This window comes from Streptomyces sp. NPDC033136 (assembly GCF_055578235.1).
In genome coordinates this window covers 1-54,630 of the sequence record NZ_JBVIPD010000036.1, presented here as the reverse complement: position 1 = coordinate 54,630, position 54,630 = coordinate 1, and the positions used below count along the sequence as shown (strand labels likewise).

Below are 54,630 nucleotides of genomic sequence, written 5' to 3'. Positions count from 1 at the left end.
CGAGTACGGACTTGGACGTGCCACTTGCTTCTTCCCTCGATTCATTACAGGACAACCCTATTGGGTCCCTGTCCGGGATCTTCGGGGCCCCTCATACCCATGCTTCGGGGCTTGCTCACGATCGACCCGGCCGGCGGACGGGTGACCTACAACGTGGACTACCACGCCCTCGCTCACGCCAGCAGGTTCGTCAAGCCCGGAGCACGCCGGATCTACTCGAACACCTTCGGTGAAGGGAGCATAGAGAACGTCGCGTTCCAGAACCCGGACGGATCGAAGGTCCTGATCGCCCACAACTCGGGCAGCGCCGCGAAGACCTTCAGCGTCGCGGACGGGACACACTCGTTCGACTACACCCTGAACGCCGGCGACGCCGTCACGTTCACGTACTCCGGGCCTACGCAGAGCGGTAGTACCCTCGCAGCGGCCAAGTTCTCGGACCCGACACACGACTTCACGTTCACGTCGGCATCCGGCCCGGTCACCGTCACGTACGATCCGGCACTGCTGCCCTACCAGAACTCCATCCGTACCGGAAACAAGCTGGTCACGTACTCCCTGCCGATCGGAGCTTCCGTCCAGACGACCGGAAGGGCGCTGAGCCGTAGCAAGTGGACCGCCACGGCTTCCGCGCAGCCGGATTGGGGTGTGGCCGCGAATGCGATCGACGGCGACATCAACACCAGGTGGAGTCTCGGGCACGGGCCGACGAGCGGCGACTGGTTCCAGATCGACCTGGGGAGCCCCACGAGCTTCAACAAAATCGTCCTCGACACCGGCGTGAACAATTCGTTCGACTACGTCACCAGGTACCAGATATACGTTTCGAACGACGGAGTCGATTGGGGCAGCGCGATTGCGAGCGGCAGCGGGGGAATCGGCAAGATAGCCGTCACGTTGCCGACCCGAACGGCACAGTACATTCGCATCGTCAGTATCGCGGCATCAGGTTTCTGGTGGGCCATCGGCGACATCGAGGTGTACGGGTCTGCGCGTGGAACCGGCTCGATCACAGCTCCTACAGCAGTATCGAACGGCCTCCAGCTGAAGACCTGGACCAGCAAGGAAGGGTCGCAGGTAACCGTAGTATTCAACGGGACCACCGACAGCAAGAGTTTCAAGATATCCACCGACGGCTCGTACGCCTATACGCTGCCAAGCGGCACCTCGGCGATGTTCACCACCAAGAAGCTGTCAAACTTCCCATCGCCGACCTTCAGCGAATTGAAGCCGGAACGAGGAATGCCGCGCTCCAAGTTCACGATTCGCGGTTCTGGTTTCGGCGATGCACAGGGGCTGGGCACGGTGTATTTCGGATCGAGCTATGCAGAAATAGACACCTGGTCGGACACGAGCATCAGCGCCTACGTTCCGAAGGGGCTTCCAGCGGGGAAGGTCACGGTTTCCGTGAAGGGGGCCAGCGGAGCAGACGCAGGTGGATCATCGTTCGACGCCATAGATCTTGGTCCTGCGCTGCCGCGGACAGGCTGGACCGCAAAGGCTTCGGACGCCAGCCAGTGGGATGCGCCCGGAAACATGCTCGATGGCAATTCCGACACCCGGTACAGCTCCGGAACAGGGCAGTACGACGGCCTCTGGATCCAAGTGGACATGGGGCAGATACAGACCTTCGACAAGATCGTGCTGGATGTCGGCGGCAGTGTCAGCGACTATGCGCGAAGCGCAGACGTATACGTATCCACGGATGGAGCCGACTGGACCAAGGTCACGTCCGTAGCGGACGGCCAACGAGTCCACCTGATCTCCTTCCCGACGCAGACAGCTCGCTACATCAAGGTCGTCAATACCGGCAACGTTGCCCGTAGCTGGTGGTCAGTCGCAGAATTCAACGTCTACAACTGACCTCGGGGCTTTCATGTAGGGCGGCCGCGTTGGCCTTGCCCCCGGCGTAGAGGAAGTGCCTCTTGTCGGCGGGAACAGGGAGTGCTGATGTCCTTGTGCCCGTGGACGAGGCACTTTCCGGGTGCCCGTGGCGACTTCAGGCCCGCAGCGCACCGAGTACGGGCATCGGCGACGCGATCGACGTCCGCGTGCCAGACCTCAACGGGCCCACTACGGGTTCGCCGGACCCACCGCGGCCGTGGTCGACGAACCCCATCATCGGGTGGTGCCCAAAGGTTCTCTTCCAGGTCGCGGTGGCATCCTGTTTTCGGAGTGCGCCAGGACGAGGACGCCATCCAGGCCCACGATCATCTGCCCGCGCGCATCTGGCGCCGCTTCACCGGACAACCGCCAGGTAAGGCCCGTCCTACTCAGGCTGAGCAGACCGCGGTAACCAGCTCACCTCGGGGATCCGCCCCCGCTCGCTCCGGACGCCCAGCTCGCACATCATGGCCCTCGCAACGTCTCCGGGCGCCGTAAAAACGTGTCTCCCATCGAGCAGGACGGTGGATCCGCAGGCGACAGAAACCGTGCAGCCAAGCGATCTGCCCGCGAATCCGCGACGGCGAAGTCCATTACGGCGGCACTTGCGTACCGGACCGTGATCAAGGCGATGCGCGCGTTGGCGTTTTATAGCGCACGCAAGCCGGACTTGCCCCTCCGATGCGTTGGCTCGGCGAAGCAGCAGCGGCCCCGGCTGAGGCCGGCCGTGGCGACTCCGCCCCTCCGTTGCCCTCACCCTGACGTCTCATCAGAACAAGCGTCAAATGAGCGTCAGCCCGTGAAGAGAGACTTCCTGGCCTCGCCACCCCCCTGCTGCGCCACCTCACCTTCCGTCTCATGAAGCGGCAGGTCAGTAACCATCTGAGGGCGGAAACAGAAGTCCCGCGCCCTCCACCTCTTGGCTTCCGGAAAACAGGTCGAGCAACACCGTCCACACCTGAGAAACCCAAGAAAACCGCAGGTCAAAGCCTCTTTGCAGCCGGTTCCAAAATCGCCACGCACTCCACGTGCGACGTCATCGGAAACAGATCGAACGCCCGCAGCGTCCGCACCCGGTACCCCCCGTCCCGGAAGTACCCCAAGTCCCGTGCCAACGCCGCCGGATCGCACGCCACATAAGCGATCCTCCGCGCCCCCAGCGAAGCCAGATGCTCCACCGTCTTCCGCCCGGCCCCCGCCCGCGGCGGGTCCAGGACGATCAGGTCGACCTCCGTGATCCCCGTCCGCGGCAACACGCTCTCGACCTTGCCCTGCTCGATACGCACGCGGTCGAAGTCCGCGAGGTTGTGCCGCGCGTCCTCCACCGCCCGCTTGCCGGACTCGATGCCGAGGACCGCGCCCTGCTCGCCGACCCGGTCGGCGAGGGCACCGGCGAAGAGGCCGACGCCGCAGTAGAGGTCGAGGGCCATGTCTCCCTTGCGCGGCAGCAGGCCCTGCATGACCGCCGTCACCAGGGTGTCCGCGGCTTTCGGGTGGACCTGCCAGAAGCCGCCGTTGCCGACGCGGTGGGTCCGGCCGTCCGCGCGTTCGCGGACGAAGGGGCGGCCGTGGACGCGGTGGACGCCGCCGGAGCGCTCGTCCACGCGCAGGACCGACACGGGGCGGTCGAGTTCGACCAGCGGAAGGCGAGCGCCCGGCTTCGGGGTGAGGACCACCTGCCGGTCCTGCGAGCCGGTCGCCGCGATCGCCTCGACGGAGTCCATGCCCGTCCAGACCCGCTTCTCGATGCCCAGCTCGCTGACGCCCTCCGCGGCGATCATGCAGTGATCGATCGGCTCCACCTCGTGCGAGCGGTGCCGGCGCAGGCCCGCCCGGCCGTCGGCGGTGACGGCGTACTGGACGCGGGTGCGCCACGCGGGGACCTGGCCCGCGGGCACCTTGTCGCCCTCGGCGGGCACGACCGTGCCGTCCCAGCCGGCCTCTTCCGGTGTGAGCCCGGCGAGGTGCTGGAGCTGCTCGGCGATGACGTCGGCCTTCAGGCGCCGCTGCGCTCCCGGCTTGGCGTGCTGCCAGTCGCAGCCACCGCAGCGGCCGGGGCCTGCGAACGGGCAGGGCTCGTCGATGCGGTCCTTGGAGGCGTCGAGCACCTCCACCGCGTCCGCGCGCAGGTAACGAGCGCCCTGCTCACCCTCCGTCACCCGCGCCACGACCCGTTCACCGGGCAGGGCGTGCCGGACGAACAGCACCTGGCCCTCGGACGTCCGGGCGATGCAGTGGCCGCCGTGGGCGACGGGGCCGACCTCGACCTCGTACTCCTCCCCCACCAGCGACTTCCTCGGTTCTGCCTGCATGGTGGGGGTGACTCCAAAGCGTGAGGGGGAAACGGCCGAAGGAAAGTCGGCCGGACAACAGCCCACCAGTCTACGTGGGTACCGCCCGGCCGGTTCACGCCCGCCCGCACGAGCGGCCGACCACCCTCAGGCCTTCGGGTCCGAGGGTTCCTTCGACCGCACCTGCGCCGGACCGCGCCGCACCGAGCCCGGCGCGTTCCACTCCTGCTGCCTGCGGGCCCGCCGCTTGGCCGCCTCGGAGGACTGCAGCTGGTAGGGCACCGAGGTCACCATGATCCCCGGCGTGAACAGCAGCCGGCCCTTCAGCCGCAGGGCGCTCTGGTTGTGCAGCAGATGCTCGTACCAGTGGCCGACGACGTACTCAGGGATGATCACGGACACCGCCTCCCGCGGCGACTCCTTGCGCAGCCCCTTGACGTACTCGATGATCGGCCTCGTGATCTCGCGGTAGGGCGAGTCCAGGACCTTCAGCGGTACGTCGATGCCGCGCCGCTCCCACTCGGTCCGCAGCGCCTTGGTCTCGGCGGGGTCGACGTTGACGCTCACCGCCTCCAGGGTGTCCGAGCGCATCAGCTTGGCGTAGGCCAGGGCGCGCAGGGCCGGGCGGTGGATCTTGGAGATCAGGACGACCGAGTGGACACGGGAGGGCCGTACGCTGTCGTCGCTCGGGCCCTCGGGGGCGGCGATCTCCTCGGCGACCCGGTCGTAGTGCTTCCGGATGGCCGTCATCGTCCCGTAGAAGATCACCATGCCGAGCAGGGCGACCCAGGCGCCGTGCGTGAACTTGGTGACGAGGACGACCACCAGCACCAGGCCGGTGAAGAAGGCGCCGAAGGCGTTGATCGCGCGTGAGCGGATCATGCGGCGGCGCTTGGCCTGGTCCCGCTCGGTGGCGAGGTGGCGGTTCCAGTGCCGGACCATGCCGGTCTGGCTGAGCGTGAAGGACACGAACACGCCGACGATGTACAGCTGGATCAGGCGCGTGGAGTCGGCTTCGTAGATCCCCACCAGCAGTGTGGCGGCGCCGGCGAGGAGCACGATGCCGTTGGAGAAGGCGAGGCGGTCGCCGCGGGTGTGCAGCTGACGCGGCAGGTAGCGGTCCTGGGCGAGGATCGAGCCGAGCAGCGGGAAACCGTTGTAGGCGGTGTTCGCGGCGAGGAACAGCACGAGCGCGGTGGCCGCGGCCAGCACGACGAACAGGAGGCTGCCCGAGCCGAAGACGGCCTCGGCGACCTGGGAGATCACCGGGTTCTGCACGTAGTCCGGGCCGAGCGGGACGCCGTTGTGGACGAGGTCCTTGGCCGGATTCTCGGACATGCGGACGTTGGTCGCGAGGGCCAGCGCGATGATGCCGCAGAACATGGTGACGGCCAGCAGGCCCATCATCGCGAGCGTGGTCGCGGCGTTCCTCGACTTGGGCTTGCGGAAGGCCGGGACGCCGTTGGAGATCGCCTCGACGCCGGTGAGCGCGGCACAGCCGGAGGAGAAGGCGCGCAGCAGCAGGAAGAGCAGGGCGAAGCCTGCCAGGCCCTGGTGCTCGGGCTTGATGGCGTAGTCCGCCGTCGGTGCCCGCATGGTGTCGTCCAGGACCAGCGCGCGGAAGGCGCCCCAGGCGATCATGGTGAAGACGCCGGCGACGAAGACGTACGTCGGGATCGCGAACAGCGAGCCCGACTCCTTCACCCCGCGCAGGTTCATCAGCGTCAGCAGCACGATCACGCCGATCGCGCAGAGGACCTTGTGCTCGACCACGAACGGGATCGCGGAACCCAGGTTCTCGATACCGGAGGAGATCGACACCGCGACGGTGAGGACGTAGTCCACGAGCAGCGCACTCGCGACCGTGAGGCCCGCCTTGGGGCCGAGGTTGGTGTTCGCCACCTCGTAGTCGCCGCCACCGCTGGGGTAGGCGTGCACGTTCTGCCGGTACGAGGCGACCACGGTGAACATCAGCACGACGACCGCGACGGCGATCCACGGGCTGAAGTGGTACGCCGTCACGCCCGCGATCGACAGGACCAGCAGCACCTCGCCGGGGGCGTACGCCACGGACGACAGCGGGTCGGAGGCGAAGACGGGGAGTGCGATGCGCTTCGGCAGGAGCGTTTCCCCGAGCCGGTCACTGCGCAGTGCGCGCCCGATGAGGAGCCGTTTGGGCACGTCGGTCAGTTTGGACACAACAGAGGATCGTAAGCGTTCGATTGCGGGCTCGCCCACCCGCCACCCCCCACCGGCGTTCCCTCTGCTCTCCGAGTGAATTAGGAGACTGATGCGGCAGGGGTTTCCGCAGGTCACCCGCTTCCCGTGCCTATATGACTAAGCCCCGTCCCTGCCCGGCTGTCACCGCCCCCGGAGGCCTCATGCACACGACCGCAGAGCTGATCGGCGCCGCAGCCACGCTGTTCGTCCTCGGGATCCTCACCGTGGCGAGTGTGCGGAGCATCAGCCGCCGCAAGGACGTGTCGCCGGGGACACGCTAGAGATACGAGCCGCAGACGCGGCACCACGGCGCTGAGCCGCAGCCACCACCCGCCACCCACAGGCCACAGGCCACAGGCCACAGGCCACAGGCCACAGGCCACAGCGCGAGAGTGCATCACCGACTTCCGCCGCACGGCCCGCCGCCGCCCCTGACCCGCTGCAGCTCCGCCACCCTCGCACCCAGTTCCTCCCGCCCGATGCTGTCCGCCCGGGTCGACGGGACCGTGCAGGCGTACGCGCCCGCCACCGTGCCGTACAGGGCGCACGGGCACCTCGGGCACCTCGGGCACCTCGGGCACCTCGGGCACCTCGGGCACCTCGGGCACCTCGGGCACCTGCACGATCGTGTCCACACCCGCGCCGCCCAGCACCAGGACGTCGATCTCGTAGCCCATCGCGGCTTCCTCCCCCGCCCAGGGCATCGCCGGAGCCCCGGCAGGGCCCTCGGCAACCCCCTCGGCTTTGCCGATACGTTGGAGTCGGACAGTCGAACTCTGCACCGGCCCCGGAGGGCATCATGGCGTGATGGCACCGGCATGATGTTGCCTGGCGGCCCGCGCGCAGACCGCGACGTGATGCCTGGCGAGCCGAAAGAGGGACATGAGCACAACATTCAAGGTCAGAGGGCCTGCAGGAAGCACGGTGTGACGCGATGCATATTGTCATCATGGGTTGCGGAAGGGTGGGTTCCGCACTGGCCCAGAACCTGGAGCAACAGGGTCATACGGTCGCCGTGGTCGACCAGGACCCCACCGCCTTCCGCCGGCTGGGCTCCTCGTTCGGCGGCCGCCGGGTCACCGGAGTCGGATTCGACCAGGACACCCTGCGCGAGGCGGGCATCGAGGAGGCCGGCGCCTTCGCCGCCGTCTCCAGCGGTGACAACTCCAACATCATCGCCGCGCGCGTGGCCCGCGAGATGTTCGGCATCGAGAACGTCGCCGCGCGCATCTACGACCCTCGCCGCGCGGAGGTCTACCAGCGCCTGGGCATCCCCACCGTCGCGACGGTCCGCTGGACGGCCGACCAGATGCTGCGCCGTCTGCTCCCCTCCGGCGCCGAGCCGCTGTGGCGCGATCCCACCGGCGGCGTCCAGCTCGCCGAGGTACACGCCTCCACCGCCTGGGTCGGCCACAAGATCAGCCGGATCCAGGAGGAGACCGGCGTGCGCGTCGCGTTCCTGACCCGGCTCGGCGAGGCGGTCCTGCCCACCTCGCAGACGGTGCTGCAGGAAGGCGACCTGGTGCACGTCATGATGCGCACCGACGAGGTCGACACGGTCGAGGCGGCGTTCGCCAAGGGTCCCGAAGAGGAGGGCGGTCACTGATGAGGGTCGCCATTGCCGGAGCCGGCGCCGTCGGCCGCTCGATCGCGGGCGAACTGCTGGAGAACGGCCACGAGGTCCTGCTGATCGACAAGGCACCGACCGCCATCTCGGTCGAACGCGTCCCGCAGGCCGAGTGGCTGCTGGCCGACGCCTGCGAGATCACGTCCCTGGACGAGGCGGCGCTGCAGCGCTGCAACGTCGTCATCGCCGCGACCGGCGACGACAAGGTGAACCTGGTCGTCTCGCTCCTCGCCAAGACGGAGTACGGCGTTCCGCGCGTGGTCGCCCGGGTGAACAACCCCAAGAACGAGTGGCTCTTCAGCGAGTCCTGGGGCGTGGACGTCGCGGTGTCCACCCCGCGTCTGATGTCGGCCCTGGTCGAGGAGGCGGTGAGCGTCGGCGACCTGGTCCGTCTGCTCCGCTTCAGCCACGGTGACGCCAACCTCGTCGAGCTGACCCTGCCGGAGGAGTCGGCCCTGGCCGGCACCCGGGTCGGCGACGTCGAGTGGCCCGAGGACACATCCCTGGTCACGATCATCCGCGGCACCCGCGTCCTGACCCCCTCCCGGGAGGACTCCCTGGAGGCGGGCGACGAGCTCCTCTTCGTGGCCGCCCAGGCGCGCGAGGAACAGCTGGAGGACCTGCTGTCGGTACGCCGGGACACGGCGGCGAGCTGAACGGAGCCCTGCGGGCTGGCGGAAGGGGCGTCCCGAGTGGGTGGCTCGGGACGCCCCTTCTGCCAGCTCTCAGCTCTGGAGCCTCACTGCTCGGCGGACCGGGCCGCGGCCTGCCGCTCCCGCTCCTCGGCGGCCTTCTCCGCCGCCTCCATTTCGGCGAACACGTCGATCGGCGCGGGCGCCTTCGCCAGGAAGACCCACGTCAGCCACACCGCGAGCAGGAAGGGCGGGATCTTCAGGGCCACCAGGACCCAGCCCAGCTGCGTGGTGTCGGCCCACCAGTACAGCGGGAAGAGGATCGCGCACTTGGCGAGAAGGATGGCGCCCCACGCGTAACTGGCCTTCGCGTACGCCTTCTTGCGGCCCGGATTGCGCGTCCGCCAGGAGAGGTTCTCCTTGAAGACCGGGCCGAGGATCAGCCCGATCAGCGGCACACCGCTCAGCGTGGTGATGATGTACGCGAGGCCCAGACCCAGCGTGTAGAGCATGCCGGGCAGGTAGAAGTCCTTGGCTTCGCCGGTCATCATCGCGAAGACGACACCGAAGGCCACGCCGAAGACACCGCTGAAGGCGTGCTTGACGGTGTCCTTCCTCACCAGCCGGACCACGACCAGCACCAGCGACACGGCCAGCGCCGCGATCGCCGACTGGTGCAGGTCCTTGTTGATCGTGTAGATGGTGACGAACAGCAGGCCGGGCAGCACCGTCTCGACCATGCCCCGCACGCCGCCGAACGCCTCGAACAGGGCGGCCTCGGTCACCGCCCGGGCATCGTCCGCAGATGTCTCTTCGGTCGGCTTGTCGAGCGACGTCACCGGCTACTCCCGTCCGAGGGGTCTGAGTTCGTACTTGGGATTGAACAGCACCCGGCGGCCCCGGCTCATCGAGATCCGGCCCGATGCGATCAGCTTGCGCCCCGGCTCTATGCCCACGATGGAGCGCCTGCCGAGCCACACCACGTCCAGTGCGGCGGAGCCGTCGAACAGCTCGGCCTCCAGTGCCGGAACGCCGGCGCGCGGCCGCAGGGTGACCGTGCGCAAGGTACCAGTAACCGTCACTATCTCGCGGTCCTGGCAGTCTCCGATCCGGGTACAGCCGGCCGTCTCCGCGTCCTCCCGCAGTTCCTCGGACTCCAGGTCCTCCTGCGACGAGGAGAGCCGGCCGAGCATGCGCCGGAACCGGCCCGCCGGCTTTTCGGAACGAGGAACAGCGCTCATATCTGAAGCGTACCGGGGCGTGCTGACATCTCCGTACCCCTGCGGTGAGGGCGCCATTTCTCGAACCGGTGGCCCATCCCGGGCTCCGTGATGACGTGCTTGGGATGCGACGGTTCCGTCTCCAGCTTCCGCCGCAGCTGCGCCGTGTACACCGCAGATGGTTCGTCTCCGTCCCGTACGACGGCCCCCACACCTCCCGCAGCAGCTGCTTCTGCCCGACCACGGCCGCTGTTGCGCACGAGGACCTCCAGCAGGTGCCACTTCCGTGGGGGTCAGCCGTACGTCCTTGCCGGCGCGGTTGACCTTCTTCACGGCAAGGTCGACGGTGAAATCGCCGGTGTCGACGATCACGTCGTCGTCCCCGCAGCCGGCCGGTTCGGCCCTCCGCACGGCGGCCCGCAGCCGGGCCAGCAGCTCGTCCATGCCGAACGGTTTGGTGACGTAGTCGTCGGCATCCGCGTCCAGCGCCTCGACCTTCTCGTCGCAGGAGTGCCGGGCGGACCGCACCAGGATCAGCACCCGGGTCCAGCGGCGCAGGCCCCTGATCACCTCGACACCGTCCATGTCGGGCAGCCCGAGGTCGAGGACGACTACGTCGGGGTGGCAGGCGGCGGCGAGCCGGAGGGCGGTGGCACCGTCGTGGGCCGCGTCGACCTCGTAGGTGCGTCTCTTGAGGTTGATCACGAGGGCGCGCACGATCTGCGGCTCGTCGTCGACCACCAGGACGCCGGTCATGAGGCCTGCCTCTCGGGTTCTGCTCTGTGGAGAGGCTCCGGGCGCGTGCCCGCCGAGCGGAGGGTGAGGACCATGGTGACTCCGCCACCGGGGGTGTCCTCGGCGTTTTCAGGGTGCCGCCCATGGCCTCGGCGAAGCCGCGCGCCACCGCGAGCCCAACCCCACCCCGGCGCCGCGCGGTGCGTCGCCGTAGCGCAGGGCCGCCGACTCCGAACCGAAGGTCTCCCGGACCCGTTCCAGCAGCTCCTCCAGGCTGGTCCCGCCGCGCATCGCGTGAGGTGCTGGGATGCGCGTCGGCGGGCCAGGCCAGGACACCGGCGACGAGGGCGGCCGAGGCCGCGGGGAGAGCGGTTGTGCGCCTGCGTGGAGGGGTGCATGGAGGGACGTGGAGGGCCTTCCGTTCTCGGACAGGAACGTGAAGCGCCTTCACGGACGGACGCGCTGGCCGGAGACCGGAGGTACAGGCCGATGTGCCGTCAGGGTTCCGCCCACGAGAAGGGGCCGCACCCCCGGTGGGATGCGGCCCAGGTGCTTCTGTGACTCAGCGGACCTCGGTGATCTCCGGTCCGCGCTGGAGCTGACCCATTCCGCCCGCGAAACGGGAGCCCTCCTCCTGCTGCACACCCTCGGGGACCATCTGGGCGTCGTCCGGCAGCTTCAGGACGATCGGGTCACGGGGCGCCATCGGGGCATCGCCGCGGACCACGACCGTGTCCCGGAAGATCTGCTCGAGCAGGCCGGCCGCCTGCGGCTGCACCGCGCCCTGACCGGAGATGACCCCGCGCAGGAACCAGCGGGGGCCGTCCACACCGACGAACCGTACGACCTGGAAGCCGCCGGTGCCGTCCGGCAGCTGCACCGGCACTTGGGCCCGCAGCTCCCAGCCCAGCGGCCCCTCGACCTCGTCGACGATGCCGCCCTGCTGGGTGATGCCGGTGCCGATCTCCTCGCGCACCTCGCCCCAGATGCCCTCGCGCTTGGGAGCGGCGAAGCCCTGCAGCTGAATGGCGCTGTCGCGCAGCACGACCGTCGCCGCCACGATCGCGTCACCCGCGACCTCGACCCTGAGCTCCATGCCGTCGACGCCCGGCACGAACAGACCGCCCAGGTCGACCCGGCCCTCGGCCGGATCGCGGACCTCGGAGCTGTCCCAGGGTCCGTCGGGGCGCGGCGCCGGCTCGAGCCTCAGGCGCTCGCCCTCGTCCGCCTCAGTGTCGACACCGTCGACGACCTGCTCGGCCTCGCCGGCCGCGTCCTCGGCGGCATCCCTCTTCTTGCGACGTCCGAACACGTCACTGTCCTTCCCGGTCGGATACGACCGAAGCGTATCGATTCCCACCCGCCTGACCGCCCACGGCGGCCTGACCACTTGTGCCGCTCGTCCCGTCCACCGCGGCATGGCCTCCGGTGGACCCGAAGCCCCCCTCGGCCCGCGCGGAGCCGGGAAGCTCCGCCACCTCGTGGAAGCGGACCCTCTCGACCTGCTGGACGACCAGTTGGGCGATCCGGTCGAAGCGCTCGAACCGCACGGCCTCGCGCGGGTCGAGATTCACCACGATCACCTTGATCTCCCCACGGTACCCGGCATCAACCGTCCCCGGGGCATTCACCAGGGCGACGCCGCAACGGGCGGCCAGACCGGATCGCGGGTGCACGAAGGCCGCGTACCCCTCCGGCAGTGCCACAGACACTCCCGTGGGCAGCACGGCCCGTTCACCCGGCGCCAGTTCGCACGCCTCGGTGGTGCGCAGATCTGCTCCGGCGTCACCGGGGTGCGCATAGGACGGAAGCGGTACGTCCGGATCGATGCGCCGGATCTGCACGTCGACCGGCTGCCGACTCAAGGGGCTCATGGGGCTCATGGGGGTCATGGGGCTTTCCAGGCTCGGGGGCCTGCGGGGCTGAAGGGGCCCGCTGGGCTCACGGGTTCACCTCGAAGGCGCGGGTGCGACGGACCTGGTCCGGGTCGTTCATGGCGGCCTGGATCTCCTCCCGGCGGCCGTGGTCGACGAAGTGGTCGACCTTCACCTCGATGAAGAGCGCGTCGGCGCGGACCGCGACGGGCCCTTCGGGGCCGCCGACGCGGCCGGTCGCGGTCGAGTAGATCTTCCGCCCGGCCACCGCTGTCACCTCCGCCTCCAGGTGGAGCGTGGTGCCGACGGGCACGGGCCGGACGAAGTCGGTCTCCAGCCGCCCGGTCACCGCGATCGTGCGCAGCAGCCAGTTCAGCGAGCCGAGGGTCTCGTCCAGGGCGCTGGTGAGCACGCCGCCGTGCGCGAGGCCCGGGGCGCCCTGGTGGGCGGGCCGCACGGTGAACTCGGCGCTCAGGGACACACCCTCGCCGGCGCGCGCCTCCAGGTGCAGCCCGTGCGGCTGGTCGCCGCCACAGCCGAAACACTGGCCGTAGTGGGCGCCGAGGAGCTCACCGGGCGCCGGAGCGTCCGGATGCCGCACGGGTCGCACGGCGTCGGCCGGAGGCTGAAGGGCTGCGGAAGTACCACTCACAGCCGGAGACCTTACCCGCGCGTCGGCCCGTGCCGGACACCGTGTCAAGCTTGGCTCCATGCAGCTCTCCGCCGCCCCTTACGAAGAACGCCTCACCGCCCCGCGGACCTGGTGGCTGATCTCGTTCCTCGTCGGGGTCTCCATGGCTCTGGTCCTGCTCCCGTTCGGGACGCTGCCGATGCTCGGCGGCCTGGCCGGGGGCACCGCGGTGGCGGCCGTCGCCGCGAGTTCGTACGGCTCGGTCCGTATCCGTGTGGTGGGCGACGCGCTGATCGCGGGCGAGGCGAAGATCCCGCTGGCTGCGCTGGGCGAGGCGGAGATCCTGGACGCGGAGGAAACCCGTGCCTGGCGCACGCACAAGGCCGACCCGCGCGCCTTCATGCTGTTGCGGGCCTACATCCCCACGGCCCTGCGCGTGGAGGTCACGGACCCGGAGGACCCGACTCCGTACCTGTACCTGTCCACGCGCGAGCCGGAGCGCCTGGCCGAGGCGCTGAGGGCCGGGAAGCCGGCGTAGCACGCCTGCGCGGGGTTTCACCCGGCCTACGGACGCGCTGGTCGGACTAACGGGCTGGTCTCAGTGCCCGTCCCCGTGCTTGCCGTCGGGCCTGCCGTCGCCCTCGTGGTCCTGGTGGTCCTGGTGACGGCCCAGGGGGTCGTGTGTGATCTCGTCCATGTCCAGGGCATCCGCCGGACGGTCCAGGGTGGGAAGGGTCTCCAGGGCCTCCCAGGGCACCTGGATCTTGCGCAGGTCCGCGCGGATGCGGCCGGCGAGCTTTCTCGTCTCGCTGCGGTTCATGGCCGCGCCGACGGCCGCGCCCACCAGGAACGGCACCAGGTTCGGCATGCTGCGGACCATCCGCTTCATGATCCGCTGCCGCAGCTCCCGCTTCATGCGGCTGTTCAGCGCCGTACTCAGTGTCGACGGCTTGGTCGCGTCGATCCCTCGCTCCCCCGACCACGAGTCGAGGTACGCGGTGCTGCGCTGCTTGACGTTGCCGGGCGGGCGTACGCCGTAGACCTCGTGGAGTTCGGCGATCAGCTTCAGTTCGATCACCGCGACGCCGGTGACCTCGGCGGCCAGTTCCGTCGGCATCGCGGGTGGCACGGGAAGCATGGCCGCCGCGCCGACGCCCGCGCCGACCGTGGCCGTCGCCTTCGCCGCGCCCGCGACGAGCTTGTCGGCGAGCTCCTCGGGCCCGAGGCCCGGGAACTGTCTGCGCAGGGTCGCCAGGTCCCGTACGGGGACCCGGGGGGCCAGTTCGATGACCCGGTCGGCGAGGTACGCGAGCCCCGCACGGGCCCGCTCGCCGCCCTTGCGGGCGCCTTCCTTTGCCCTCTCCCGGATCGCCCCCGCCCGCCGTCGGGTGACGGGAGCGGGGACCTGCACGGACGCCGGGAGATCGCCCCGGTCCGCTGCCGGTTCGAGCGAGGCCGCTCCCGTGCCGGTTGAGCCTCGCCCGTCGTCACGCGCTTCGTACCGCGGGCCGTCGTCGATCGGCCCTTCGTCCGCTTTCCGCCAGGAGAAGCGGCGCTTCCAGGGAGGGGTCGAGCCAGTCACGGCCGACCCCGCCTCAGTCGCAGTCGCGGCAGATCGGCTGACCGTTCTTCTCCCGGGCCAGCTGGCTGCGGTGGTGCACCAGGAAGCAGCTCATGCACGTGAACTCGTCCTGCTGCTTCGGGAGCACCCGGACGGCCAGCTCCTCGTTCGAGAGGTCGGCTCCGGGCAGTTCGAGGCCTTCGGCGGCCTCGAACTCGTCGACGTCCACGGCGGAGGCCGACTTGTCGTTCCTCCGGGCCTTCAGTTCTTCCAGGCTGTCCGAGTCGACGTCGTCGTCGGTCTTGCGTGGAGTGTCGTAATCGGTTGCCATGGTCGCTCTCCCCCTCTGGGTGTCTGCGGTGTCTCCAGCGCACGTAACGCGTGAGAGGCCGGACTTGTGCCCGACCTGAGGCGGAGATTTTGCCTCACATCAAGGTCTGTTACTCAATCGACACCCAACCGGACCCCTCTTGAGTGATCGGCTTGGATGGCGATGGGGACCGTACACGGTCCGAATGCCGCACTACAAAGGCGTCTCACCGTGTACTTCCCGTGATCAAGACCCCCGAAAACCGGGATTTTCCCGGCTTTCCGACAGCAGGCATGATCACAGAGAGTAGATGACCGGAAAAGCGCCCCTGTGATCGATCACACACGGGACACGCACGGCGATGTCTCGGAAATTCCGCGTAAAGCGAACATCTCCGTGTGCCCCCGAGTTGATCGGCGTCATGATCTCAGATAGGCAGCGTGACTCGCATCACGAGCCCACCTCCTTCGCGCGGCTGGGCGTAAATGTGCCCGCCGTGCGCCCGGGCCACGGACCGGACGATGGACAGCCCCAGTCCGACGCCCTTGTCGCTGCCCGTCCGCTCCGTGCGCAGCCGCCGGAACGGCTCGAAGAGGTTGTCGATCTCGTACGCCGGCACGACCGGGCCTGTGTTCGAGACGACCAGGACCGCCTGGCCGTGCTGGACCTCTGTGGTCACCTCGACCCAGCCCCCCTCGGGCACGTTGTAGCGCACGGCGTTCTGCACCAGGTTCAGGGCGATCCGCTCCAGCAGTACGCCGTTGCCCTGGACGACCGCGGGTTTCTGCTCGCCGCGGATGCGCACGCCCTTGGTCTCGGCCTCGGCGTGCACCTGGTCGATGGCCTGCCCGGCGACCTCGGCGAGATCCACCGGCCCCCGCTCGACGATCTGGTTGTCGCTGCGGGCGAGCAGCAGCAGGCCCTCCACCAACTGCTCGCTGCGCTCGTTGGTGGCCAGCAGCGTCTTGCCGAGCTGCTGGAGCTCCACGGGCGCGTTCGGGTCGGACAGGTGCACCTCCAGGAGCGTGCGGTTGATCGCCAGTGGCGTTCTCAGCTCGTGCGAGGCGTTGCCGACGAAGCGCTGCTGGGCGGTGAAGGCACGCTGCAGCCGCTCCAGCATGTCGTCGAAGGTGTCGGCCAGCTCCTTCAGCTCGTCGTCCGGGCCGTCCAGCTCGATCCGGCGGGACAGGTCGGAGCCCGCCACCGCGCGGGCGGTGCGGGTGATCCGGCCCAGCGGCGACAGGACGCGTCCCGCCATGGCGTAGCCGAACGCGAAGGCGATGACCGCCAGGCCCAGCAGTGCCAGGAGCGAGCGGCTGAGCAGGTTGTCGAGTGCGGCTTGACGCTGGTCGTCGATGCACTTGCTGATCGCCGCGTTGAATTCGTCGAGCGTCGGACTGGCGGAGTTGACCGCAGGGCAGTTGTCACTGGCCACCTTGATCTCCGTGCCGCCGACGATCTTGAAGAGCGGCTCGTTCCCGGTGTTGAGCGCCTGCGCGGCCAGCAGGTAGATGATCGACAGCAGCAGGATGCCCGCGATCAGGAACATGCCGCCGTACAGCAGCGTGAGTCTTATGCGGATGGTCGGGCGCAGCCACGGAAAGGGCGGCACGGGCCTTCTCGGGTCCCAGGTGGGCTTCGGGGGCGCCTGCGGAGGCGCGGGAGTCGCTGCCACGGGATATCAGATCCGGTAGCCGGAGCCGGGGACCGTGACGATGACGGGCGGCTCGCCCAGCTTGCGGCGCAGGGTCATGACCGTCACGCGTACGACGTTCGTGAACGGGTCGGTGTTCTCGTCCCAGGCCTTCTCCAGCAGCTGCTCCGCGGAGACGACGGCACCCTCGCTGCGCATCAGCACCTCCAGGACGGCGAACTCCTTGGGGGCGAGCTGCACCTCCTTGCCGTCGCGGAAGACCTCACGGCGGTTGGGGTCCAGCTTGATCCCGGCCCGCTCCAGGACCGGCGGCAGGGGCACACTGGTGCGCCGGCCGAGGGCCCGCACGCGCGCGATGAGCTCGCTGAACGCGAACGGCTTGGGCAGATAGTCGTCGGCGCCGATCTCCAGGCCCTCGACACGGTCGCTGACGTCTCCGGAGGCCGTCAGCATCAGCACGCGCGTGGGCATGCCGAGCTCGACGATCCTGCGGCAGACGTCGTCGCCGTGCACGAGCGGGAGGTCGCGGTCGAGGACGACCACGTCGTAGTCGTTGACGCCGATACGCTCCAGGGCGGCCGCACCGTCGTACACGACGTCCACGGCCATGGCCTCCCGGCGCAGCCCGGTGGCCACCGCATCGGCGAGCAGTTGCTCGTCCTCGACGACGAGTACGCGCACGTCCTAGTCCTTCCTCAAGTCCGCCCGAGCGGCGCAGGGCACACGCGGGCAGGGGTCTTCGACGGTGTTGGTGTTGGCCTCCATCCTGCCCTTTTCAGTCATAAGTCGGAGGTAAGGCGGGTGAGGGGTCCGGGACCCGGGAGGGAATACGAGATTTTCTCCTCCGGTTAGGTTTCTACGGAAGGGAGCCTGGGGAGGACGGCTTTACATCCCACGATCACCCTCTGCTGGTACCGCGCCACCATGCGGTGCGCATCGATCCGCTTTTCCGCAGGGCGGGCGTGGGTGTCCGGCACCGTCGCCGCCCGGCCGAGCGGCGCTGGGCATCCACAGGAGACGTGATCGTCCCTTCCGAACGGCACACCCCCGTGCCATCGACCCACGACCCAGGACGAGGGGGCGCAGCATGGACGCATTCACCGCAGGACTTCTGCAGCGCATAAGGGCGACCGAGTCCGATCTGTCCCGGGCTCGCGACGAGGGCGACGACTTCCTCGTCGAGGTGGAGCAGGGTGAGCTCGACGACCTGCGCCGTCTCGCCGCCGAGCACGGTGTGGAGGTCGGCGCGACGCGCGTCTGATCAGGCCGTACGAAAGCGGGCCCCGGCGAATCCAGCGCCGGGGCCCGCTTCGTCGTTCCGCGGGGGGTGTTCGCGCGGCGTTCAGTGTGCCGCCGACTGTCGTACGACGGCCGGGACCACGCCCCCGTCGCACGACGGCCCGACCTCGCGTCCGTCGTACGACAGATCAGCACGTCCGTCCTACGGCGGCCCGGGGCGCTCTCAGTCGTGCCAGGCGCCGAAGTCCTCCAGGAGTCGCTGGAGGGGCTCGAAGACGCCCGGGGTACCCGCGATCGCCAGATCGCCTGACGGGCGCTCTCCGGGGCGTCCACCGGTCAGCGCGCCCGCTTCCCGGGCGATCAGATCGCCCGCCGCGAGGTCCCAGGCGTGCAGGCCCCGCTCGTAGTAGCCGTCGAGGCGTCCCGCGGCCACGTCGCACAGGTCGACCGCGGCCGAGCCGCCGCGCCGGATGTCCCGCAGCAGCGGGATGAGCCGCTGGGCGACCTCGGCCTGGTGGGTCCGGACCTCGGTGACGTAGTTGAAGCCCGTGGAGACCAGTGCCTGGTCCAGGGGCGGAGCGGTGCGGCAGGCCAGCCTGCGCTCGCCGTCCCAGGCCCCGGTGGCCCAGGCGCCCCGGCCGCGCACGGCATGGAACGTCTCGCCGCGCATCGGGGCCGTGACCACTCCGACGACGGTCTCACCGTCCTGCTCGGCGGCGATGGAGACGGCCCAGGTCGGCAGCCCGTACAGGTAGTTGACCGTGCCGTCCAGCGGGTCGATCACCCAGCGGACGCCGCTCGTGCCCTCGGTTGAGGCGCCCTCCTCGCCGAGGATGCCGTCGTCCGGGCGGCGCTCGGCGATCAGGCCGGTGATCAGCTTCTCCGCCGCGATGTCCATCTCCGTGACGACGTCGATGGGGCTGGACTTGGTCGCGGCGACCGCGAGGTCGGCCGGGCGCCCGTCCCGCAGCAGCGCGCCGGCGCGGCGGGCGGCCTCCTGGGCGAGGCCGAGCAGATCCGTGTGCAGGGGGTCGGTCACAGGGCTCCTCACGCGTCGGTGCTGTCGGCGCCCGCGGCGGCGGGCCGGGGAGCGCGGGCCGGGCAGCAGCCGGCCGGGCACAGGTGGTGGCTCGCCCCGAGGGAGCCCAGGGCACACGGCGTGACCTCCTGTCCGCGCTCGGCGGCGGCACGCTCCACGACGAGCTCGCGGACCGCGGCGGCGAACCTCGGGTCGGCTCCGACGGTGGCCGAGCGGCGCATCGGCAGCCCCAGCTCCTCGGCCTTGGCCTTGGCCTCCGTGTCGAGGTCGTACAGGACCTCCATGTGGTCGGAGACGAACCCGATGGGGGCGATCACGACGGCCGGGACGCCCGCCGCGTTGCGCTCCTCCAGGTGGTCGCAGATGTCCGGCTCCAGCCACGGGATGTGCGGGGCGCCGGAGCGGGACTGGTAGACGAGCTGCCAGGGGTGGTCGACGCCGGTGCGCTCCCGGACGGCCTCGGCGATCAGCTTCGCCACGTCCAGGTGCTGCAGGACGTACGCGCCGCCGTCGCCGTGGCCCTCGACGGGGCCGGAGGTGTCGGCGGAGGCCGTCGGGATCGAGTGCGTCGAGAAGGCGAGGTGCGCGCCGTCCCGGACGTCCTCGGGAAGCTCCTCCAGGGACCGGACCACCCCGTCGATCATGGGCTCCAGGAAGCCGGGGTGGTTGAAGTAGTGCCGCAGCTTGTCGATCTTGGGCAGCTCCAGGCCCTCCGCTCCCAGGGCGGCGAGCGCGTCGGCGAGGTTCTCACGGTACTGGCGGCAGCCCGAGTACGAGGCGTAGGCGCTGGTGGCGAGGACCAGGACGCGGCGGCGGCCGTCGCGGACCATCTCGCGCAGCGTGTCCGTCAGGTACGGCGCCCAGTTGCGGTTGCCCCAGTAGACCGGCAGGTCCAGGCCGTGGTCCGCGAAGTCCTTGCGCAGGGCGTCCAGCAGGGCCCGGTTCTGGTCGTTGATGGGGCTGACCCCGCCGAAGAGGAAGTAGTGCTGCCCGACTTCCTTGAGTCGTTCCTTGGGGATGCCGCGCCCGCGCGTCACGTTCTCCAGGAACGGGACCACGTCGTCCGGGCCCTCCGGGCCGCCGAAGGAGAGCAGGAGCAGGGCGTCGTAGGGGCTGGCATCGCGCGCGTCTGGCATGGGTCCGATCCTGTCACCCCGCACTGACAGCCGGGAAACGGCGGGGTGACACCCGCCGGGCGGCCGGTCCCGGACTGGGCCGGACGGGTGTGGCCGGACGTCACGGGACGTAAGATCTGTCGACTGCGTTCGCAGCTTACTGAGTCTTTCGGAGACCCCGTTGCCCAGCCCTTACCGCGCCCTGTTCGCCGCCCCCGGCACCAAGGGTTTCTCCGCCGCGGGCTTCCTCGGCCGGATGCCGCTGTCGATGATGGGCATCGGCGTGGTCACGATGGTCTCCCAGCTCACCGGGCGGTACGGACTGGCCGGTGCCCTGTCGGCGACCATCGCGCTGGCCGCCGCGGTGGCCGGACCGCAGGTCTCGCGCCTGGTGGACCAGTACGGGCAGCGGCGGGTGCTGCGCCCGGCGACGCTGATCTCCCTGACGGCGGCGGCCGTCCTGCTGTTCGCCGCGCACTACCGGTGGCCGGACTGGGTGCTGTACACGGCGTGTGTCGGCATCGGCTGCGTACCGAGCGTCGGCGCGATGATCCGGGCCCGCTGGGCGGCCCTGTACCGGGGCACGCCGCAGCTGCACACCGCGTACTCCTTCGAGTCCGTGGTGGACGAGGTGTGCTTCATCTTCGGGCCGATCATCTCCATCGGCCTGTCCACGGCCTGGTTCCCGGAGGCGGGCCCCCTGATCGCCGCCGCTTTCCTCGCGGTCGGCGTGTTCTGGCTGACCGCGCAGCGCGCCACCGAACCCGAGCCGCATCCGCGCGAGCGGAAGGGCGTGGGCAGCGCGATGCGCGCGCCGGGGCTTCAGGTCCTGGTGGTCACCTTCGTCGCCACCGGGGCGATCTTCGGGGCGGTCGACGTGGTGACCGTGGCGTTCGCCGACGAGGAGGGGCACAAGGCCGCCGCGAGCATCGTCCTCGCGCTGTACGCGGCGGGTTCCTGTGCGGCGGGCATGATCTACGGGCTGCTGCGCTTCACCGGGGCACCGGAACGTCGGTGGTTGCTGGGCGTGTGCGCCATGGCCATGAGTATGATCCCCCTCCTACTGGTCGGAAACTTGCCGTCTCTGGCCGTGGCGCTGTTCGTTGCGGGTCTGTCCATCGCTCCCACGATGATCACGACGATGTCCCTCATCGAAGAGCACGTACCACGCGCGCAGCTCACCGAAGGCATGACCTGGGTGAGCACCGGGCTCGCGGTCGGAGTCGCCCTCGGCTCCTCCGCGGCCGGCTGGGTGATCGACGCGGCCGGGGCGCGTGCGGGGTACGGGGTTCCGGCGGTGTCCGGAGCCGTCGCGGTCGCGGTGGGTTTCCTCGGGTTCCGCCGGCTCAAGAGACCGGCACCGGGTCGGGGAGGCTCCGTTGAGCAGCACAGCGAACGGAAAGAACGGCACGTGGCGTAACTGGGGCGGCAACGTCCAGGCGCGTCCCGCGCGGGAGGTCACCCCGGCCTCCGTCGACGAGCTGGCCGCCGCCGTGCGGCGGGCCGCCGAGGACGGCCTGAAGGTGAAGGCCGTCGGCGCGGGGCACTCCTTCACGTCCATAGCCGCGACGGACGGCGTGTTGATCCGCCCTCAACTGTTGACCGGCATACGGGAGATCGACCGCGAGAACATGACGGTCACGGTGGAGGCCGGCACGCCGCTCAAGAGGCTCAACGTGGCCCTCGCACGGGAGGGCCTGTCGCTCACGAACATGGGCGACATCATGGAGCAGACGGTCTCCGGGGCCACCAGTACCGGCACGCACGGCACCGGCCGCGACTCCGGTTCGATCGCCGCCCAGATCAAGGGCCTGGAACTGGTCACCGCCGACGGCTCGGTGCTCACCTGCTCGGAGAAGGGGACCGGCGAAGAACGCGCGGTCTTCGCCGCCGCCCGTATCGGCCTCGGCGCGCTCGGCATCGTCACCGCGATCACCTTCGCCGTCGAGCCGCTCTTCCTGCTCACGGCGCGCGAGGAGCCGATGCCGTTCGACAGGGTCCTCGCGGACTTCGAGGAACTCTGGGCCGAGAACGAGCACTTCGAGTTCTACTGGTTCCCGCACACCGGCAACACCAACACCAAGCGCAACAACCGCAGCGCGGGCCCGGAGAAGCCCGTGCCGCAGCTCAGGAGCTGGATCGATGACGAGGTCCTCTCCAACGGCGTGTTCCAGGTGGCCAACTGGGTCGGCCGCGCGGTGCCCGCCACGATCCCCGCGATCGCGCAGATCTCCAGCAAGGCACTGTCCGCGCGGACCTACACCGACACTCCTTACAAGGTCTTCACGTCCCCGCGCCGGGTGCGCTTCGTGGAGATGGAGTACGCCGTTCCGCGCGCGGCCGTCGTCGGGGCGCTGCGCGAGCTGAGGACGATGGTCGACCGCTCCGGCCTCCGGGTCAGCTTCCCCGTCGAGGTGCGCACCGCCCCCGCCGACGACATCACGCTGTCCACCGCCTCCGGCCGCGACAGCGCCTACATCGCCATCCACATGTTCCGGGGCACGCCCTACCAGCGGTACTTCACCGCCGCCGAGCGCATCTTCACCGCGCACGAGGGCCGTCCGCACTGGGGCAAGATCCACACCCGGGACGCCGAGTACTTCTCCCAGGTGTATCCGCGCTTCGGCGAGTTCACGGCACTGCGGGACCGCCTCGACCCCGATCGGCGGTTCCAGAACGACTACTTGCGGAGGGTTCTCGGGGCGTAGGCGACCGCTCGGGGTACTGCGACCGGGGTCCTCGCTTGCGGTGAGCGTGGGAGCCGGGCCCGGTGCCGTACCCGCCGCCCATGTGCGGTAAGGGCGAGGCGTCCCCGCCCCGGGTGTGCCGGTGCCGGACGGGCCGTCGTGGGCTGGGCCGTCATCCTCCGAACCGGAGTCCGAACCGCCGGAGGTCCGGGAGCCATGGGCGGGCGCGGGTTCCCCGGAGCGTCCGAATCCCGGGCCTCGCCCGCCTTTCCCGTACGCGCTCGTTGATCTGCGCAAGAAGGGGATGTGCGGCCGAAATTCTTGGTTCCGATTCTGGCGATTACGTGAAGTACCCCACGTTCAAGATCGAAGAATGGGGGCAGGGGGCGGCCAAGTCCCCGCTCTTGCCAGAAGTTGGACGGCGTGCCAATCCACGCACGTGGCCCGAATGGAGTACTGTTGCGAGCCCTGGGCCCGGTCTCCCATCAGGGTGTACGGGGCCTTTAAGGACCGCCGGGAGGGGGCTAGTTGCACAGGGTGACAGGTTTCGTCACTTAGCGTTGCGAATAGGTAACCGTGCCATAACGGCGATCCAGGGCCCGCGCCCGACACGCCGGGCAACTCGGCAAGGTTGTGGCAGGCTGCACCCGGGCAGGCCACACTCGACTAGCGGAAGCAGCGACGCACGTGACGTCGGCAGGCACCACCCGGGAGGTCCCCATGCCCGAACTGCGTGTCGTGGCCGTCTCGAATGACGGCACACGGCTGGTGCTGAAGGCTGCGGACAGCACGGAGTACACGCTTCCGATCGACGAACGGCTCCGCGCCGCCGTGCGCGGCGACCGTCCCCGCCTCGGCCAGATCGAGATCGAGGTGGAGAGCCACCTCCGCCCCCGCGACATCCAGGCGCGTATACGTGCCGGCGCGACCGCGGAAGAGGTCGCGCAGATGGCCGGCATCCCCGTCGACCGGGTCCGTCGCTTCGAGGGTCCCGTGCTCGCCGAGCGTGCGTTCATGGCCGAGCGGGCCCGCAAGACCCCGGTCCGCCGCCCCGGCGAGAACTCCGGTCCGCCGCTGGGCGAGGCCGTGCAGGAGCGGTTGCTGCTGCGCGGGGCAGACAAGGACTCCGTCCAGTGGGATTCGTGGCGCCGTGACGACGGCACGTGGGAAGTCCTGCTGGTCTACCGCGTCGCGGGCGAGCCGCACTCGGCGAGCTGGACGTACGACCCGCCCCGGCGGCTCGTCCAGGCCGTCGACGACGAGGCGCGCTCGCTGATCGGCGAGTCCGACGACCTGGCCGCGCCCGAGCCCAGCTTCCCGTTCGTCCCGCGGATCGCCCGGCTGCCGCGCGACAGACCGCTGGACCGACCCGGCGACCGCGAGCGGCCCAGCCTGCCCGCGCAGGCGTCCGAGCCCGACGAGGAGTCCACCGCCGTCACGGCCTCGGGTGAACGGGACTCGCTGACCAGCCTCCTGGAGGCGGTGCCGAGCTTCCGCGGCGACCTGGTGGTTCCGGAGCTTCCCCCGGCCGAGCCCGAGGAGGAGCCCGTCGCCGAACCCGAGGCGGAGGAGCCCCCGGCTCCTGCGGCCTCGGCCGGTTCCGCGTACGCGGACGTCCTCATGCCGCGTTCCGTCGGCACTCACCGGGACCGGCTCATCGGCGCCACCGACCGGCAGGCCGAGGCCGACGGCGTCCGGCCGGGCCGCAGAGCCGCCGTCCCGAGCTGGGACGAGATCGTGTTCGGGACGCGGCGCAAGAAGCAGGAGTAGCCAGGCCGGTTGTGCAGAGGGAGGAGGGCCGCGCCCGCCGGGTGCGGCCCTCGCCCATGCCGGATCACTGCCGGATCACTGCCGGATCACTGGGGGTCCGGCCCCACCGCGACCGGCCGGTCCGGGTCCGAGGACCACTCCGACCAGGACCCGACGTACAGCTCTGCCGGGACACCCGCGACCGCCAGCGCCAGGACCTCGTGGGCCGCGGAGACCCCCGACCCGCAGTACACGCCGACCCGCGAACCCTCGGACACGCCGAGCCCCCTGAAACGGTCGCGCAACTCCCCGGCGGGGAGGAAGCGGCCGTCCGGCCCCACGTTCTCCGTGGTGGGTGCCGACACCGCGCCCGGGATGTGCCCGGCCACCCGGTCGATCGGCTCCACCTCGCCCCGGTACCGCTCCCCCGCCCGGGCGTCCAGCAGCACCCCGGACCGGGCCAGCGCGGCGGCGGCCTCCGCGTCGAGCAGCCCCGTCGCCCCCGGCTGGGGCACGAAGTCGCCCTCCGCAGGGGCCGGCACGGACTTCTCCAACGGGCCCTCCCAGGCCGGCAACCCACCGTCGAGGACCCGCACGTCCGGGTGACCCGTCCACCGCAGCAGCCACCACGCCCGGGCCGCCGCCCAGCCCTGGCCGCCGTCGTAGACGACCACCGGCGCCCCGGACGACACGCCCGCCCGGCGCATCGCCGCACCGAAGCGCGCGAGGTCCGGCAGCGGATGCCGGCCGCCCTCGCCCGGCGCGGAGGCCAACTCCCCGTCCAGGTCGACGTAGACGGCACGGGGTAGGTGCCCGGTCGCGTACACGGCCCGGCCGTCGTACGGCGGTTCGCCGGCCGTCTTGGCCGCGGTGAGCTGCCAGCGGACGTCGAGCAGCACCGGCGGGGCGGCGCCCGCCAGTTCGCTCGCGAGATCGGATGCGGAGATGATGGCGTTCATGGCCCCATCCTCGCGCACGGGGTGGCCGAGCCGTCCGTGTCCGGCTACTCTGCTCGGCCGGACCGGGGCGATCACACGGCGTACGGGAACAAGCACATGCTGTACAGCTGAGCGACACATCCCGCTGAGCGCGCCGCAAGGGAAAGGGGCCCGCACATCGGGCATTCTCCCGGACAGGATCGCCGCAGGGCGCGCCCCACGAGGGCTGCGGAGAGCACGGCCACCGCGAGGCCGAGAAGAGAGTGACGATGACCGACGCACGCGGGTCCGCCGGCCCGAACGGCCAAACGCCCGCTCGGCACACGCCCGGCACACCCTGCTGGGTGAGCCTGATGGTGCACGGCCTGGCCGCGACCGAGGAGTTCTACGGAGCGCTGTTCGGCTGGGAGTTCCAGCCGGGCCCTCATCAGCTCGGCCCGTATGTGCGCGCGCTGCTCGACGGGCGCGAGGTGGCCGGCATCGGCCAACTGCCGCCGGACCGGCACCTGCCCATCGCGTGGACGCCCTACTTCGCCTCGGAGAACGTGGATCTGACGGCCGAGACGGCACGGAGCTGCGGCGGCACGATCGGTGTGGGCCCGCTGGACGCCGCCGACGCCGGCCGCCTGGCGATCGGCTCCGACCCCTCGGGTGCGGTCTTCGGCATCTGGCAGGCCGCAGCACACCTCGGCACGGCCGTCTCGGACGTCCCCGGCACGCCCGCCTGGAACGAGTTGCTGACCTTCGAGTCGGCGAGCGTCGCCAAATTCTACCGGTCGGTGTTCGGCTACGAGGAGGAACCGGTGGTCTCCGCCGACTTCGACTACGTGACACTGCAGCTCGAGAGGCGGCCCGTCGCCGGCGTCCACGGGCTGGGGCGGGCGCTGCCCCGCGACCGGGGGCCGCACTGGGTGACGTACTTCCAGGTCGCCGACGTCGACGACGCGCTGGACCATCTCGTTCACCTGGGCGGGCAGATCCTCAGACCGGTGCACGACACCGCGCACGGGCGCGTGACGGGGGTGGCGGATCCGGAAGGGGCGCGGTTCGCGCTGCTGCAGCGGCCGAGTTGACGGTCCGCCGGCCGGCCGGTGAGCGAGGCGCGTCACTCGGAGGCGGGTCATTTGAGGGCGCGCCGCTCGGGGCACGTCGCTTGGAGGCAGGTCATCAGGAGCGCGCCGCTCCGGGCACGTCGCTCGGGGCGTATGCCGGTCCATGGAGCGGTCAGGCCGACGACACCGGCAGCACGTCCTGCGACAGGGCCGCCGCGCGGGCCGACGCCGCGGTCATACGGCGGCGGTGGTGTCGGCGGCACAGCACCTCGTAGCCGACCTCGTCGGCGGAGTGGGTGACGTCGCCGACGACCACCTGGGCGCCCTCGACGACCATGACGCCGCCTATCGTGCGGGCGTTGTGCGTGGCACGGGCGCCGCACCAGCACAGGGCCTCCACCTGGAGCACCTCGACCCGGTCGGCCAGCTCCACCAGCCGCTGCGAGCCGGGGAACAGCTTGGAGCGGAAGTCGGTCGTGATGCCGAAGGCGTAGACGTCCAGGCTCAGGTCGTCGACCACGCGCGCGAGTTGGTCGATCTGTTCCGGTGCGAGGAACTGGGCCTCGTCGGCGATCACGTACTCCGCGCGGCCGCCCTGGGAGAGGTGGTCGACGAGGTAGGCGTAGAGGTCCTGGCCGTCCTCGACCTCCACCGCGTCCGTGACCAGGCCGAGGCGCGAGGACAGCTTGCCCTCGCCGGCCCGGTCGTCGCGCGTGAAGATCACGCCCTGGAGGCCGCGTGCCGAACGGTTGTGCTCGATCTGGAGAGCCAGCGTCGACTTCCCGCAGTCCATCGTTCCGGAGAAGAACACCAGCTCGGGCATGTCGGGTTGAGCACCTTTCGGCGGGGAGAGGTCAGGCGGGATAGGCCGGTCGGAGGTCGTCGGGCGGGGCTTCAGGAGCGTACTTCGAGCAGGGGGACCAGCTGCTCGGCGGGGGTCATCGAACCGTGGTTGCCGACCATCGCCGACTCCTTCGGCTCCCGTTCGGAGGCGATGAGCAGCACGTCGTCGCGCGCGGCGGCGACCACGTCGCCGATCCGGCCGTACACCCGTTCGTCGATGTGCGGGCCGAACCAGCCCGCCGCGATGGCCTCGTCGCGGGAGGCGACCCAGAACTGCTCGCCGAGCACCTCGCGCCAGCAGGTCAGGACGTCGCCCGAGGCACCGGGCACCGCGTACACGTGCCGGGCGCGGCCCTCGCCGCCGAGCAGGGCGACGCCGGCGCTCAGCTCCCAGTCCTCGTCGAAGTCGATGCGGTGCTGCTCGTCGAAGGGCACGTCGATCATGCCGTGGTCGGCGGTGACGTATAGGGCGCTGCGCGGGGGCAGTTGCTCGGCCAGGCGCTGTACCAGGCGGTCGGCGTACATGAGCTGGCCGCGCCAGGCGTCGGAGTCGACGCCGAACCGGTGGCCGGCGCCGTCGACCTCGGCGAAGTACGTGTACACCAGCGAGCGGTCGCCCGCGGCCAGTTGCTCGGCCGCCAGGTCCATACGGTCCTCGCCGGTCAGCCGCCCCAGGAACCTCCCGCCACTGAGCGCGACCTTGGTCAGCGGGGTGTTCTCGAACGCCGGGGACGACACCTGCGCGGCGTGCACCCCCGCCTCGTGCGCGAGCTGGAAGACCGTCGGGTACGGCTGCCAGGAGCCGGGCGGGGTCCACGGCTGCCAGCGCAGCTGGTTCATCAGCTCGCCGGTGTCCGGGTTGCGCACGGTGTAGCCGGGCAGGCCGTGGGCGCCGGGCGGCAGGCCGGTGCCGACCGAGGCGAGGGAGGTGGCCGTGGTCGCCGGGTAGCCGGCGGTGAGCGGACGCCCGGTGCCGCCGCGCGAGGTGGCGAGCAGGGACGTCATGAAGGGGGCGTCCTCGGGGTGCGCCCTCAGCTGCTCCCAGCCGAGGCCGTCGATCAGGAACACGCAGTTCCGGTCGGCGGGGGTCAGCTCGGTGATCGTGGCGGTCATGCCGGGCACGTCCAGGCCGGCGGCCAGGGTGGGCAGGAGGTCGGCGAGCGATCCGCTGCCGTACTCGGGGACGGGTGCGGAGGTGACGGTGAGCGGTTCGGGATAGGGGTCCCAGGCCGTCTTGGGCTGTGCCATCAGCGGGTGGTGTCCGCGGTCGCCTCGGAGAGGGCCTGCGCGAAGGCGAGTGTCTGGCGCACGGTCTCCGGTCCGTCGCCGGCCTCGCTGACGCGCAGGCTGAGGTCGTCCGCCGTCGAGTTGCCGGTGTAGCCGTGGTCGGCCTCGCAGTTGGGGTCGCCGCAGGCGGCGGGCTCCAGGTCGATGCGGGAGACGGCGCCCCAGCCGATGGTGAGGACGACCTCGCGGGGCAGCGTGCCCGGCTTGTACGACTCCGGGTTGGCGACCACGCGGCTGACCACGATCGACGAGATCCGGCTCATCTTCACGGACTCCGTCGACGTCGTGGCGTACGGCGTCGGGGAGGTGCTGTCGGCGGCCTGCTCGTCGGTGTGGCTGACGATGAAGCGGTGGTCGGTGAGGACGAGCACCGTCACGTGTCGCCGCACCTCGTTCTGGTCGAACGTCGTCTCCTGGTGGACCAGGTACGACCGGATGGGCTCGCCGCCCACGGCGGCTTCCACCGCCTCGGCCACGAGGGCCGGGTAGTAGCCGCTGCGCTCGATCGCCGCCCGCAGCCCCTGGGTCGTCGTACTGGTCTTGGCCATGACGCCCATCCTACGGTGGACCACTGACTGCGAGGCACCGCTCGCCCCCTGTCAGTACGCGGGGAGGGTCCGCGGGCCGAGGTCGTCGCGGGCGGGCGGGGGCGCGAGGCGGACCGAGGCGCCCAGGACGCTCAGGCCGTGCGAGGCGACCACGACCGGCTCCAGGGTGACCGCGACGACCTCCGGGTGGTCGTCGACCAGCCGGGACACCCGCAGCAGCAGCTCCTCCAGGGCGCCGGTGTCGGCCGGTGCGGAGCCGCGCCAGCCGAACAGCAGGGGTGCGGTTCGGATCGAGCGCACCAGCGAGGTCGCCTCCGTGTCGGTGACCGGGATCAACCGGTGCGCCGTGTCCCCGAGCAGCTGTGAGGCGGCGCCGGCGAGCCCGAAGGAGAGTACGGCTCCGGCCGCCGGGTCGATGACGGCCCGGACGACGACGTCCACCCCGCGTGGTGCCATGCGCTGCACGACGGGGCGCAGCTCCTCCGGCGTACCGAACAGCTCCGTCAACTCGTCGTACGCCCGTCGCAGTTGCTCCTCGTCCGCGAGGTCCAGGCGGACTCCGCCCAGGTCGGCGCGGTGCCTGAGGTGCGGGGCGGTGGCCTTGAGGGCCACGGGGTAGCCGAGGATGCCGGCGGCTTCGGCGGCGGTGTCCGCGGTCGGGGCGGGCAGGGCGCGGTGGACCTGGATGCCGTAGTGGCCGAGCAGGTCACAGGTCTCCTCGGTGCCGAGCGTGAGCCCCTGCCCGCGCGCGAGCGAGCCGTCGATCAGGGCAGCGGCGCCCTTCTCGTCGATGTCCTCGTACTCGGGCACCCGGCCGGGGTCGGCGGCCTCGCGCCGCCACTGCGCGTAGGTGACGGCCTGGGCGAGGGCGCGGACGGCGCGCTCGGCGGCGGGGTAGGCGGGGATGAGGTGGGCGCCTTCGGGAGCGTCGGCAGCAGGGAGCCGTTCCTCGGTGGATGCCGGGCGGGGGGCGTTCCGCGGAGGGTGGTCCACCCCGGCTGGCGGATGGTCCGCCCCCGCTTGCGGATGGTCCGCCCCGGCCTGGGGTGCCGTGCTCGCCGCCGCGGACAGGGCCTCGGCCAGGCCACCGAGCTCCACGTGCACCACCAGGACCGGCTTGGCCGGAGCCGCGGCGGCGGCGGAGCGCAGCGCCTGCGCGAGGGCCGCGTCGGCGACCGGGCCCTCCCCGACCGCAGGTATGGCGGTGACGACGACCGCGTCGCACCGGTCGTCGGCCAGCGCGCGGGTCAGGGCCGCGTGGAAGTCCGCCGCCGACGCCGCCGTCGTCAGGTCTTGCGGAGGGTGCGGCCGTAGGCCCTCGGCGAGGCACGCGTCGTAGGTGAGCAGCCCGAGCGACTCGGAGTTGCCGAGGATCGCCACCCGGGGCCCGTCGGGCAGGGGCTGCCGGGCGAGGAGCAGGCCCGCGTCCACCAGCTCGGTGATGGTGTCGACGCGGATGACGCCGGCCTGCCGCAGCAGGGCCGAGACGGTCGCGTGCGGCAGTCGCGTCGCCCGTACGGCGTGCCCCTGGGGTGCGGCGCCGTGCCGCGCGCCCTGGACGACGACCAGCGGCTTCGCCGCGGCGGTCCGGCGGGCGAGGCGGGTGAACTTGCGGGGGTTCCCGATCGACTCCAGGTACATGAGGACGACGTCGGTGTCGGGGTCCTCGTACCAGTACTGGAGGACATCGTTGCCGGAGACGTCGGCCCGGTTGCCGGAGGAGACGAAGGTGGAGACGCCGGTCACGCCCGTGACACCGCCGCCGCGCCGGTGCAGCCGGGAGAGCAGGGCGATGCCGATGGCACCGGACTGGGCGAACAGGCCGATCCGGCCCGGGCGCGGGGTCTCGGGGGCGAGGGAGGCGTTGAGCCGGACCCGCGGGGAGGTGTTGATGATGCCGAAGGCGTTCGGCCCGATGATCCGCATGCCGTACATGCGCGCGTGCCGCACGAGTGCGCGCTGGCGTTCGCGCCCCTCGGGGCCGCTCTCGGCGTAACCGGCGGAGACCACGACGAGCCCCTGCACCCCGTGTTCGCCGCACGCGGTGACGACGTCGGTGACGTGTTCGGCCGGTACGGCGACGACCGCGAGGTCGACGGGGCCGTCGATGTCCCGCACCGAGCGGTGGGCGGGAACCCCGTCGAGCTCTTTCTGCTCCTCGGGAAGGGCCTTGTTCACGGCGTACAGGCGGCCGGTGAAGCCGGCGTCGCGGATGTTGCCGAGGACGCTGCGGCCCACGCCGTCCGGGGTGCGCCCGGCGCCGATGACGGCGACCGAGCCGGGGGCGAGCAGCCGCTGCACGGAGCGGGCCTCGGCGCGGTGTTCGCGCGCGTACTGCACCGCGAGGGAGCGGTCGGTGGGTTCGAGGTCGAACTCCAGACGGACCACCCCGTCCTCGAAGCTGCGCTGCTGGGTGTACCCGGCGTCCGTGAACACCTTGATCATCTTGCTGTTGGCGGGCAGCACCTCGGCGGCGAAGCGGCGGATGCCGCGCTCCCGGGCGACGGCGGCGACGTGTTCGAGCAGGGCGGAGGCGACACCCCGGCCCTGGTGGGCGTCCTGGACGAGGAAGGCGACCTCGGCCTCGTCGGCGGGTGCGGACGCGGGCGTTCCGTCGGCGCCGATCCGGTCGTAGCGTACGGTGGCGATGAACTCGCCGCCGACCGTGGCCGCGAGTCCCACCCGGTCCACAAAGTCGTGGTGCGTGAAGCGGTGGACGTCCTTGGCGGACAGGCGAGGGTACGGCGCGAAGAAGCGGTAGTACTTCGACTCGTCGGAGACCTGCTCGTAGAAGCTGACGAGGCGATCGGCGTCATCAACGGTGATGGGCCGGATGCGCGCGGTGCCACCGTCGCGCAGCACCACGTCGGCTTCCCAGTGGGCGGGATACTCATGCCGGTCCGGCGAGGTCTGCATGGGCCCCAGAGTACGGCTAGCGCCTGACAACGGCGCGAGGCAGTCTGTGGAGGGCGTCAGTCGGGTCGAGGCCGCGATCCGACGGCACCTCCGGAGCGGAACGCGAGGACCGCTCCGGGTGGCTTCACGATGTGGGAAACTGGTCTAGACAACCTGAACACCGAAGGGCAGCAACACATGGCTGAGCGCCGCGTCAACGTCGGCTGGGCCGAGGGTCTCCACGCCCGCCCCGCCTCCATCTTCGTCCGAGCCGCCACGGCCGCAGGCGTCCCGGTGACGATCGCCAAGGCTGACGGCAACCCCGTTAACGCGGCCTCCATGCTGGCCGTCCTGGGCCTGGGCGCCCAGGGTGGCGAGGAGATCGTCCTCGCCTCCGACGCCGAGGGCGCGGACGCCGCCCTGGACCGGCTGGCCAAGCTGGTCTCCGAGGGTCTCGAGGAACTGCCTGAGACCGTCTGATACGCGGTGCGCCTATTCGGGCGCACACGGAAGGGCTCGTCCGAATTCATCGGGCGAGCCCTTCGCCATTACCGAGGCCGGTTGATTATCCGTGCCGGGGCAGCAGGAAATAAGCCCCCTGGAATTCCCTGCTCTTTGTATACGGCTGTCGTGTTAATGTCGCAGGCTCGCCGTGTTTACGGGATGTTGCGAGTTCCTCACACGCTCGGTGCGCTCGCCTCCCTCAGCGGCGGAGCCGAAGCGCAGGCGGTGCGCGGCCGTCGCGCGCTCGGTGTGCAGCGCCGTGACCGCCCGCGCGCGCTCGCCGTCCCCGCGCGCCACCGCGTCCACGATCGCGCCGTGCTCCGTCCACGACTCCACGGGGCTGGCCGGCACGTCCACGGCGTACATCCAGGCGATCTTGTGACGGAGCTGGGTGAGCATCGAGGTCAGAGCGGGGCTGCCGGAGGCCTGGGCGAGCGTCTCGTGGAACCAGCCGTCCAGGGAGCGCAGGTCGTCGCTGCTGCCCCGGCGGGCGCGCTCCTGGCCGAGCCGGACCAGCCCGCGCAGGACCTTCAAATGCGCCTCGGTGCGGCGCTGGGCGGCCCGGGCGGCACCGAGCGGCTCCAGCAGCATGCGCATCTCCAGCAGGTCGGCGGCCTCCTGCTCGGTGGGTTCGGCGACGCACGCGCCCGCGTGCCGCCGGGTCACCACGAAGCCCTCGGCCTCCAGGGTGCGCAGGGCCTCCCGGACGGGGACGCGCGAGACGCCGTAGCGGCGCGCGAGGAGTTCCTCGGTGAGCCGGCTGCCGCGCGCGTGGACACCCGCGACGATGTCGTCCCGGATGGCCGTGCACACCGAGTGCGCGGGAATACGCATGACCGACCTCCGTTTAATCCCCGTGAAACGTCGACGAGTGACGCGTGTTCCGTGACTCTATTGCAATGAGCCGGAATTTCCGACGGCAGCCCGGAATCCAGGGATATTTTTTGGACAACCGGCCGCCATGAACGCCGAAAGCCCCGGCTCGTGGAGCCGGGGCCTCGCGGAAACGGAGCGGTGTGCCCGTCAGAGGTTCACGCCGTGCGAGCGGAGATAGGCGACGGGGTCCATGTCCGAGCCGTACTCGGGGCTCGTGCGCGCCTCGAAGTGCAGGTGCGCGCCGGTGACGTTGCCGGTGGCGCCGGACAGGCCGATCTGCTGACCGGGGGTGACCTGCTGACCCACCGAGACGCCGACGGACGACAGGTGGCCGTACTGGGTGTACGTCCCGTCGTTCATCTTGATGACGACCTGGTTGCCGTAGGAACCACCCCAGCCGGCCTCGACGACCGTGCCCATGCCGACGGCTTGGACGGCGGTGCCGCTGGCGGCGTGGAAGTCGACGCCGGTGTGGCTGCCGGAGGACCAGACGGCGCCGCCGGCCTTGTAGCCGGTGGAGACGTACGAGCCCGCGATCGGGGACACGAAGGTGTTGAGGCGCTTGCGCTCGGCCTCACGGGCCGCGCGCTCCTTGGCCTCGCGGGCCTTCTCAGCCGCCTCCTTGGCCTTCTTGGCCGCCTCGGCGGCCCGCTCGCGGGCGGCCTCCTCGGCCTTCTTCTTGGCGGCGGCCTCTTCGGCCGCCTGCTTCTGGGCGAGAGCCTGCGCGTCGATCTGCTGGGCGACGGTGTCGCCCATGGTGACGACGGGTGTGAGGCCGGTCTGCTCGGGAGCGGGCTCGGCGGCGAAAGCGGCCGGGGCGGCCACACTGCCGATGACGCCGGTGGTGGCGAGGGCCGCGACGCCCGCCGCGCGGGCCGTGCCGCGCTGGATCCTGCTGGGACGACGGTGCTTCCCGGTGGCGCGCGTGAACGCCATGTGGTGGCTGGTCCTTTCCTTCCCTCTCGCCTACCGGGTTAGCTGACGGGTTCGGAGCAGGAAGGTCTCCTACGGACCCCCTCGCGGCTCGCGCGGGCGTCCGATTCACCCCAGGGACTGCGGTTGGGTCCCCGGCTCCCCTGGCTCGCGCCGTACGGGGACTCGGCGATGACTGTCCGGTGCCGCGGGTGCGGCGCACTGCCTGACGAACAGCCCGGATGACGCTAAGCGGCGGCACTTTCAATTCCCAAACGAATCCCGGCTTTTGTAGCGCATCCCACAGGGCAGACAGGCAACCTCCGTATCAATTCGGGCATAAAGGAGCCCTGGCGCCTTGGAAGACAACCAGGGCTCCTCCGCACGCGTGCCCTACTCGGCGGCGACGACCGCGACTTCGCCGATGCCGAGGGCCTCGACCGGGCCCTGGATCTGCGCCGCGTCACCGACGAGGACGGTCACCAGACGGTCCACCGGGAAGGCGCTGACGGCCGCCGCGGTGGCCTCCACGGTGCCGGTCGCGGCGAGCTGCCGGTACAGCGTGGCCTGGTAGTCGTCCGGCAGGTGCTGCTCGACCTGGTCCGCCAGCGTGCTCGCGACGGCCGCCGCCGTCTCGTACTTCAGCGGCGCCACGCCGACCAGGTTCTGCACGGCGACGTCCCGCTCGGCGTCGGTCAGGCCCTCGGCGGCGAGGGTGCGCAGCACCGTCCAGAGGTCCTGCAGGGCCGGTCCGGTGTTGGGCGTGTCCACGGAGCCGCTGATGGCCAGCATCGAGGCACCGGTCCCGTCCGGGGCGGACCTGAGGACCTGGGCGAACGAGCGCACGCCGTAGGTGTAGCCCTTCTCCTCGCGCAGGACGCGGTCCAGGCGGGAGGTGAGGGTGCCGCCGAGGCAGTACGTGCCGAGCACCTGGGCGGGCCACACCCGGTCGTGCCGGTCCGGGCCGACGCGGCCGATCAGCACCTGCGTCTGGACGGCGCCCGGGCGGTCCACGATGACGACCCGGCCCGTGTCGTCGGCGGTGACCGGCGGCACCGGGCGCGGCTCGGCCGAGGAGCCGGTCCACGACCCCAGGGTGTCGCCGAGCAGGGCGTCGAGGTCGATGCCGGTGAGGTCGCCGACGACCACGGCAGTGGCCGTGGCGGGCCTGACGTGCTTCTCGTAGAAGGCGCGTACGGCCGCGGAGTCGATCGCGGCGACCGTCTCCTCGGTGCCCTGCCGGGGCCTCGACATGCGCGAGCCCGCCGGGAACAGTTCCTTGGAGAGCTCCTTGGCGGCACGGCGGGAGGGGTTGGCCAGCTCGTGCGGGATCTCGTCGAGGCGGTTGCGGACCAGTCGCTCGACCTCGCTGTCCGCGAACGCGGGAGCCCTGAGGGCGTCGGCGATCAGGCCGAGTCCCTTGGCGAGCCGGGAGGCCGGTACCTCCAGGCTGAGCCGGACACCGGGGTGGTCGGCGTGTGCGTCGAGGGTGGCGCCGGCGCGCTCCAGCTCGGCGGCGAACTCCTCGGCGGAGTGCTTGTCGGTGCCCTCCGAGAAGGCCCGCGCCATGATCGTGGCCACACCGTCGAGGCCGGCCGGCTCGGCCTCCAGGGGCGCGTCCAGCAGCACCTCCACGGCGACGACCTGCTGTCCGGGGCGGTGGCAGCGCAACAGCGTCAGGCCGTTGCCGAGCGTGCCGCGCTCGGGGGCCGGGAAGGCCCAGGGCCGGGCCTCGCCCGCCTGCGGCCGGGGGTGGAAATCCATCGTGGCGAGCTCGGTCACTTGGCCGCCTCCTCGTTCTCGTCGCCGGCCGCGGCTGCGGTGTCCTCGGCCTCGTCGGTCTCGTCGGCGACGGGCTCGTAGACGAGCACCGCGCGGTTGTCGGGGCGCAGGCGGGCCTTGGCGACCTCCTGGACCTCCTCCGCCGTGACCTCCAGCACGCGCTGGACGGCGGTCAGGGCGAGCTGCGGGTCGCCGAACAGCACGGCGTACCGGCACAGTTCGTCGGCGCGGCCCGCGACCGTGCCGAGCCGGTCCAGCCACTCGCGCTCCAACTGGGCCTGGGCGCGCTCCATCTCCTCGGCCGTGGGGCCCTCCTCGGCGAACCGGGCGAGCTCCTCGTCGATGGCCGCCTCGATGACCGGGACCTCCACGTCGCCGGACGTCTTCACGTCCAGCCAGCCCAGGGAGGGTGCCCCGGCGAGCCGCAGCAGACCGAAACCGGCCGCCACGGCCGTGCGGTCGCGCCGCACGAGACGGTTGTAGAGGCGGGAGGACTCGCCGCCGCCGAGGACGGTGAGGGCCAGGTCGGCCGCGTCGCACGCGCGCGTGCCGTCGTGCGGCAGCCGGTAGGCGGCCATCAGGGCGCGCGCGGGAACCTCCTCCTCGACGACCTCGCGCAGCTGCTCGCCGATGGTCTCCGGCAGCGAGCCCTCACGCGGGGCGGGCTTGCCGTCGTGGCCGGGGATGGAGCCGAAGTACTTCTCGATCCAGACCAGGGTCTGCTCCGGGTCGATGTCGCCGACCACGGAGAGCACGGCGTTGTTCGGCGCGTAGTAGGTGCGGAAGAACGCCCGCGCGTCCTCCAGGGTCGCCGCGTCCAGGTCGGCCATCGAGCCGATCGGGGTGTGGTGGTACGGGTGACCCTCCGGATAGGCGAGAGCGGTCAGCTTCTCGAAGGCGGTGCCGTAGGGGACGTTGTCGTAGCGCTGGCGGCGCTCGTTCTTGACGACGTCGCGCTGGTTCTCCATCGACTCGTCGTCGAGGGCCGTGAGCAGGGAGCCCATGCGGTCGGCCTCCAGCCAGAGGGCGAGCTCCAGCTGGTGGGCGGGCATGGTCTCGAAGTAGTTGGTCCGCTCGAAGCTGGTGGTGCCGTTCAGCGAGCCGCCCGCGCCCTGGACGAACTCGAAGTGGCCGTTGCCCTTCACCTGGGCGGATCCCTGGAACATCAAGTGCTCGAAAAGGTGAGCCAGGCCGGTACGCCCCTTGACTTCGTGGCGCGAGCCGACGTCGTACCAGAGGCACACCGCCGCGACCGGGGTCAGGTGGTCCTCGGAGAGCACCACGCGCAGACCGTTGGCCAGGCGGTGCTCGGTCGCTGTCAGGCCCCCGGAGCCTGCCTGGGCTGTGGCCGTGTGACCCATGGGCATGTACGTCCCTTCGATCGCGGAGCGGTCTTCACAACCGCGGATTCCTGCCGGTCCTGCCACTGTATGCAAGCGCGCGAAGCGCTGGTGAAGTTCCCGGGCGGGGTACGCGGAGAGCAGACTCGCCGGCTGCCGGGGGACCGGGTGCGGCGGCCGGATGACGGGCCCTGGTCCCGGTTGTCAGTGCGGCGGTCCACAATGGTCGGCGTCAGATCCGGATCGCAGCAGCATGAGCGAGCCGCAGGGGCGGCCGGTGACGAGAGGGCGAGCGCGCCAAGGCCCGGAGGGCCGGGCACGATCGGCGTCCCGTCACCGACATGACGCCCCGAGGCGAGCGACCAGTAACAGGAGGAGCCGGCAGCGATGGCCCGCCGCAGCACGAAGACCCCGCCGCCCGACGACTCGTACGAGGAGAGGATCCTCGACATCGACGTCGTCGACGAGATGCAGGGCTCCTTCCTCGAGTACGCGTACTCGGTCATCTACTCCCGAGCCCTGCCGGACGCCCGTGACGGCCTCAAGCCGGTGCACCGCCGCATCGTCTACCAGATGAGCGAGATGGGCCTGCGCCCCGAGCGCGGGTACGTCAAGTGCGCCCGTGTCGTCGGCGAGGTGATGGGCAAGCTGCACCCGCACGGCGACGCGTCGATCTACGACGCCCTCGTGCGCATGGCCCAGCCCTTCTCGATGCGTGTCCCCCTGGTGGACGGGCACGGCAACTTCGGCTCGCTGGGCAACGACGACCCGCCGGCCGCCATGCGGTACACCGAGTGCCGGATGGCCGCGGCGACGAGTCTGATGACGGATTCGATCGACGAGGACACCGTCGACTTCAACCCCAACTACGACGGCCAGGAGCAGGAACCGGTGGCTCTGCCCGCCGCCTTCCCGAACCTGCTGGTCAACGGCGCCTCGGGCATCGCCGTCGGCATGGCCACGAACATGCCGCCGCACAACCTGCGCGAGGTCATCGCAGCCGCCCGGCACCTGATCCGGCACCCGAACGCCGATCTCGACGCCCTGATGAAGCACGTCCCCGGCCCGGACCTGCCGACGGGCGGCCGCATCGTCGGCCTGTCCGGCATCCGGGACGCCTACGAGGCGGGCCGCGGCACGTTCAAGATCCGCGCGACGGTGTCCGTGGAGCCCGTGACGGCCCGCCGCAAGGGCCTCGTCGTCACGGAGCTGCCCTTCACGGTCGGCCCGGAGAAGGTCATCGCCAAGATCAAGGACCTGGTCGGTTCGAAGAAGATCCAGGGCATCGCCGACGTCAAGGACCTCACCGACCGCGAGCACGGCCTGCGCCTGGTCATCGAGATCAAGAACGGCTTCGTGCCGGAGGCGGTCCTGGAGCAGCTCTACAAGCTGACGCCGATGGAGGAGTCCTTCGGCATCAACAACGTGGCCCTGGTCGACGGCCAGCCGCTCACGCTGGGCCTGAAGGAGCTGCTGGAGGTCTATCTCGACCACCGCTTCAACGTCGTACGGCGGCGTTCGGAGTTCCGCCGCGGCAAGAAGCGCGACCGGCTGCACCTGGTCGAGGGTCTGCTGACGGCCCTGCTGGACATCGACGAGGTCATCCGGCTGATCCGCTCCAGTGAGAACTCCGCGCAGGCGAAGCAGCGCCTGATGGAGCAGTTCTCGCTGAGCGAGGTGCAGACGCAGTACATCCTCGACACACCGCTGCGCCGGCTGACCAAGTACGACCGCATCGAGCTGGAGACGGAGAAGGACCGGCTCAGCGCCGAGATCGAGGAACTGACCCGGATCCTCGACTCGGACGCCGAGCTGCGCAAGCTGGTCTCCTCCGAACTGGCCACGGTCGCCAAGAAGTTCGGCACCGACCGGCGTACGGTCCTGCTGGAGTCGGGCGGCGCCCCGGTCGCCGCGGTACCCCTGCAGGTGGCCGACGACCCGTGCCGTGTGCTGCTGTCCTCGACGGGACTGCTGGCCCGTACGGCGAACGACGAGCCGTTCGCACAGGACGCCGGCGCCAAGCGCGTGAAGCACGACGTGATCCTCTCGGCGGTGCCGGCCACCGCCCGCGGCGAGGTGGGCGCGGTCACCTCGGCGGGCCGGCTGCTGCGGCTGAACGTGGTCGACCTGCCCCAGCTCCCGGAGCCGTTGCCGACGCCCAACCTCGCGGGGGGCGCCCCGCTGGCGGAGTTCGTCTCCCTGGAGGACGACGAGACGGTGGTGTGCTTGACGACGCTCGACGAGTCGTCGCCGGGCCTGGCGCTCGGCACGGCACAGGGCGTGGTCAAGCGCGTGGTGCCGGACTACCCGGCCAACAAGGAAGAGCTCGAGGTGATCACCCTCAAGGAGGGCGACCGGGTCGTCGGCGCCGTCGAGCTGCGCACCGGCGAGGAGGACCTGGTCTTCATCACCGACGACGCGCAGCTGCTGCGCTTCCAGGCGTCCCAGGTGCGCCAGCAGGGCCGGCCGGCGGGCGGTGTGGCCGGCATCAAGCTGTCCGAGGGCGCGAAGGTCATCTCCTTCACGGCGATCGACCCGGCGGTGGACGCCGCCGTCTTCACCATCGCGGGCTCGCGGGGCACGCTGGACGACTCGGTCCAGACGACGGCCAAGCTGACCCCGTTCGACCAGTACCCGCGCAAGGGCCGGGCCACCGGCGGTGTCCGCTGCCAGCGGTTCCTGAAGGGCGAGGACTGTCTGTCCCTGGCCTGGGCGGGTGCGGTCCCCGCCCGTGCCGCGCAGAAGAACGGCACCCCGGCCGACCTCCCGGACGTCGACCCGCGCCGTGACGGCTCGGGGGTGTCGCTGGCGAAGACGGTGGCGGTGGTGGCCGGGCCGGTCTAGGCCGGTTCCTCGGGATCCGACTCGGGATCGCGCACGTACCGCAGGACGCCCCACATGCCGTGTTCGTCGGCGTGTGGGGCGTCGCTCGTGCACGCCTGAAGCTCCTTGCCGAGAGCTGAGGCGTCGATGCCCGAGCCGATGAGGACCAGCTGGGTGAGCCGCTCCTCGCCGGCCGGCCAGGGCTCCGGGTAGAAACGCAGGAACCGTCCGACGGCATGGACGGCGTAGCGGTTACGGACGTCGTACGGCCCGAAGCCGACGTACCCCTTGATCCGGTACAGCCCCTCGGGCCGGCTGTCGAGGAACGCCATCAGCCGGCGCGGGTCGAGGGGCTCCGGCGAGACGAACGAGAGGCTGTCGTACGCGGTGTGCAGGTGCCCGGCGTGGTCGCCCGCGCCGTGTTCGTGGAGGTCGTCGAAGGACAGCTGCCCGATGCGTTCCTCGCTCGGCCGGCAGTCGAAGAGGAACTCGGGGTCGATCCGGCCGTACGTGGCCGGCACGACGGCGGCGCGGTCGACGAGGGACCGGACGAGGCCGAGGACGCGTTCGCCGTCCGCCGCCCGGTCGAGCTTGTTGACCACGACGAGGTCGGCCAGCGCGAGGTGCCGGTCGATCTCGGGATGCCGGGAACGGGTGTCGTCGAGCTCGGCGGCGTCGACGACTTCGACGAGCCCGCCGTAGACGATGCCCGGGTACTCGCTGGCGAGCAGCATGCGGACCAGTTCCTGCGGCTCGGCGAGACCGCTGGCCTCGATGACGATGGCGTCGATGCCGAGGGAGGGCTCCGCGAGCCGCTCCAGGTACGCGTCCAGCTCGCTCGCGTCGACGGCACAGCACAGGCAGCCGTTGCCGAGAGAGACGGTCGAGTCGCCGAGCGCTCCCGCCACGGCCATCGCGTCGATCTCCACGGCCCCGAAGTCGTTCACGAGGGCGCCGATCCTGCTGCCGCCGCTGCGGTGCAGAAGGTGATTGAGCAGCGTGGTCTTTCCCGAACCGAGGAATCCGGCCAGGACGACGACCGGGATCTGCTGCGGTTCCGGGCTCGGCTGACTCACCGTGCGACCTCTTTCACGCCGACGCGTGCACCGGCTCGCGTTGCCGGCACACGTACGAGATGGGGATGCCACCCCAGGATACGAGCCGTGAGAATCGCGACGAAGTGAACGATTGTTAGCAGCACTGGCGGGGCAGACGTTGGGCATGGCGCCGGTTTGTGCGACCCTCGCTTCCCTCCGTGCGCCTCCTCTCCGCCTCCCCGCCGATCAGAGCCGCTCGGCACTCTGGGAGACGGCAAGCGCCGCCACCGCTCGCCGGTCCCCTCCAGTCGACCCGCACCCCGACGACCGGCGGACACGGCCGCCTGAACCGGGGGTTGACATGGCCACACAGAGTTTTGGGATACGGGGACTGAGCGCCGCTGCCGCCGCCGGCCTGGGCATGGCGGCTGGCGCTCTCGTCGCCATGGCGGCGCAGCGGCAGGCTCTGGACGCTCTGCACGAGCGCCTGGAGGAGCTGGAACAGCGCGCACGGACGCAGCAGCGCGTCAATCTGGCTCGGCAGCAGCGTCAGCACTGGGAGTTGCTGAGCAAGGCGATGGACGACCCCGAACTCGCCGAGGTCCTGGACATATTCGAGCGGCCCGTCACCCCGGAGCGGCGCCGGCAGTATCTCTTCGCCAACGCGGTGTACACCAACCTGCTCTGCTACTACCGCATCGGCAACATGGGCAGGGACGAGTTCTTCAAGCACGTCCGGGGCATCTTCCAGAACCCGATCATGCGGGAGTACTGGTACGCGACACAGCAGCAGCGCGCGAGCCTGACAGGCACCGAGGAGGCGGAACTCGGCGAACTGGTCGACGACCTGCTCCTGCAACTCGACGAAGCGGACACCGACGAGTGGTGGGTGGTCGGCGAACCGCCCCCGGCCGACTGACGGGAGGGCCGGCCCGGCGTCGCTGACGTGTCGGGCCGGTCCCTGGTCACCCTGGGGCTCGCGGCCTCCAGGGCGTCGCCGCTCAGGCGTCCGGGATGTCCCTCTTCGCCTTGACGAGGGTTTCGCGTGTGATCACGACGATGCGTTCGTAGTCGGCGCGTGCGGCGTCGTCTGGAAGCTGGCCGTCCAGAGAGTCAGTGACATCGGTGCCGATGACGGCGAAGTTGCCGTCAGCGAGTTCAAAAATGTCGGGACATGTCCCACCACCAGTACTGCCTCGATAGCGTGGAGCGACACCAAGGCGGCGGATGATCTGACTCACTGTTGAATTCCCTCTGTTCTCAAGGCACGAGCGCATACGCCCGCTGCCGCGCGCGTAGCGGCATGTTCGCAGGTCTGAGCGCTACCGCTGGGCACCACGCCCACGGTTCAGCCCCGTGCCCCAAGGATGCAACGCGCCTTCGCGGGCCCTTTTTATCACCTGCGGGAGTGGCGCCACTCACACTCCGGAAGAACATCCCCAAGAGTGACGGAAGAAAGCAGAGAATCGATCATCAACCCGTTCTGAGCACTGTTGACCGCTTATGCGGTCGGCACCGGGGCCGGCGCCTCCGGCCCCACGTACCGCGCCACCGGCCGGATGATCTTCGTGTCCTCCGCCTGTTCCAGGATGTTGGCGCTCCAGCCCACCACGCGCGCGGCGGCGAAGGTCGGGGTGAACATCTCGCGGGGCAAGCCGCAGAGTTCCATGACCACGCCCGCGTAGTACTCGACGTTGGTGTGCAGTTCACGGCCGGGCTTCAGCTCCGCCAGGATCTCCTCGATGTGACGCTCGACCTCGACGGCGAAGTCCACCCGTGGCCCGCCGAACCCCTGGGCGACCTCGCGCAGCATCCGGGACCGCGGGTCCTCCGTGCGGTAGATCGCGTGCCCGAACCCCATGAGGCGCTCACCGGCGAGCACCCGCTGCCGCACCCACGAGTCGATACGGTCCGGCGTGCCGATCGCGTCCAGAGTGTCCAGCGCGCGACTCGGAGCGCCCCCGGGCAACGGCCCCGACAGTGCCGCCACCGCCCCGGCGAGGCACGCCGCCACGTCCGCGCCGGTCGACGCGATGACCCGGGCCGTGAAGGTTGACGCATTGAATCCGCGCTGCCCGAACACGCCGCGCCCACCGATCTGCTGCGGGTCGCGGCGATCGCCGCCGCGACCGCCGACCCGCTGCGCTTCGACCTGTCCGACGACGCCGTCCTCGGCACGGCGCGCACCCTCATCCCCACGCTCGTCGCCGCCCTGCCGCCGGCGGGACACGTCCGCCGCGACACGGGCCCGCTGGCCCACCGCCTGTGGAACCGGCTGTGCTGCCGGGACCCCGACGAGGCGTCCCTGCGCGCCCTGGACACCGCCCTCGCCCTCCTGGTCGATCACGACCTGGCCGCCTCCACGCTCGCGGTGCGCGTCGCCGCGTCGGCGCGAGCCCACGCCTACGCGGCGGTCTCCGCCGGGCTCGGCGTCATCGAGGGGCCGCTGCACAGCGCGGCCAGCGGACTCGCTCACCGGCTGCTGCAGGACGTCCTCGACCAGGGCGCCTCGGCCCCCGTGATCGCGGCCGAACTGCGCGCCGGACGCCGTATCCCGGGCCTCGGCCACCGGCTCTACCGGGGCGAGGACCCACGCGCGCGTGCCCTGTTCGCGGTCCTGGAGGACATCCCCGCCGCCGAGCCCGCCCTCCTCGCGGCCCGTGACATCGTGGAGACCACCGCCCGCCACACCCCGCTGCACGCCAACGTCGACCTGGCGCTCGCCGTGCTCACGGCCTCCTGCGGCATGCCCCCGACCGCGGGCGAGACGATCTTCGCCGTGGCCCGCACGGCGGGCTGGATCGCCCACGCCCTCGAGGAGTACGGCGAACGCCCGCTGCGCATGCGCCCGAGCGGTCTCTACGCCGGTCCGAAGCCGCCTCAGCCACTGCCGGAGTAGATCGGGGCGGGGCCGAAGTGAGCTGCGGCCCGACTCAGGTTAGGCTCACCTCTGTGAGTACGTGCTCAAGCGTCTCCCGGGACTCCGACGAGCCCGTTTCGGGAACCGCGGCCACCGCGAGGACCTGGCTGTTGCTGGAACAGCCCGGTCCGTGGGGTGCCAAGGCGCTCACCTCGAGCCACCTGGACCCCGCGCTGGGACGTGCCCTTGAGGCGGCCGCCAAGGACACGGGCGTACGTATCGTGCTGATCCGCCGCCCCGGGCGCCACGCGGACCGCCGTACGCCCGCCGCCCGCCGGGTGTTCGCGGCCCACATCGTTCCGGGGAACGTGTGGCTGCGCAGCGCCACGACCTCGGATCCCGGGCAACTGCTCGACCTCGACTTCGCCGCGCTCGGGCGGGGCGACCACGCCACCTTCGACGCGGTGCTGGGCGGACGGCCCCACGACGGTGATCCGCTCGCCCTCGTCTGCACCAACGGCAAGCGCGACCGCTGCTGTGCCCTCCTCGGCCGGCCCCTCGCCACCGAACTGGCGACCTCCGGGGTGGAGGGCGTCTGGGAGGTCACCCATCTGGGTGGGCACCGCTTCTCCCCGACGGTGCTCGTGCTGCCGTACGGATACGCGTACGGCCGGGCCGAGGCACACACCCTCAAGGAGGTCCTGCACAGCGCCCGGGAGGGACGGATCGTCGTGGAGGGGTGCCGGGGCAGCTCGGCCTGGGAACGGCCCGGCCAGGCGGCCGAACTCGCCGTGCGCACCAGAACCGGCGAATACGCCGCGGAGGCACTGAGCGTCGTACGGACGGCCGGCTCGGCCACGGGCTGGGAGGTGACCGTAGCCCACGCCGACGGGCGCCGCTGGCAGGTCGACGTGGCCCAGGGCGCCGCCCTGCCGCCCCGTGCCGAGAGCTGCGGCGCGTCCGTGCTCGGTTCACCCGCCCGGATGGACGTGGTGGCCGTGCGCGAGGTGAGGGTGACGACAGCACTGGCGAGCTGACCGTCCCGTCTCCTCCGTCCCCGGCGGGCGTGGACACGGCCTACGCACATATGGATCAAGAGATCCACACCACACCCGTTACGGCAGCCTCGCGGCCGCACGTACCTTCTTGGGTATGAGCCCCACTCCCCCCGCGCGCCGCCTGCGCCTCGGCCTGCCGCGGCGGGTGTTCTCGCAGGTGCTGCTGATGCAGGTGGCGATCGCCGCGGGAGTCGCGGTCCTTGCGACCGGGCTGTTCCTCGCGCCCCTGAGCAACCAGCTGGACGACCAGGCGATGCGCCGCGCGCTCGCCATCGCGCAGACCACAGCGCAGCAGCCGCGCCTCGTGGAGGAAGTGAGGGACACGCCTCCCTCGCCGAACGGTCCGGTGCAGCAGGAGGCGGAGCGGATCCGGAGGGCCACCAAAGCCGAGTACGTCGTGGTGATGGACTGGCGCGGCGTGCGCTGGTCCCACACCGACCCGAAGCAGATCGGCGGCATCGTCTCGACCGACCCCGGGCAGGCCCTGGCCGGCAAGGAGGTCATGGAGATCGACAGTGGCACCCTGGGCCGCTCCGCCCGGGGCAAGGTGCCGCTGCGCGACAGCGACGGCACCGTCGTCGGCGCGGTCTCGGTGGGCATCGCCTACGACAGCGTCCGGGCCCGGCTGATCCACGCGATCCCGGGGCTGCTCGTGTACGCCGGCGGCGCCCTCGCCGTCGGCGCGCTGGCCGCCTGGCTCATCTCCCGGCGGGTCCAGCGGCAGACCAGGGACCTGGCCTTCTCCGACATCGCGGCGCTCCTGTCGGAACGCGAGGCGATGCTGCACGGCATCCGGGAGGGCGTCGTCGCCCTGGACCGCACCGGCCGCGTCCGCCTCGTCAACGACGAGGCACAGCGCCTGCTGGGCATCGGGGAGGCAGTGGTGGGCCGTACCCCCGACGAGGCGCTCGGCGCGGGCCGTACGGCCGACGTGCTGGCCGGACGCGTCACCGGCACGGATCTGCTCACCGTGCGGGGCCACCGGGTGCTGGTCGCCAACCGCATGCCCACCGACGACGGTGGTGCCGTGGCCACCCTGCGCGACCGCACCGAGCTGGAGCAACTGGGCCGCGAACTCGACTCCACCCGCGGTCTGATCGATGCCCTGCGCGCCCAGGACCACGAGCACGCCAACCGGATGCACACCCTTCTGGGGCTGCTCGAACTGGAGATGTACGACGACGCCGTCGAGTTCGTCGGCGAGGTGGTCGGTGATCACCGGGCCACCGCTGAGCAGGTCACCGAGCGGATCGAGGATCCGCTGCTGGCCGCCCTGCTGGTCGGCAAGGCGACCGTCGCGGCCGAGCGGGGCGTCGCCCTGTGGGTGTCGGACCGGACCCGGCTGCCCGACCGTCTGATCGACCCCCGGGGGCTCGTCACCGTCGTCGGAAACCTGGTGGACAACGCCCTCGACGCCGTGGCGGGCGAGCCGCACGCGCGCGTGGAGGTCGAACTGCGCGGCGAGGGCCGCACGGCGGTTCTCCGGGTACGTGACACGGGTCCGGGAATTCCGCCCGAGCACCAGGAGTTGATCTTCACCGAGGGATGGTCCACGAAGAAGCCGCCGGCCCACCGCGAGCGGGGCATCGGCCTCCCCCTGGTGCGCAGGCTCGCCGAGCGGCAGGGCGGAAGCGCGACCGTCGGCGAGGCGCACGGCGGGGGCGCGGAGTTCACCGTCGTCCTGCCCGAAGCGCTGGCCGAGGCGGGCCCCGAACCGGCCCTGACCGCACCGTCCGTACCGCAGACCGTCAAGGAGGAGCCGTGATGATCGAGGTCCTGGTCGTGGACGACGACACGAGGGTCGCGCGGGTCAACGCCGCCTACGTCGAGAAGGTGCCGGGCTTCCATGTCGCGGCCCAGGCCCACAGCGCCGCGGACGCGCTGCACCGGCTGGAGACGCTGCCCCGGCTCGACCTGGTGCTCATGGACCACTACCTGCCCGACCACACGGGTCTCGAGGTCGTCCAGGAGATGCGGCGGCGCGGCCACCAGACCGACGTGATCATGGTGACGGCGGCCCGGGACGTGTCCACCGTGCAGGCGGCGATGCGGCAGGGCGCGCTGCAGTACCTGGTCAAGCCGTTCGCCTTCCCCGGGCTGCGCGCCAAGCTGGAGGCGTACGCGGAGCTGCGCCGCACCCTCGACGGCGGCGGGGAGGCCGAGCAGGCCGAGGTGGACCGGATCTTCGGAGCGCTGTCGGCACCGTCGGAGCCCGACCTGCCCAAGGGCCACTCCCCCACCACGGCCGAACTGGTCCGCCAGTCCCTGATGAACGCCGACGGGCCGCTGTCCGCCCAGGAGATCGCCGAGCGGACCGGGGTGAGCCGCCAGACCGCGCAGCGGTATCTGAAGCTCCTGGAGCGCACGGGGCGGGCCAGGCTCACCCTCAAGTACGGCGACGCGGGCCGCCCGGAACACCGTTACGTGTGGGCGACCCGCGCCTAGGCGGTCAACTCGAGGCCGTCTCGGCCATCTCGGCCATCTCATCGAGTTGAGCATCTTGATGTGCGGACCAAGAACATCGGTGAGCGGGTTGATGACCTCGGCTCGGGCGAGCGCCTCCCACCGTCCGAGGACTCCGACCCGGAGTAGGGCCCTGACGAGGTCGATCGAGACCTTCCGCGTGCGGGCGGCACCGGGCGCGCGAGTGTGCACGGTCCGTGGCCTCGGCCGTCTCCCGGGGCCGGGGACCGATGAACTCAGGCGACGACACGGGCGGATCCCCTCTCGCGGATGATGCGCACCTCTTCACCGAGGGGCTCACCGATCTCGCGGTGGATCTCTGTGAACCGCGGCTCCAGGCGCACGGCCCTGCGTGGCACCGCCCCTACGCCGCTCCCGCTCCGGTCAGCGACCGCACCTCGGTCTCCGCGTGCTTGGCCTCGTCCGGGGCCTCCGGGGAGGCGACCGTGCCCAGCCAGCCCGCGAGGAAGCCCAGAGGGATCGAGACCAGGCCCGGGTTCTGCAGCGGGAAGTACTGCAGGTCGACGCCTGGGAACAGCGAGTCGGGACTGCCCGAGACCACCGGCGACAGCACCACGAGCACCACGGCCGGAACCAGACCGCCGTAGACGGCCCACACGGCGCCGCGGGTGGTGAATCCGCGCCAGAACAGGGAGTAGAGCAGCACCGGGAGGTTCGCCGACGCGGCGACGGCGAAGGCCAGGCCCACCAGGAACGCGACGTTGAGATCCCGCGCCAGCAGACCGAGGCCGATCGCCACCACCCCGACCCCGACGGCCGCGATCCGTGCCACGGCCACCTCGCTGCGCGGTTTCCCGCCCTTGCGCCTCAGGGACGCGTACAGGTCGTGGGCGACTGACGCCGAGGACGCGAGCGTGATGCCGGCGACCACGGCGAGGATCGTGGCGAAGGCGACCGCAGCGACGATCGCGAAGAGAACCGTTCCCCCCGTGGACCCGGCACCACCGCCCAGGTCCAGTGCCAGCAGCGGAACCGCCGTGTTCCCGGCCGCATTCGACCCGCGGACCGCGTCCGGCCCCACAAGGGCGGCCGCGCCGAAGCCGAGCACGATCGTCATCAGGTAGAAGCCACCGATGAGCCCGACCGCCCAGACGACCGAGCGGCGCGCGGCCCGCGCGGTGGGCACGGTGTAGAAGCGGGACAGAATGTGCGGCAGCCCCGCCGTACCCAGCACCAGAGCTAGCCCCAGGCTGATGAAGTCGAAGCGGGCGGTCCAGTCCCCGCCGTACTTCAGGCCCGGCGCCAGGAAGGCCTCCCCGTGCCCGCTGCGCTCGGCCGCGGTGAGCAACAGCCGGTCCAGGTCGCCGTGGAAGCGCATCAGGACGAGCACCGTCAGCGTGATGGTGCCGCCGAGCAGCAGCACGGCCTTGACGATCTGGATCCACGTGGTCGCCCGCATCCCTCCCAACGACACGTAGATCACCATCAGCGCGCCGACCCCGATGACGGTCCAGGCCCGCGCCGCCCCGCTCGTGCCCCCGAGCAGCAGCGCCACCAGGCTGCCCGCACCGACCATTTGCGCCACCAGATACAGAACGGACACGGTGACCGAGGAAGTTCCCGCCGCGATCCGAACCGGTCGCTCCCTCATCCGTGCCGCCACCACATCGGCGAGCGTGAACCGGCCGCAGTTGCGCACCAGTTCGGCCACGAGGAACAACACCACCAGCCAGGCCACCAGGAAGCCCACGACATACAGCAGCCCGTCGTAGCCGAACAGCGCGATGAGCCCGGTGACCCCCAGGAAGGAGGCGGCCGACATGTAGTCGCCCGCGATGGCAAAACCGTTCTCCATCGGTGAGAACAGCCGCCCACCCGCATAGAACTCCTCCGCCGAACCGCGCCGGTTACGGCTCACCCACGTCGTGATCCCCAGCGTGACCGCGACGAACGCGCTGAACAGCAGCAGCGCCAGCGTCTGATGCTCACCCGTCACGAGACACCTCCGTTCACTCCGCGTGTCAGTTCCTGGGTGTCCCAGCGCAGTTCGAGCGCCGCCCGGTCCCTGCGCAGCCGCGCATGCCGTGCGTACGCCCAGGTGAACAGGAACGTGGTCAGGAACTGCCCGAGCCCCGCGACCATCGCCACGTTCACCGCTCCCGCCACCGGCCGGGCCATCAGCTCCGGCGCGGTCGTGGCAGCCACCACGTAGCCCAGGTACCAGACGAAGAAGGCCACGAAGGCCGGCACCACGAACCTCCGGTATCGCCGCCTGACTTCCTGGAAGGCCGCGCTGCGCTGCACCTCCAGGTACACATCGGCCGCCGCTGCCCCGGTCCCGTCCTCCCTTCGCGCCGACGGCACCGCCGCCGGAGCGGGTGTTCCGGCACCGGCCGACTCGCCCCAGCCGGAGGCGAGGGCGTCGTACCAGGGATCGTCGTACCTCAGCTGTCCGGCCTCCTCGGCCGGGACCGGGTCATGACCGTCGAGGGGCTCGACCCGACTCTCCTGACCGGCCCTGCTTCCGCGGGGACGGCCCTTGCTTGGCTGCATGCCCAAGGATGGACAGAACGGGAAGATCCCTGACTCTTCTTCCCCAAGCTCTTCACCCCATCAGGTGACTCAACCCGCTGGTGGCCGCACGAGCCCCTTCCCGCGGGCGTAACGCACCGCCTCTGCGCACGGCCGCCCCCTTGGCCCCTGTCAGCCCGGGCCCACCCACACCAGGACCCAGGGCTCGCAAGCCGGCGGAGCGGGGTGCCGCAGCGGCCACCGGCGGCAGCTGAGCCAGGCACCCGCCCCCGACCGGCACCCGGCCCCACTCAGATCACCAGCACCCCAGCCCGGCCGCCAAGCCCACCCTGTCCGGCAATAGCCCAGCGCAGCGGCTACGCGTCGATCCGCGACCGGTCCAGCGTGGCCGCCGAGTTGGAGATGAACTCCTTGCGCGGCGCCACATCGTTACCCATCAGCAGATCGAAGACCTGCTCGGCGGCCTCCAGGTCGGAGAGGTTGATCCGGCGCAGGGTGCGGTGGCGCGGGTCCATGGTCGTCTCGGCCAGCTGGTCCGCGTCCATCTCGCCAAGACCCTTGTAGCGCTGGATCGAGTCCTTGTAACGGATGCCCTTGCTCTGGAACTCCATGAGCTTGTCCCGCAGCTCGCGGTCCGAGTACGTGTAGACGTACCTGTCCTGGCCCTTCTTCGGCTGGACGATCTCGACGCGGTGCAGCGGCGGCACCGCCGCGAAGACCCGGCCGGACTCGACCATGGGCCGCATGTAGCGGTGGAAGAGGGTCAGGAGCAAGGTGCGGATGTGCGACCCGTCGACATCGGCGTCGGTCATCATGATGATCTTGCCGTAGCGGGCCGTGTCGATGTCGAAGGTCCGGCCCGAGCCGGCTCCTATGACCTGGATGATCGCGCCGCACTCGACGTTCTTCAGCATGTCCGTCACGGACGACTTCTGGACGTTGAGGATCTTGCCCCGGATCGGCAGCAGCGCCTGGAACTCGGAGTTCCGGGCGAGCTTCGCCGTACCGAGCGCGGAGTCGCCCTCCACGATGAACAACTCGCTGCGGTCGACGTCGTCGCTGCGGCAGTCGGCGAGCTTGGCCGGCAGCGAGGAGGACTCCAGGGCCGTCTTCCGGCGCTGCGCGTCCTTGTGCTGCCGGGCGGCGATGCGTGTACGGGCCGCGGCGACGGCCTTCTCCATCACGACGCGGGCCTGCTGGGCGGCGTCCCGCTTCGTGGACGTCAGGAACGCCTTGAGTTCCTTGCTGATCACGTTGTTCACGATGCGGCGGGCCGCCGAGGTCCCGAGGACCTCCTTGGTCTGACCTTCGAACTGGGGCTCCGCGAGGCGCACGGTGACGACCGCGGTCAGGCCCTCCAGGGCGTCGTCCTTGACGACGTCGTCCTCGGCGACGCGCAACAGCTTCTTGGCGCGCAGCACCTCGTTCATCGTGTTGGCCACGGCCTGCTCGAAGCCGGCGACGTGCGTACCGCCCTTGGGGGTGGCGATGATGTTCACAAACGACTTCAAGGTCGTGTCGTACCCCGTGCCCCATCGCATCGCGACGTCGACATCGAGCTCACGGGTGACCTGGGTGGGGGTCATCTGGCCGTGCTCGTCCAGGACCGGGACGGTCTCCCTGAAGGTGCCCTGACCGGAGAACCGGAGGACATCGCAGACCGGCTTGTCGGTGGCCAGGTACTCGCAGAACTCGCTGATCCCGCCATCGAAGCGGAAGGACTCCTCGCCCTTGCTGCCGCCCTCGCCGAGTCCGTACTCGTCGCGCACGACGATGGTCAGGCCGGGCACCAGGAACGCGGTCTGGCGGGCGCGCTGGTGCAGGTTCTCCAGGGAGAGCTTGGCGTCCTTGAGGAAGATCTGGCGGTCGGCCCAGTACCGCACGCGCGTGCCGGTGCGGGTCTTCGGGATCTTCTTGGCCTTGCGCAGACCACTCTTGGCCTCGAACTTCGCGTCCGCGCCGGTGGCGGCGAAGGCCCCGGGGACACCGCGCCGGAAGCTGATCGCGTGGGTGTGCCCACCGCGGTCCACCTCGACGTCCAGGCGGGCGGACAGGGCGTTCACCACGGAGGCGCCGACGCCGTGCAGACCGCCGGATGCGGCGTACGAGCCGCCGCCGAACTTGCCGCCGGCGTGCAGCTTGGTCATGACGACCTCGACACCGGAGAGGCCGGTCTTGGGCTCGACGTCGACCGGGATGCCCCGGCCGTTGTCCCGGACCTCGACCGAGCCGTCGTCCTGGAGGATCACCTCGATGTGGTCGCAGTAGCCGCCGAGGGCCTCGTCGACGGAGTTGTCGATGATCTCCCAGAGGCAGTGCATCAGGCCACGGCTGTCGGTCGACCCGATGTACATACCGGGGCGCTTGCGCACGGCCTCGAGCCCCTCAAGGACGAGCAGGTGCCGCGCGGTGTAATTGGAACCGTCCCGGTCTGCTCCTGCCAGCAGAGCTGTGGACGGCACGGACGTTTCGGCGGTCACGCGGTTCGCTCCTCGCTGAATTTCAGATGGGGCCCTCATGGGTAAGGGCACGGCTTCAGTCACCGGTGAGAGGGTACCGAGGCCTGGTAGAGCCGTTGTAACGCCACCCTCGTCGGAAACTCACCCTAGTCCAGCCTCGCATGCTTGTTCGATCCCTCGATGGAGTGAAGTCCACATCACGTTCCCTTCCAGGCATGAACCATTTAGGCTCCGGGCACGTCCTCATGAACAACCGGCAACCCAGCCGGGAGGACCGACCACCGATACAACGCGAAGCCCCGTAAGACACATAGACACGCAATACGGCACATTCGCCGCCAACCGGCAGCAGACAGCCGCCTCGCAAAGATTTTTCGAGGAAAAGCCACGAGCGGGAACGTTTTCGGGCTGGTTGGATGTTGACCCTGGTACGACAGCTCGTCGAGCTAGAGAAGAGGCGACGTGACTACTGTTCTGACCCCTGCGAGCCAGTTGACGGCCGCTGATCGCTGCGACCGCTGCGGCGCCCAGGCGTACCTGCGCGTCGTCCTGCTCAGCGGCGGAGAGCTGCTCTTCTGCGCCCACCACGGGCGCAAGTTCGAGCCGGAACTCAAGAAGATCGCCGCTGAGATACAGGACGAGACGGAGCGGCTGACGTCCGCTCCCGCGACCGCCTCCGAAGAAGAGCGCTGACACCTCGCGTCCGACGACGAGCCAGCACGGCACAGGCCGGTGAACGGGCGGCTGCCTCTACCTCCAGAGGCAGCCGCCCGTCCTCGTCTGCACCCGCCTGCTCAGGCCCCGCCGAGCACCTCTCCCGGCCTTGTCACGCCCTGGCCCAGCCGAGCGTCCGCATGATGTCGGACACCCGCATGTACACCCCGGGGCTTCCGGCCCGCCCGCAGCCGATCCCCCAGGAAACCAGCCCGATCAACCGCCCCCGGGCCACCAGCGGCCCCCCGCTGTCGCCCTGACAGGCGTCCCGGCCCCCCTCCGCCTCCCCGGCACAGAGCATGCTCCTGGCCTCGTAGGTGCCGTCGGCCCCTCCCGGATACGCCTCCTCGCAGAGAGCATCGGGGAGCACGCGCACGCGAGCCGCCCGCAGAGTGTCCGGGTACTCGCCGGCACCCGAGGTGTCGCCCCACCCGTACACAGTCGCCGTTTCGCCCACCGCGTAGGCCGGGTCACCGTCAGCCGCCATGGCGATGACCGAGTCGGCGGGCAGAGGTTCGGCCAGGGTGAGGACGGCGAAGTCCCCGGAGTTGCTGACACCGTCGTACGCCGGGTTCACCCAGGTGCGGCGCACGGCGACCTCCCGGCCGCCGCGGTCCGAGAGCAGGTCGGTGCGCCCCGCTATGACCTTCAGATCCCGCGCACGCTCCGGCGGCCCGCCGAGGACGTTCCGGTCGAGGCAGTGGGCGGCTGTGAGAACGGTGCTGCGCCCGACCACCACCCCCCCGCAGAACTGCCCGGCGCGCGTCTCCCCGAACCGGTCACGACTCGATAGGGCGACCGTCCAGGGGCTCTGAGACGCATTGACGGGGAATCCCCCAATGACCACACTGTCGGCGGCCACAGGGGTGCTGGAGCCCATACACACGGCGGACAGCGTGGCTGCCAGGGACAGGATCAGGGCAAGGCGACGGCGCATACACATTCTCCTCACTCCGTGTTGTCGGTGAGACACCCAGAGTGATCCACCCCGGGGCCGCTCGCACCCGGGGCCGGGCAGCACGGCGAAGGCCCGGCCCCCTGAGGGGACCGGGCCTTCCGCGTCGTACGAGGGACTAACCGGGACTAGTCGAGGTAGTCGCGCAGTATGGATGGGTGAGCGCTGTGCTTGGCGTGCATACACGCAGGCCGCTTGCAAGCGTGTACCTGGAAATATCTTGGGTTAAGTGGACGTTAAGTCCGATCTTTCCTGGTTCGCGATCACTCGATCGTGGTACTGATGGCTGCGCGGGGCATGTGGTGAGCATGTCCATGTTGAGA

General features: G+C 70.7%; 44 protein-coding genes, 5 pseudogenes and 1 riboswitch. Of the genes and pseudogenes, 17 read left to right on the top strand and 32 right to left on the bottom strand.

Features of this window, described 5'->3' with window-relative positions:
- Window positions 1-111 precede the first annotated feature (111 nt).
- The gene (locus ACZ5TL_RS37715; RefSeq protein WP_468595290.1) at window positions 112-1,863 is read left to right on the top strand and encodes a discoidin domain-containing protein; all 1,752 of its coding nucleotides are present in this window, start codon (window positions 112-114) and stop codon (window positions 1,861-1,863) included.
- 178 nt (window positions 1,864-2,041) lie between these two features.
- On the opposite strand, the pseudogene ACZ5TL_RS37710 reads toward ACZ5TL_RS37715, so the two are convergent.
- The 3 genes and pseudogenes from ACZ5TL_RS37710 to ACZ5TL_RS37700 all read right to left on the bottom strand — a co-directional run.
- Window positions 2,042-2,256, bottom strand: a pseudogene (locus ACZ5TL_RS37710) (IS1380 family transposase); the annotation flags it as partial.
- Between the two features lie 611 nt (window positions 2,257-2,867).
- On the bottom strand, window positions 2,868-4,196 hold the full coding sequence (locus tag ACZ5TL_RS37705) for a class I SAM-dependent RNA methyltransferase (RefSeq protein ID WP_468595289.1): 1,329 nt from the start codon (window positions 4,194-4,196) through the stop codon (window positions 2,868-2,870).
- A gap of 126 nt (window positions 4,197-4,322) precedes the next feature.
- Window positions 4,323-6,374: an APC family permease gene (locus tag ACZ5TL_RS37700; protein ID WP_468595288.1), complete on the bottom strand. Its 2,052-nt coding sequence runs from the start codon at window positions 6,372-6,374 to the stop codon at window positions 4,323-4,325.
- 955 nt (window positions 6,375-7,329) lie between these two features.
- Here ACZ5TL_RS37700 and ACZ5TL_RS37695 point away from each other — a divergent pair.
- Entirely contained in the window at window positions 7,330-8,001 is a 672-nt protein-coding gene (locus ACZ5TL_RS37695) for a potassium channel family protein (protein WP_114255765.1), read from the top strand.
- Window positions 8,001-8,678 carry a potassium channel family protein gene (locus ACZ5TL_RS37690; protein ID WP_468595287.1) on the top strand — a complete coding sequence of 226 codons (678 nt, stop codon included), beginning with the start codon at window positions 8,001-8,003 and terminating at the stop codon, window positions 8,676-8,678. The genes ACZ5TL_RS37695 and ACZ5TL_RS37690 overlap by 1 nt, the downstream gene beginning before the upstream one ends.
- Window positions 8,679-8,761: 83 nt before the next feature.
- On the opposite strand, the gene ACZ5TL_RS37685 is transcribed toward ACZ5TL_RS37690, so the two are convergent.
- The 7 genes and pseudogenes from ACZ5TL_RS37685 to ACZ5TL_RS37655 all read right to left on the bottom strand — a co-directional run bounded on the left by ACZ5TL_RS37685 (window position 8,762) and on the right by ACZ5TL_RS37655 (window position 13,135).
- Entirely contained in the window at window positions 8,762-9,493 is a 732-nt protein-coding gene (locus ACZ5TL_RS37685; protein ID WP_468595286.1) for a DUF3159 domain-containing protein, read from the bottom strand.
- A gap of 3 nt (window positions 9,494-9,496) precedes the next feature.
- Window positions 9,497-9,895, bottom strand: coding sequence for an OB-fold nucleic acid binding domain-containing protein (locus ACZ5TL_RS37680; protein WP_468595285.1), 399 nt, complete (start codon window positions 9,893-9,895; stop codon window positions 9,497-9,499).
- A pseudogene (locus tag ACZ5TL_RS37675) lies at window positions 9,892-10,630 on the bottom strand (response regulator). Before ACZ5TL_RS37675 ends, ACZ5TL_RS37680 begins: the two are co-directional and overlap by 4 nt.
- Window positions 10,627-10,897: pseudogene (locus ACZ5TL_RS37670) on the bottom strand (ATP-binding protein); the annotation flags it as partial. The pseudogenes ACZ5TL_RS37675 and ACZ5TL_RS37670, both read right to left, overlap by 4 nt.
- Window positions 10,898-11,171: 274 nt before the next feature.
- Window positions 11,172-11,921, bottom strand: coding sequence for a DUF3710 domain-containing protein (locus ACZ5TL_RS37665; RefSeq protein WP_468595284.1), 750 nt, complete (start codon window positions 11,919-11,921; stop codon window positions 11,172-11,174).
- A gap of 1 nt (window position 11,922) precedes the next feature.
- The gene (gene dut, locus ACZ5TL_RS37660; protein ID WP_468595283.1) at window positions 11,923-12,483 is read right to left on the bottom strand and encodes a dUTP diphosphatase; all 561 of its coding nucleotides are present in this window, start codon (window positions 12,481-12,483) and stop codon (window positions 11,923-11,925) included.
- Between the two features lie 67 nt (window positions 12,484-12,550).
- Complete coding sequence (locus tag ACZ5TL_RS37655; RefSeq protein WP_468595282.1) at window positions 12,551-13,135, bottom strand: PaaI family thioesterase; 585 nt, start codon at window positions 13,133-13,135, stop codon at window positions 12,551-12,553.
- Window positions 13,136-13,193: 58 nt separating this feature from the next.
- Between ACZ5TL_RS37655 and ACZ5TL_RS37650 the strand changes: the two genes are divergently transcribed.
- Window positions 13,194-13,652, top strand: a complete 459-nt coding sequence (locus ACZ5TL_RS37650) for a DUF3093 domain-containing protein (protein WP_468595281.1) — start codon at window positions 13,194-13,196, stop codon at window positions 13,650-13,652.
- 60 nt (window positions 13,653-13,712) lie between these two features.
- Here ACZ5TL_RS37650 and ACZ5TL_RS37645 read toward each other — a convergent pair whose 3' ends face one another.
- The 4 genes from ACZ5TL_RS37645 to ACZ5TL_RS37630 form a co-directional block, all read right to left on the bottom strand.
- Window positions 13,713-14,696, bottom strand: a complete 984-nt coding sequence (locus tag ACZ5TL_RS37645; RefSeq protein WP_468595280.1) for a hypothetical protein — start codon at window positions 14,694-14,696, stop codon at window positions 13,713-13,715.
- A 13-nt stretch (window positions 14,697-14,709) separates the two neighbouring features.
- Window positions 14,710-15,006, bottom strand: coding sequence for a DUF4193 domain-containing protein (locus ACZ5TL_RS37640; RefSeq protein WP_003993510.1), 297 nt, complete (start codon window positions 15,004-15,006; stop codon window positions 14,710-14,712).
- A 406-nt stretch (window positions 15,007-15,412) separates the two neighbouring features.
- A complete protein-coding gene (locus ACZ5TL_RS37635) occupies window positions 15,413-16,660 on the bottom strand; it encodes a sensor histidine kinase (RefSeq protein ID WP_468595279.1) in 1,248 nt (415 codons plus the stop codon).
- A 6-nt stretch (window positions 16,661-16,666) separates the two neighbouring features.
- Window positions 16,667-17,320 (bottom strand): response regulator transcription factor, encoded by a 654-nt coding sequence (locus ACZ5TL_RS37630; RefSeq protein ID WP_007387794.1) that lies wholly within the window; start codon window positions 17,318-17,320, stop codon window positions 16,667-16,669.
- A 406-nt stretch (window positions 17,321-17,726) separates the two neighbouring features.
- Between ACZ5TL_RS37630 and ACZ5TL_RS37625 the strand changes: the two genes are divergently transcribed.
- Entirely contained in the window at window positions 17,727-17,900 is a 174-nt protein-coding gene (locus ACZ5TL_RS37625; RefSeq protein ID WP_468595278.1) for a hypothetical protein, read from the top strand.
- A 201-nt stretch (window positions 17,901-18,101) separates the two neighbouring features.
- Here ACZ5TL_RS37625 and ACZ5TL_RS37620 read toward each other — a convergent pair whose 3' ends face one another.
- Both ACZ5TL_RS37620 and ACZ5TL_RS37615 read right to left on the bottom strand, forming a co-directional pair.
- A complete protein-coding gene (locus tag ACZ5TL_RS37620; protein ID WP_468595277.1) occupies window positions 18,102-18,917 on the bottom strand; it encodes an inositol monophosphatase family protein in 816 nt (271 codons plus the stop codon).
- Between the two features lie 8 nt (window positions 18,918-18,925).
- Window positions 18,926-20,053 (bottom strand): ferrochelatase, encoded by a 1,128-nt coding sequence (locus ACZ5TL_RS37615; RefSeq protein ID WP_468595276.1) that lies wholly within the window; start codon window positions 20,051-20,053, stop codon window positions 18,926-18,928.
- A 160-nt stretch (window positions 20,054-20,213) separates the two neighbouring features.
- Here ACZ5TL_RS37615 and ACZ5TL_RS37610 point away from each other — a divergent pair, with 160 nt between their 5' ends.
- The 3 genes from ACZ5TL_RS37610 (at window position 20,214) to sepH (ending at window position 24,489) form a co-directional block, all read left to right on the top strand.
- Window positions 20,214-21,452: an MFS transporter gene (locus tag ACZ5TL_RS37610; RefSeq protein ID WP_468595275.1), complete on the top strand. Its 1,239-nt coding sequence runs from the start codon at window positions 20,214-20,216 to the stop codon at window positions 21,450-21,452.
- The gene (locus tag ACZ5TL_RS37605; RefSeq protein WP_468595274.1) at window positions 21,412-22,740 is read left to right on the top strand and encodes a D-arabinono-1,4-lactone oxidase; all 1,329 of its coding nucleotides are present in this window, start codon (window positions 21,412-21,414) and stop codon (window positions 22,738-22,740) included. Before ACZ5TL_RS37610 ends, ACZ5TL_RS37605 begins: the two co-directional genes overlap by 41 nt.
- 699 nt (window positions 22,741-23,439) lie before the next feature.
- On the top strand, window positions 23,440-24,489 hold the full coding sequence (gene sepH / locus ACZ5TL_RS37600; RefSeq protein WP_468595273.1) for a septation protein SepH: 1,050 nt from the start codon (window positions 23,440-23,442) through the stop codon (window positions 24,487-24,489).
- A gap of 86 nt (window positions 24,490-24,575) precedes the next feature.
- Here sepH and ACZ5TL_RS37595 read toward each other — a convergent pair whose 3' ends face one another.
- Window positions 24,576-25,427 (bottom strand): sulfurtransferase, encoded by an 852-nt coding sequence (locus ACZ5TL_RS37595; RefSeq protein WP_468595272.1) that lies wholly within the window; start codon window positions 25,425-25,427, stop codon window positions 24,576-24,578.
- Window positions 25,428-25,675: 248 nt separating this feature from the next.
- On the opposite strand from ACZ5TL_RS37595, the gene ACZ5TL_RS37590 reads away from it, so the two are divergent.
- Window positions 25,676-26,479 (top strand): VOC family protein, encoded by an 804-nt coding sequence (locus ACZ5TL_RS37590; protein WP_468595271.1) that lies wholly within the window; start codon window positions 25,676-25,678, stop codon window positions 26,477-26,479.
- A gap of 151 nt (window positions 26,480-26,630) precedes the next feature.
- Here ACZ5TL_RS37590 and ACZ5TL_RS37585 read toward each other — a convergent pair whose 3' ends face one another.
- The 4 genes from ACZ5TL_RS37585 to ACZ5TL_RS37570 form a co-directional block, all read right to left on the bottom strand.
- Window positions 26,631-27,281: a thymidine kinase gene (locus ACZ5TL_RS37585; protein WP_468595270.1), complete on the bottom strand. Its 651-nt coding sequence runs from the start codon at window positions 27,279-27,281 to the stop codon at window positions 26,631-26,633.
- Window positions 27,282-27,352: 71 nt separating this feature from the next.
- Entirely contained in the window at window positions 27,353-28,549 is a 1,197-nt protein-coding gene (locus ACZ5TL_RS37580) for an alkaline phosphatase family protein (RefSeq protein ID WP_468595269.1), read from the bottom strand.
- On the bottom strand, window positions 28,549-29,145 hold the full coding sequence (locus ACZ5TL_RS37575) for a DUF5998 family protein (RefSeq protein ID WP_468595292.1): 597 nt from the start codon (window positions 29,143-29,145) through the stop codon (window positions 28,549-28,551). Before ACZ5TL_RS37575 ends, ACZ5TL_RS37580 begins: the two co-directional genes overlap by 1 nt.
- A gap of 42 nt (window positions 29,146-29,187) precedes the next feature.
- Entirely contained in the window at window positions 29,188-32,052 is a 2,865-nt protein-coding gene (locus tag ACZ5TL_RS37570; RefSeq protein ID WP_468595268.1) for a bifunctional acetate--CoA ligase family protein/GNAT family N-acetyltransferase, read from the bottom strand.
- A 177-nt stretch (window positions 32,053-32,229) separates the two neighbouring features.
- On the opposite strand from ACZ5TL_RS37570, the gene ACZ5TL_RS37565 reads away from it, so the two are divergent.
- A complete protein-coding gene (locus ACZ5TL_RS37565) occupies window positions 32,230-32,511 on the top strand; it encodes an HPr family phosphocarrier protein (RefSeq protein WP_003993478.1) in 282 nt (93 codons plus the stop codon).
- A 153-nt stretch (window positions 32,512-32,664) separates the two neighbouring features.
- Here ACZ5TL_RS37565 and ACZ5TL_RS37560 read toward each other — a convergent pair whose 3' ends face one another.
- The 4 genes from ACZ5TL_RS37560 to ACZ5TL_RS37545 all read right to left on the bottom strand — a co-directional run bounded on the left by ACZ5TL_RS37560 (window position 32,665) and on the right by ACZ5TL_RS37545 (window position 37,472).
- The gene (locus tag ACZ5TL_RS37560) at window positions 32,665-33,369 is read right to left on the bottom strand and encodes a GntR family transcriptional regulator (RefSeq protein ID WP_468595267.1); all 705 of its coding nucleotides are present in this window, start codon (window positions 33,367-33,369) and stop codon (window positions 32,665-32,667) included.
- A 189-nt stretch (window positions 33,370-33,558) separates the two neighbouring features.
- On the bottom strand, window positions 33,559-34,347 hold the full coding sequence (locus ACZ5TL_RS37555; protein WP_468595266.1) for a M23 family metallopeptidase: 789 nt from the start codon (window positions 34,345-34,347) through the stop codon (window positions 33,559-33,561).
- Window positions 34,348-34,359: 12 nt separating this feature from the next.
- Window positions 34,360-34,525, bottom strand: a riboswitch (cyclic di-AMP (ydaO/yuaA leader).
- A 191-nt stretch (window positions 34,526-34,716) separates the two neighbouring features.
- Window positions 34,717-36,105, bottom strand: a complete 1,389-nt coding sequence (locus ACZ5TL_RS37550; protein WP_468595265.1) for a M16 family metallopeptidase — start codon at window positions 36,103-36,105, stop codon at window positions 34,717-34,719.
- Window positions 36,102-37,472: a M16 family metallopeptidase gene (locus ACZ5TL_RS37545; protein WP_468595264.1), complete on the bottom strand. Its 1,371-nt coding sequence runs from the start codon at window positions 37,470-37,472 to the stop codon at window positions 36,102-36,104. The genes ACZ5TL_RS37550 and ACZ5TL_RS37545 overlap by 4 nt, the downstream gene beginning before the upstream one ends.
- Window positions 37,473-37,832: 360 nt before the next feature.
- On the opposite strand from ACZ5TL_RS37545, the gene ACZ5TL_RS37540 reads away from it, so the two are divergent.
- Window positions 37,833-40,289, top strand: a complete 2,457-nt coding sequence (locus ACZ5TL_RS37540; protein ID WP_468595263.1) for a DNA gyrase/topoisomerase IV subunit A — start codon at window positions 37,833-37,835, stop codon at window positions 40,287-40,289.
- Here ACZ5TL_RS37540 and ACZ5TL_RS37535 read toward each other — a convergent pair.
- Window positions 40,286-41,344, bottom strand: coding sequence for a CobW family GTP-binding protein (locus ACZ5TL_RS37535; RefSeq protein ID WP_468595262.1), 1,059 nt, complete (start codon window positions 41,342-41,344; stop codon window positions 40,286-40,288). The genes ACZ5TL_RS37540 and ACZ5TL_RS37535 overlap by 4 nt on opposite strands.
- 322 nt (window positions 41,345-41,666) lie before the next feature.
- Here ACZ5TL_RS37535 and ACZ5TL_RS37530 point away from each other — a divergent pair, with 322 nt between their 5' ends.
- Complete coding sequence (locus ACZ5TL_RS37530; RefSeq protein ID WP_468595261.1) at window positions 41,667-42,224, top strand: DUF6082 family protein; 558 nt, start codon at window positions 41,667-41,669, stop codon at window positions 42,222-42,224.
- Window positions 42,225-42,306: 82 nt separating this feature from the next.
- On the opposite strand, the gene ACZ5TL_RS37525 is transcribed toward ACZ5TL_RS37530, so the two are convergent.
- Both ACZ5TL_RS37525 and ACZ5TL_RS37520 read right to left on the bottom strand, forming a co-directional pair.
- A complete protein-coding gene (locus ACZ5TL_RS37525; protein WP_468595260.1) occupies window positions 42,307-42,582 on the bottom strand; it encodes a hypothetical protein in 276 nt (91 codons plus the stop codon).
- 224 nt (window positions 42,583-42,806) lie between these two features.
- Window positions 42,807-43,373, bottom strand: a pseudogene (locus ACZ5TL_RS37520) (citrate/2-methylcitrate synthase); the annotation flags it as partial.
- Here ACZ5TL_RS37520 and ACZ5TL_RS37515 point away from each other — a divergent pair.
- From ACZ5TL_RS37515 to ACZ5TL_RS37500, 4 genes and pseudogenes are all read left to right on the top strand, one after another.
- A pseudogene (locus ACZ5TL_RS37515) lies at window positions 43,362-44,204 on the top strand (citrate/2-methylcitrate synthase); the annotation flags it as partial. The pseudogenes ACZ5TL_RS37520 and ACZ5TL_RS37515 overlap by 12 nt on opposite strands.
- 53 nt (window positions 44,205-44,257) lie before the next feature.
- Entirely contained in the window at window positions 44,258-45,202 is a 945-nt protein-coding gene (locus ACZ5TL_RS37510; protein ID WP_468595259.1) for a sucrase ferredoxin, read from the top strand.
- Window positions 45,203-45,317: 115 nt separating this feature from the next.
- Window positions 45,318-46,988, top strand: coding sequence for a sensor histidine kinase (locus tag ACZ5TL_RS37505; protein ID WP_468595258.1), 1,671 nt, complete (start codon window positions 45,318-45,320; stop codon window positions 46,986-46,988).
- Window positions 46,988-47,668 (top strand): response regulator, encoded by a 681-nt coding sequence (locus ACZ5TL_RS37500; RefSeq protein WP_468595291.1) that lies wholly within the window; start codon window positions 46,988-46,990, stop codon window positions 47,666-47,668. Before ACZ5TL_RS37505 ends, ACZ5TL_RS37500 begins: the two co-directional genes overlap by 1 nt.
- A 382-nt stretch (window positions 47,669-48,050) precedes the next feature.
- Here ACZ5TL_RS37500 and ACZ5TL_RS37495 read toward each other — a convergent pair whose 3' ends face one another.
- The 3 genes from ACZ5TL_RS37495 to ACZ5TL_RS37485 all read right to left on the bottom strand — a co-directional run bounded on the left by ACZ5TL_RS37495 (window position 48,051) and on the right by ACZ5TL_RS37485 (window position 52,659).
- Entirely contained in the window at window positions 48,051-49,643 is a 1,593-nt protein-coding gene (locus tag ACZ5TL_RS37495; RefSeq protein WP_468595257.1) for a solute symporter family protein, read from the bottom strand.
- Window positions 49,640-50,200, bottom strand: coding sequence for a DUF485 domain-containing protein (locus ACZ5TL_RS37490; RefSeq protein WP_468595256.1), 561 nt, complete (start codon window positions 50,198-50,200; stop codon window positions 49,640-49,642). The genes ACZ5TL_RS37495 and ACZ5TL_RS37490 overlap by 4 nt, the downstream gene beginning before the upstream one ends.
- A gap of 335 nt (window positions 50,201-50,535) precedes the next feature.
- The gene (locus tag ACZ5TL_RS37485; RefSeq protein ID WP_468595255.1) at window positions 50,536-52,659 is read right to left on the bottom strand and encodes a DNA gyrase/topoisomerase IV subunit B; all 2,124 of its coding nucleotides are present in this window, start codon (window positions 52,657-52,659) and stop codon (window positions 50,536-50,538) included.
- 441 nt (window positions 52,660-53,100) lie between these two features.
- Here ACZ5TL_RS37485 and ACZ5TL_RS37480 point away from each other — a divergent pair, with 441 nt between their 5' ends.
- A complete protein-coding gene (locus ACZ5TL_RS37480; RefSeq protein WP_010034922.1) occupies window positions 53,101-53,331 on the top strand; it encodes a DUF7455 domain-containing protein in 231 nt (76 codons plus the stop codon).
- A 133-nt stretch (window positions 53,332-53,464) separates the two neighbouring features.
- On the opposite strand, the gene ACZ5TL_RS37475 is transcribed toward ACZ5TL_RS37480, so the two are convergent.
- On the bottom strand, window positions 53,465-54,289 hold the full coding sequence (locus tag ACZ5TL_RS37475) for a S1 family peptidase (protein WP_468595254.1): 825 nt from the start codon (window positions 54,287-54,289) through the stop codon (window positions 53,465-53,467).
- Window positions 54,290-54,630: the final 341 nt, after the last annotated feature.

What these genes read in the sequence shown, in the direction of transcription:
- ACZ5TL_RS37705 (WP_468595289.1), bottom strand. Translation starts at nt 4,196, where the DNA reads ATGCAGGCAGAACCGAGGAAGTCGCTGGTGGGGGAGGAGTACGAGGTC.
- ACZ5TL_RS37695 (WP_114255765.1), top strand. Translation starts at nt 7,330, where the DNA reads ATGCATATTGTCATCATGGGTTGCGGAAGGGTGGGTTCCGCACTGGCC.
- ACZ5TL_RS37690 (WP_468595287.1), top strand. Translation starts at nt 8,001, where the DNA reads ATGAGGGTCGCCATTGCCGGAGCCGGCGCCGTCGGCCGCTCGATCGCG.
- ACZ5TL_RS37680 (WP_468595285.1), bottom strand. Translation starts at nt 9,895, where the DNA reads ATGAGCGCTGTTCCTCGTTCCGAAAAGCCGGCGGGCCGGTTCCGGCGC.
- dut (WP_468595283.1), bottom strand. Translation starts at nt 12,483, where the DNA reads ATGAGCCCCTTGAGTCGGCAGCCGGTCGACGTGCAGATCCGGCGCATC.
- ACZ5TL_RS37650 (WP_468595281.1), top strand. Translation starts at nt 13,194, where the DNA reads ATGCAGCTCTCCGCCGCCCCTTACGAAGAACGCCTCACCGCCCCGCGG.
- ACZ5TL_RS37640 (WP_003993510.1), bottom strand. Translation starts at nt 15,006, where the DNA reads ATGGCAACCGATTACGACACTCCACGCAAGACCGACGACGACGTCGAC.
- ACZ5TL_RS37625 (WP_468595278.1), top strand. Translation starts at nt 17,727, where the DNA reads ATGGACGCATTCACCGCAGGACTTCTGCAGCGCATAAGGGCGACCGAG.
- ACZ5TL_RS37615 (WP_468595276.1), bottom strand. Translation starts at nt 20,053, where the DNA reads ATGCCAGACGCGCGCGATGCCAGCCCCTACGACGCCCTGCTCCTGCTC.
- sepH (WP_468595273.1), top strand. Translation starts at nt 23,440, where the DNA reads ATGCCCGAACTGCGTGTCGTGGCCGTCTCGAATGACGGCACACGGCTG.
- ACZ5TL_RS37595 (WP_468595272.1), bottom strand. Translation starts at nt 25,427, where the DNA reads ATGAACGCCATCATCTCCGCATCCGATCTCGCGAGCGAACTGGCGGGC.
- ACZ5TL_RS37590 (WP_468595271.1), top strand. Translation starts at nt 25,676, where the DNA reads ATGACCGACGCACGCGGGTCCGCCGGCCCGAACGGCCAAACGCCCGCT.
- ACZ5TL_RS37585 (WP_468595270.1), bottom strand. Translation starts at nt 27,281, where the DNA reads ATGCCCGAGCTGGTGTTCTTCTCCGGAACGATGGACTGCGGGAAGTCG.
- ACZ5TL_RS37580 (WP_468595269.1), bottom strand. Translation starts at nt 28,549, where the DNA reads ATGGCACAGCCCAAGACGGCCTGGGACCCCTATCCCGAACCGCTCACC.
- ACZ5TL_RS37575 (WP_468595292.1), bottom strand. Translation starts at nt 29,145, where the DNA reads ATGGGCGTCATGGCCAAGACCAGTACGACGACCCAGGGGCTGCGGGCG.
- ACZ5TL_RS37570 (WP_468595268.1), bottom strand. Translation starts at nt 32,052, where the DNA reads ATGCAGACCTCGCCGGACCGGCATGAGTATCCCGCCCACTGGGAAGCC.
- ACZ5TL_RS37565 (WP_003993478.1), top strand. Translation starts at nt 32,230, where the DNA reads ATGGCTGAGCGCCGCGTCAACGTCGGCTGGGCCGAGGGTCTCCACGCC.
- ACZ5TL_RS37560 (WP_468595267.1), bottom strand. Translation starts at nt 33,369, where the DNA reads ATGCGTATTCCCGCGCACTCGGTGTGCACGGCCATCCGGGACGACATC.
- ACZ5TL_RS37555 (WP_468595266.1), bottom strand. Translation starts at nt 34,347, where the DNA reads ATGGCGTTCACGCGCGCCACCGGGAAGCACCGTCGTCCCAGCAGGATC.
- ACZ5TL_RS37545 (WP_468595264.1), bottom strand. Translation starts at nt 37,472, where the DNA reads ATGCCCATGGGTCACACGGCCACAGCCCAGGCAGGCTCCGGGGGCCTG.
- ACZ5TL_RS37540 (WP_468595263.1), top strand. Translation starts at nt 37,833, where the DNA reads ATGGCCCGCCGCAGCACGAAGACCCCGCCGCCCGACGACTCGTACGAG.
- ACZ5TL_RS37530 (WP_468595261.1), top strand. Translation starts at nt 41,667, where the DNA reads ATGGCCACACAGAGTTTTGGGATACGGGGACTGAGCGCCGCTGCCGCC.
- ACZ5TL_RS37525 (WP_468595260.1), bottom strand. Translation starts at nt 42,582, where the DNA reads ATGCGCTCGTGCCTTGAGAACAGAGGGAATTCAACAGTGAGTCAGATC.
- ACZ5TL_RS37505 (WP_468595258.1), top strand. Translation starts at nt 45,318, where the DNA reads ATGAGCCCCACTCCCCCCGCGCGCCGCCTGCGCCTCGGCCTGCCGCGG.
- ACZ5TL_RS37500 (WP_468595291.1), top strand. Translation starts at nt 46,988, where the DNA reads ATGATCGAGGTCCTGGTCGTGGACGACGACACGAGGGTCGCGCGGGTC.
- ACZ5TL_RS37490 (WP_468595256.1), bottom strand. Translation starts at nt 50,200, where the DNA reads ATGCAGCCAAGCAAGGGCCGTCCCCGCGGAAGCAGGGCCGGTCAGGAG.
- ACZ5TL_RS37475 (WP_468595254.1), bottom strand. Translation starts at nt 54,289, where the DNA reads ATGCGCCGTCGCCTTGCCCTGATCCTGTCCCTGGCAGCCACGCTGTCC.